The 56,948-nt window shown below is 70.0% G+C and carries 50 protein-coding genes (2 of these 50 only partly in view); 29 read left to right on the top strand and 21 right to left on the bottom strand.

Features of this window, described 5'->3' with window-relative positions:
• The 7 genes from EX20_RS05275 to EX20_RS05245 all read left to right on the top strand — a co-directional run.
• Positions 1–1,023 carry the 3' portion of an SDR family oxidoreductase gene (locus EX20_RS05275; RefSeq protein WP_014725676.1) on the top strand. 6 nt of this gene lie to the left of the window's left edge, so 1,023 of the gene's 1,029 nt are visible here — the last part of the coding sequence; its start codon lies beyond the left edge, outside the window; its stop codon occupies positions 1,021–1,023.
• A 38-nt stretch (positions 1,024–1,061) separates the two neighbouring features.
• The gene (locus EX20_RS05270; RefSeq protein WP_014725677.1) at positions 1,062–1,361 is read left to right on the top strand and encodes a DUF2795 domain-containing protein; all 300 of its coding nucleotides are present in this window, start codon (positions 1,062–1,064) and stop codon (positions 1,359–1,361) included.
• A 64-nt stretch (positions 1,362–1,425) separates the two neighbouring features.
• Positions 1,426–1,992, top strand: coding sequence for a membrane protein (locus EX20_RS05265; RefSeq protein ID WP_011879858.1), 567 nt, complete (start codon positions 1,426–1,428; stop codon positions 1,990–1,992).
• 136 nt (positions 1,993–2,128) lie between these two features.
• The gene (locus EX20_RS05260) at positions 2,129–2,986 is read left to right on the top strand and encodes an SDR family oxidoreductase (protein WP_034192854.1); all 858 of its coding nucleotides are present in this window, start codon (positions 2,129–2,131) and stop codon (positions 2,984–2,986) included.
• 27 nt (positions 2,987–3,013) lie between these two features.
• Entirely contained in the window at positions 3,014–3,625 is a 612-nt protein-coding gene (locus tag EX20_RS05255) for a DUF4142 domain-containing protein (RefSeq protein ID WP_034192853.1), read from the top strand.
• A 59-nt stretch (positions 3,626–3,684) separates the two neighbouring features.
• On the top strand, positions 3,685–4,296 hold the full coding sequence (locus EX20_RS05250; protein WP_034192852.1) for a DUF892 family protein: 612 nt from the start codon (positions 3,685–3,687) through the stop codon (positions 4,294–4,296).
• Between the two features lie 358 nt (positions 4,297–4,654).
• Positions 4,655–4,996, top strand: a complete 342-nt coding sequence (locus tag EX20_RS05245; RefSeq protein ID WP_034192851.1) for a helix-turn-helix domain-containing protein — start codon at positions 4,655–4,657, stop codon at positions 4,994–4,996.
• Between the two features lie 169 nt (positions 4,997–5,165).
• On the opposite strand, the gene EX20_RS05240 is transcribed toward EX20_RS05245, so the two are convergent.
• Positions 5,166–6,497 carry an NRAMP family divalent metal transporter gene (locus EX20_RS05240; protein WP_034192850.1) on the bottom strand — a complete coding sequence of 444 codons (1,332 nt, stop codon included), beginning with the start codon at positions 6,495–6,497 and terminating at the stop codon, positions 5,166–5,168.
• Positions 6,494–7,213 carry a UdgX family uracil-DNA binding protein gene (locus tag EX20_RS05235; protein WP_014725682.1) on the bottom strand — a complete coding sequence of 240 codons (720 nt, stop codon included), beginning with the start codon at positions 7,211–7,213 and terminating at the stop codon, positions 6,494–6,496. The genes EX20_RS05240 and EX20_RS05235 overlap by 4 nt, the downstream gene beginning before the upstream one ends.
• A gap of 218 nt (positions 7,214–7,431) precedes the next feature.
• On the opposite strand from EX20_RS05235, the gene EX20_RS05230 reads away from it, so the two are divergent.
• The 3 genes from EX20_RS05230 (at position 7,432) to dctA (ending at position 10,309) form a co-directional block, all read left to right on the top strand.
• Positions 7,432–7,881 carry a response regulator gene (locus EX20_RS05230; RefSeq protein WP_014725683.1) on the top strand — a complete coding sequence of 150 codons (450 nt, stop codon included), beginning with the start codon at positions 7,432–7,434 and terminating at the stop codon, positions 7,879–7,881.
• Positions 7,882–8,028: 147 nt separating this feature from the next.
• A complete protein-coding gene (locus EX20_RS05225) occupies positions 8,029–8,952 on the top strand; it encodes a LysR family transcriptional regulator (RefSeq protein ID WP_014725684.1) in 924 nt (307 codons plus the stop codon).
• 64 nt (positions 8,953–9,016) lie between these two features.
• Entirely contained in the window at positions 9,017–10,309 is a 1,293-nt protein-coding gene (gene dctA / locus EX20_RS05220; protein WP_034192902.1) for a C4-dicarboxylate transporter DctA, read from the top strand.
• 94 nt (positions 10,310–10,403) lie between these two features.
• On the opposite strand, the gene EX20_RS05215 is transcribed toward dctA, so the two are convergent.
• The 5 genes from EX20_RS05215 to EX20_RS05195 form a co-directional block, all read right to left on the bottom strand.
• Positions 10,404–11,183 (bottom strand): substrate-binding domain-containing protein, encoded by a 780-nt coding sequence (locus EX20_RS05215; RefSeq protein WP_034192849.1) that lies wholly within the window; start codon positions 11,181–11,183, stop codon positions 10,404–10,406.
• Between the two features lie 64 nt (positions 11,184–11,247).
• On the bottom strand, positions 11,248–12,543 hold the full coding sequence (locus EX20_RS05210) for an MFS transporter (RefSeq protein ID WP_014725687.1): 1,296 nt from the start codon (positions 12,541–12,543) through the stop codon (positions 11,248–11,250).
• A gap of 226 nt (positions 12,544–12,769) precedes the next feature.
• The gene (locus EX20_RS05205; RefSeq protein ID WP_011879870.1) at positions 12,770–13,252 is read right to left on the bottom strand and encodes a PRC-barrel domain-containing protein; all 483 of its coding nucleotides are present in this window, start codon (positions 13,250–13,252) and stop codon (positions 12,770–12,772) included.
• An 88-nt stretch (positions 13,253–13,340) separates the two neighbouring features.
• Positions 13,341–13,772 (bottom strand): CBS domain-containing protein, encoded by a 432-nt coding sequence (locus tag EX20_RS05200; protein WP_011879871.1) that lies wholly within the window; start codon positions 13,770–13,772, stop codon positions 13,341–13,343.
• An 82-nt stretch (positions 13,773–13,854) separates the two neighbouring features.
• Complete coding sequence (locus tag EX20_RS05195; protein WP_014725689.1) at positions 13,855–14,109, bottom strand: hypothetical protein; 255 nt, start codon at positions 14,107–14,109, stop codon at positions 13,855–13,857.
• Positions 14,110–14,270: 161 nt separating this feature from the next.
• Here EX20_RS05195 and EX20_RS05190 point away from each other — a divergent pair, with 161 nt between their 5' ends.
• The 11 genes from EX20_RS05190 (at position 14,271) to ligD (ending at position 24,725) form a co-directional block, all read left to right on the top strand.
• The gene (locus EX20_RS05190) at positions 14,271–14,573 is read left to right on the top strand and encodes a hypothetical protein (RefSeq protein ID WP_011879873.1); all 303 of its coding nucleotides are present in this window, start codon (positions 14,271–14,273) and stop codon (positions 14,571–14,573) included.
• 234 nt (positions 14,574–14,807) lie between these two features.
• Entirely contained in the window at positions 14,808–15,056 is a 249-nt protein-coding gene (locus tag EX20_RS05185) for a hypothetical protein (protein WP_034192848.1), read from the top strand.
• On the top strand, positions 15,053–15,364 hold the full coding sequence (locus EX20_RS05180; protein WP_034192847.1) for a hypothetical protein: 312 nt from the start codon (positions 15,053–15,055) through the stop codon (positions 15,362–15,364). The genes EX20_RS05185 and EX20_RS05180 overlap by 4 nt, the downstream gene beginning before the upstream one ends.
• Positions 15,365–15,415: 51 nt before the next feature.
• Entirely contained in the window at positions 15,416–15,727 is a 312-nt protein-coding gene (locus EX20_RS05175) for a hypothetical protein (RefSeq protein ID WP_011879875.1), read from the top strand.
• A 381-nt stretch (positions 15,728–16,108) separates the two neighbouring features.
• The gene (locus EX20_RS05170) at positions 16,109–17,542 is read left to right on the top strand and encodes an RNA polymerase factor sigma-54 (protein ID WP_034192846.1); all 1,434 of its coding nucleotides are present in this window, start codon (positions 16,109–16,111) and stop codon (positions 17,540–17,542) included.
• Positions 17,543–17,612: 70 nt separating this feature from the next.
• Positions 17,613–17,801, top strand: coding sequence for a DUF3008 family protein (locus EX20_RS05165; protein WP_011879877.1), 189 nt, complete (start codon positions 17,613–17,615; stop codon positions 17,799–17,801).
• A 44-nt stretch (positions 17,802–17,845) separates the two neighbouring features.
• Positions 17,846–18,007, top strand: a complete 162-nt coding sequence (locus tag EX20_RS05160) for a DUF1328 domain-containing protein (RefSeq protein WP_034192901.1) — start codon at positions 17,846–17,848, stop codon at positions 18,005–18,007.
• A complete protein-coding gene (locus tag EX20_RS05155; protein WP_034192845.1) occupies positions 18,004–18,390 on the top strand; it encodes a DUF3022 domain-containing protein in 387 nt (128 codons plus the stop codon). The genes EX20_RS05160 and EX20_RS05155 overlap by 4 nt, the downstream gene beginning before the upstream one ends.
• 123 nt (positions 18,391–18,513) lie before the next feature.
• On the top strand, positions 18,514–20,616 hold the full coding sequence (gene katE / locus EX20_RS05150) for a catalase HPII (protein ID WP_034192844.1): 2,103 nt from the start codon (positions 18,514–18,516) through the stop codon (positions 20,614–20,616).
• Positions 20,617–20,675: 59 nt separating this feature from the next.
• Positions 20,676–21,704, top strand: a complete 1,029-nt coding sequence (locus EX20_RS05145) for a non-homologous end joining protein Ku (protein ID WP_034192843.1) — start codon at positions 20,676–20,678, stop codon at positions 21,702–21,704.
• Between the two features lie 33 nt (positions 21,705–21,737).
• Positions 21,738–24,725 carry a DNA ligase D gene (gene ligD / locus EX20_RS05140; protein WP_034192842.1) on the top strand — a complete coding sequence of 996 codons (2,988 nt, stop codon included), beginning with the start codon at positions 21,738–21,740 and terminating at the stop codon, positions 24,723–24,725.
• A gap of 5 nt (positions 24,726–24,730) precedes the next feature.
• On the opposite strand, the gene EX20_RS05135 is transcribed toward ligD, so the two are convergent.
• Both EX20_RS05135 and EX20_RS05130 read right to left on the bottom strand, forming a co-directional pair.
• Positions 24,731–26,053 (bottom strand): cation:proton antiporter, encoded by a 1,323-nt coding sequence (locus EX20_RS05135; protein WP_034192841.1) that lies wholly within the window; start codon positions 26,051–26,053, stop codon positions 24,731–24,733.
• 39 nt (positions 26,054–26,092) lie between these two features.
• Positions 26,093–26,449, bottom strand: coding sequence for a DUF3175 domain-containing protein (locus tag EX20_RS05130; RefSeq protein WP_014725700.1), 357 nt, complete (start codon positions 26,447–26,449; stop codon positions 26,093–26,095).
• A 140-nt stretch (positions 26,450–26,589) separates the two neighbouring features.
• On the opposite strand from EX20_RS05130, the gene EX20_RS05125 reads away from it, so the two are divergent.
• The 5 genes from EX20_RS05125 (at position 26,590) to EX20_RS05105 (ending at position 29,185) form a co-directional block, all read left to right on the top strand.
• The gene (locus tag EX20_RS05125; protein WP_034192840.1) at positions 26,590–27,093 is read left to right on the top strand and encodes a hypothetical protein; all 504 of its coding nucleotides are present in this window, start codon (positions 26,590–26,592) and stop codon (positions 27,091–27,093) included.
• A 103-nt stretch (positions 27,094–27,196) separates the two neighbouring features.
• Positions 27,197–27,562: a DUF3022 domain-containing protein gene (locus EX20_RS05120; RefSeq protein ID WP_014725702.1), complete on the top strand. Its 366-nt coding sequence runs from the start codon at positions 27,197–27,199 to the stop codon at positions 27,560–27,562.
• A 226-nt stretch (positions 27,563–27,788) separates the two neighbouring features.
• Positions 27,789–28,337, top strand: coding sequence for a type 1 glutamine amidotransferase domain-containing protein (locus EX20_RS05115; RefSeq protein WP_014725703.1), 549 nt, complete (start codon positions 27,789–27,791; stop codon positions 28,335–28,337).
• A gap of 3 nt (positions 28,338–28,340) precedes the next feature.
• Positions 28,341–28,679, top strand: a complete 339-nt coding sequence (locus tag EX20_RS05110; protein ID WP_034192839.1) for a DUF1488 family protein — start codon at positions 28,341–28,343, stop codon at positions 28,677–28,679.
• 281 nt (positions 28,680–28,960) lie between these two features.
• Complete coding sequence (locus tag EX20_RS05105; RefSeq protein WP_011879887.1) at positions 28,961–29,185, top strand: hypothetical protein; 225 nt, start codon at positions 28,961–28,963, stop codon at positions 29,183–29,185.
• Between the two features lie 30 nt (positions 29,186–29,215).
• Here EX20_RS05105 and EX20_RS05100 read toward each other — a convergent pair whose 3' ends face one another.
• Entirely contained in the window at positions 29,216–30,466 is a 1,251-nt protein-coding gene (locus EX20_RS05100) for a phosphatidylserine decarboxylase family protein (RefSeq protein WP_034192838.1), read from the bottom strand.
• 119 nt (positions 30,467–30,585) lie between these two features.
• On the opposite strand from EX20_RS05100, the gene EX20_RS05095 reads away from it, so the two are divergent.
• Positions 30,586–30,837 (top strand): hypothetical protein, encoded by a 252-nt coding sequence (locus EX20_RS05095; protein WP_034192837.1) that lies wholly within the window; start codon positions 30,586–30,588, stop codon positions 30,835–30,837.
• A 226-nt stretch (positions 30,838–31,063) separates the two neighbouring features.
• The gene (locus EX20_RS05090; protein WP_051974384.1) at positions 31,064–33,805 is read left to right on the top strand and encodes a putative bifunctional diguanylate cyclase/phosphodiesterase; all 2,742 of its coding nucleotides are present in this window, start codon (positions 31,064–31,066) and stop codon (positions 33,803–33,805) included.
• Between the two features lie 42 nt (positions 33,806–33,847).
• Here the strand turns inward: EX20_RS05090 and EX20_RS05085 are convergent, their stop codons facing one another.
• From EX20_RS05085 to EX20_RS05075, 3 genes are all read right to left on the bottom strand, one after another.
• Positions 33,848–34,693 (bottom strand): MFS transporter, encoded by an 846-nt coding sequence (locus tag EX20_RS05085; RefSeq protein WP_051974383.1) that lies wholly within the window; start codon positions 34,691–34,693, stop codon positions 33,848–33,850.
• A 396-nt stretch (positions 34,694–35,089) separates the two neighbouring features.
• Positions 35,090–36,535 carry an APC family permease gene (locus tag EX20_RS05080; protein WP_034192836.1) on the bottom strand — a complete coding sequence of 482 codons (1,446 nt, stop codon included), beginning with the start codon at positions 36,533–36,535 and terminating at the stop codon, positions 35,090–35,092.
• A gap of 2 nt (positions 36,536–36,537) precedes the next feature.
• The gene (locus EX20_RS05075) at positions 36,538–38,127 is read right to left on the bottom strand and encodes a carboxylesterase/lipase family protein (protein ID WP_034192835.1); all 1,590 of its coding nucleotides are present in this window, start codon (positions 38,125–38,127) and stop codon (positions 36,538–36,540) included.
• Positions 38,128–38,266: 139 nt separating this feature from the next.
• On the opposite strand from EX20_RS05075, the gene EX20_RS05070 reads away from it, so the two are divergent.
• A complete protein-coding gene (locus tag EX20_RS05070; protein WP_224056778.1) occupies positions 38,267–38,863 on the top strand; it encodes a TetR/AcrR family transcriptional regulator in 597 nt (198 codons plus the stop codon).
• A gap of 102 nt (positions 38,864–38,965) precedes the next feature.
• On the opposite strand, the gene EX20_RS05065 is transcribed toward EX20_RS05070, so the two are convergent.
• The 8 genes from EX20_RS05065 to EX20_RS05030 all read right to left on the bottom strand — a co-directional run.
• Positions 38,966–40,087 carry a sensor histidine kinase gene (locus EX20_RS05065; protein WP_034192834.1) on the bottom strand — a complete coding sequence of 374 codons (1,122 nt, stop codon included), beginning with the start codon at positions 40,085–40,087 and terminating at the stop codon, positions 38,966–38,968.
• 230 nt (positions 40,088–40,317) lie between these two features.
• Positions 40,318–43,083, bottom strand: coding sequence for a malto-oligosyltrehalose synthase (gene treY, locus EX20_RS05060; protein WP_034192833.1), 2,766 nt, complete (start codon positions 43,081–43,083; stop codon positions 40,318–40,320).
• Positions 43,080–45,314 (bottom strand): 4-alpha-glucanotransferase, encoded by a 2,235-nt coding sequence (gene malQ, locus EX20_RS05055; protein WP_034192832.1) that lies wholly within the window; start codon positions 45,312–45,314, stop codon positions 43,080–43,082. Before malQ ends, treY begins: the two co-directional genes overlap by 4 nt.
• Positions 45,315–45,324: 10 nt before the next feature.
• Positions 45,325–47,490, bottom strand: a complete 2,166-nt coding sequence (gene treZ / locus EX20_RS05050; RefSeq protein WP_034192831.1) for a malto-oligosyltrehalose trehalohydrolase — start codon at positions 47,488–47,490, stop codon at positions 45,325–45,327.
• Positions 47,487–49,613, bottom strand: a complete 2,127-nt coding sequence (glgX, locus tag EX20_RS05045) for a glycogen debranching protein GlgX (protein WP_034192830.1) — start codon at positions 49,611–49,613, stop codon at positions 47,487–47,489. Before glgX ends, treZ begins: the two co-directional genes overlap by 4 nt.
• A gap of 32 nt (positions 49,614–49,645) precedes the next feature.
• A complete protein-coding gene (glgB, locus tag EX20_RS05040) occupies positions 49,646–51,847 on the bottom strand; it encodes a 1,4-alpha-glucan branching protein GlgB (RefSeq protein WP_034192829.1) in 2,202 nt (733 codons plus the stop codon).
• Positions 51,844–55,254, bottom strand: coding sequence for a maltose alpha-D-glucosyltransferase (gene treS / locus EX20_RS05035; protein WP_034192828.1), 3,411 nt, complete (start codon positions 55,252–55,254; stop codon positions 51,844–51,846). The genes glgB and treS overlap by 4 nt, the downstream gene beginning before the upstream one ends.
• A protein-coding gene (locus tag EX20_RS05030) for an alpha-1,4-glucan--maltose-1-phosphate maltosyltransferase (protein ID WP_051974382.1) crosses the window boundary here: on the bottom strand, positions 55,254–56,948 show its 3' portion. It continues 1,707 nt past the right edge of the window; the window shows 1,695 of its 3,402 coding nt (coding positions 1,708–3,402); its start codon lies beyond the right edge, outside the window — the gene reads right to left on this strand; it ends in the stop codon at positions 55,254–55,256. The genes treS and EX20_RS05030 overlap by 1 nt, the downstream gene beginning before the upstream one ends.

The following is a 56,948-nucleotide window of genomic DNA, read 5'->3' as shown; positions in this document are numbered from 1 at the left end:
TGCACGCTCAAACCCGTCGGCGAGCAGACGATCGTGATCACGGGCGCGACGAGCGGCATCGGCCTCGTCACCGCGCGCAAGGCGGCACGCCGCGGCGCGAAGCTCGTGCTGTTCGCGCGCAACGGCGACGCGCTCGATACGCTGTGCGACGAGATCCGCCAGCACGGCGGCCTTGCTGTGCCGGTCGCGGGCGACGTCGCGAATCTCGAGGATCTGCAGCGCGCCGCCGCGCAGGCCGTCGACACCTACGGCGGCTTCGACACGTGGATCAACAACGCCGGCGTCTCGATCTTCGGCACCGCGGCCGCGGTGCCGCTCGAGGATCAGCGGCGGCTGTTCGACACGAACTACTGGGGCGTCGTGCACGGCTCGCTCGTCGCGTCGGACCATTTCCGGCGCAAGGGCGATTTTCATGGCGGCGCGATCATCAACCTCGGCAGCGAGGCGTCCGACGCGCCGCTGCCGCTGCAAAGCGCGTATGTCGCGTCGAAGCACGCGGTGAAGGGCTTCACCGATTCGCTGCGGCTCGAGCTCGAGTCGGACCGCTTGCCGGTGTCCGTCACGCTGATCAAGCCGGCCGCGATGGACACGATGTTCGTGATGCACGCGAAAAACTACATGAACGTCGAGGCGAAGCTGCCGCCGCCGATCTACGACCCCGAGCTGGTGGCCGACGCGATCCTGTTCGCGGCCGCGCATCCGCGCCGCACGCTGTTCGTCGGCGGCGCGGCGAAGCTGGCCTCGGCGGGCGCGTATCACGCGCCGCGCCTGTTCGATCGCCTCGCGGCCACGTTGTTCTCGCGCGGCCAGCGCACCGTGCGCCCGGCACGCCCGCGCGACGACAACGCGCTGTACGAGTCGCGCCACGCGCTGCACGAGCGCGAAGGAATGGAAGGTCCGGTGCTGCGCGGCTGCGCGTACAACGCAGTGGTGCAGCGTCCGAAGGTCGCGGGCGCCGTCGCGTTGGGCGCGGCCGCGCTGATGGTCGCGGCGCTCGCGCGGGCGCGGCGCACGACCGCGTAATCGATCTGGAGTGCGTTTTTCTTTCGAAGGAGGTTTCCATGTCATCCCGACAACACACCGGCCACGAATACAGCCACTCGCGCGCGCACGAAGGCGAGCGCACGCAGCAGGACCACGACAAGGGCGGCCATCAGACCGGCCACGGCAAGGCGCCGAGCCCGGTCGACGTGCAGAAGGCGCTGAAGGGCATGGATTACCCGGCGAGCAAGGCCGACGTCGTCCAGTGCGCGGAGCGCTCGCATGCGGACCAGCAGGTGCTGGAGATGCTGCGGCAGATCCCCGATCGCGAGTACACCACGCCGGCATCGGTGTCGAAGGAACTCGGGCGGCTGATGTGAGCGCCGCCGTCGGCCGTGCGCGCCGGCGCGCGCACGGCGCGTTACCGTCACGAGGAGCACGAGCATGGCGATGATCGTCGCAGGCCGCTTCACGACGTTCGATGAAGCGGAAGGTGGGGCGCGCCACCTCTACGAGCGCGCGTTCGGACCGGACGACGTGTCCATCTTCTTTCTGAACCCGGGCGGACAGCACGCGCGCTATCCGATCGGCGGCGACGTGTATGCCGATACGGCCGCGAAGCCCGGCGGCCGCGGCGCGATGGTCGGCGCACTGCGCGGCATGCTGATCGGCGTGATCGTCGGCCTGATCGCTTACGCGATCGGCCTGCGCTACTGGTTCGTGCCGGTCGCCGGCGCGTTGGCCGGCGCGTATCTCGGCGCCTTCGGCGGCGCGCTCGGACGGATGCGCGGCGAGCAGGCCGAGGGCAAGGGCACGCTCGAGCAGACCGAGAGCGGCGTGATCCTCGCCGCGCGCGTGACGGCCGCCACCGCGGCGGCGGCCGAAGACGTGCTGCGCGCGACCGGCGCGCAGGCGATCGAGCGCGTCGAAGGCGAATGGCAGGACGGCGAGTGGCGCGACTTCGACCCGGTGCGCCGGCCCGACGGCACGACGCAGGACGCCGCGCACTGACCATGCCGTTTCTGCACGCGCTTGCAATGCAGGGACGCACCGCGCGCGCACGGCCGCGAGCGGCCGTGCGGCACGAGCGGCGGCCTGCGGCATGCGGCTTGCGCCGTGCTCCCGACCCACGATCAAGGAGGCATACATGACCCAGGCACACCCCCCGCCGCCCCAGAAGCAGACGCAGCAGCCGGGCAGCGAGCGGGACATGCAGCCGAAGCCGCGCGACGAGGCGGCCGATTACGTCGGCAGCGGCAAGCTGGCCGGCAAGGTCGCGCTCGTCACCGGCGGCGACAGCGGGATCGGCCGCGCGGTGGCGATCGGTTTCGCGAAGGAAGGCGCGGACGTCGCGATCGTCTATCTGAACGAGTCGGACGACGCCGCGCACACGAAGCGGCTCATCGAACAGGCCGGCCGGCGTTGCGAGGCGATCGCGTGCGACATCGGCGACCGGCAACAGGCGCGCGACGCGGTCGCGCGCACCGTCGAGCGGCTCGGCCGGCTCGACGTGCTGGTAAACAACGCGGGCGAGCAGCATCCGCAGCCCGGCATCGAGGACGTGACCGAGGAGCAGCTCGAGCGTACTTGCCGCACCAACGTGTACGGGATGATCTTCTGCACGCAGGCGGCGCTGCAGCACATGAAGGGCGGCGGCCGCATCGTCAACACGGCGTCCGTCACCGCGTACCAGGGCAGCCCGAAACTGCCCGACTACTCGGCGACCAAGGGCGCGATCGTCGCGTTCACGCGCTCGCTGTCGATCGAGCTGGCCGAGCGCGACATCCGCGTGAATGCCGTGGCGCCGGGGCCGATCTGGACGCCGCTGATCCCGTCGACCTTCAGCGCCGAGCAGGTATCGAAATTCGGCTCGAACGTGCCGCTCAAGCGGCCGGGCCAGCCCGACGAGCTGATCGACTGCTACGTCCTGCTCGCATCGGAAGGCGCGAGCTACATGACGGGACAGACCTTGCATCCGAACGGCGGCTCGATCGTCGGCGGCTGACCGGTTCCCCACACAAGGAGAAAGCGCATGAAACGACCCAACTGGACGACCGCGGCGCTCGCTGCGGGCGCGCTCGCGGTAGCGGGGCTCGCGCACGCACAGATGCCGAGCGAGCCGCCCGCCTCGAATTCGCACGTGCCGGGCGGCGTGATCAATCCGTCGTCGGGCGCGGGTGCCGGCGATGCGGGCATGGCGAAGGCGCCGCAGAGCGCCGATGCGGAATTCGTCGACAAGGCCGCGATCGGCGGCAAGGCGGAAGTGCAGGCGAGCCAGCTGGCGCTGAAGCAGTCGAAGTCGTCCGACGTGCGCGCGTTCGCGAAGCGCATGGTGGCCGACCACGGCAAGGCGAATGCGCAGCTGAACCAGATCGCCGCGCGCAAGGGCATCAAGCCGCCGGTCGAGCAGGTGACCGACCCGGACGTGGAGGCGCTGCGCGGCAAGCAAGGCAAGGACTTCGACACCGCTTATGTCGCGGCGGCCGGCCCGGAAGCGCACCGCAAGACGATTGCGCTGTTCGAAACGGAGGCCCGCGACGGCAAGGACGCGCAACTGCGCGCGTTCGCGCAAGCCACGCTGCCGAAGCTCAAGCATCACCTGAGCATGGCGGAAGCGCTGCAGCGCAAGGTGGGCGCGCAGTAACGCGCGCCCGGTTCAACCCCGGGCCGCGCGTGCGGCCCGCATTTTTCGGAGAAGCAGTCATGGCCCAACGTCAATCGAAGCACGAAGGCATCCTCGAACTGCTCTGTCAGGCATACGAGACCGAGCTTGGCGGCGCGCAGATCTACGAGGCCGCGCTCCAGTGCGCGACCGACCCGGACCTGCACAAGGAATGGGAGAAATATCATCGCGAGACCCTGCATCACCAGGAAGTGCTGCGCAAGGTGTTCGAAACGCTCGGCCTCGATCCGGATGCGCAGTCGCCCGGCCGTGCCGCTGTCGCGGCCACCGGCAAGTCGCTGGTGCAGGTGATCCAGCAGGCGAAGAAGCAGGCCGATCCGGCCGTCGCGCAGGTCGTCGCGGCCGAGTGCGTGGTGCTCGCCGAGACGAAGGACCATCTGAACTGGGAGCTGATCGGCTATGCGGCCGACCAGCTGCGCGACAGCGGCGCAGCGCGTGCGCTGAAGGCCGCGCACGACGAAGTCGAAGCCGACGAGGATCATCACCTCTATCACACCCGCGGCTGGGCGCGCGAGATGTGGATCGAGTCGATGGGCTTCAAGGCCGTGCTGCCGCCGCCGGAGGAAGTGAAGAAGGTCGAGTCGGCGGCCGATGCGGCGCGCGCCGAACGCTCGCGCGGGAAGATGATGTAAGCGCGTCCGCTCGCGATCGGGCCGTGCCGCTCGCGCGGCCGGCCCGAGGCGACCGTGACCGTGAAGCGCGGGAATCCGCAGGCAAGAACCGCGGCCACTTCCCGAGCGACGTGGCCGCCAGCAGCAAACCAAATGGGCCGATCAGGGGCGGTAGAGTCTGCTCGCGAGCCTCGGTGACGCCCGCGCTGTAGCCCGCTGCAATGGCGGGTTTGATTCCGGCTGGTTAAAACTCCCGCTTTTCAAGAAGGCGTCCCCGCTCGTCAGGAGCGGCGCGCAGGCATTCGCGGCGGCTGTGCCTGTGAACGCTGGAATGCTCGTAAAATCGAGCATACGAGCCATAAGGAGCGATTTATCGAGCATGAAGGTCAATCAAGAGATGGCTGCCAGCCCGGCCGTGCTTGCCGAGACAAAGCACCTGGGGCAACTGCTCTCCCGTCTCCGTATAGCGAGAGGGGTCCATCAGAGCGAGGCAGCCACGCGAGCCGGACTGTCGCGCAATACCGCCTACCGCATCGAAAAGGGCGACCCTGGCGTGGCGATCGGTCAGGTGGTTCGATATCTGGAAGCGTTTGCTCCCGGCCTGCGCCTGCATGACTTGCTCTCCGAGACGGATCCGGCGCTCAAGTCGCTCGATGCCCGCACCCGTCGTCGACGAGTTAGCGTTCTGTCGGAGAGGGAACTCAAGGAGCTGGACTTCTAATGGCAGCAACGATCGCGAAGCTCGCGAGATCGCTGCGAACACTTCATCAGTGAGCCGGAGGGCATCGCAGGCCCGGCCGTCAACCGTTGTTGTATCCGCCGTCGCAGTCAGCCTCCATCGATTACCGCCATCCGTCGCCCGCAGTTGCAAACAGCAACGGCCCCGCCGCTCACGCCAGCATGTCCACCACCATCACCACCACCGACGCCGCCATCAGCGCGACGGCAAGCCACCCCAGCACCCTCGATGCGACGCCGCTGCCCGGCTGGCCGGCCGCCCCGCGCCGCTGCGCGAGCAGCATCACGAGCACGAGCATCGGCACCGCGGCGATGCCGTTGAACACCGCGCTCCAGTACAGCGCCTTGATCGGATTGACCGGGCCGAAGCAGATCGCGATGCCGATCAGCACGCACAGCGCGAGCACGCCGTAGAACGCCGGCGCGCGATGCACCGGCTCGTTGAGGCCCTCGCGGAACTGCCATGCCTCCGCGCAGCCGTAAGCGGCGCTGCCGGCGAAGGCCGGAATCGCCAGCAGCCCGCAGCCCACGATGCCGAACGCGAACACGACGAACGCCGCTTCGCCCGCGATCGGCCGCAGCGCTTCGGCGGCCTGCGCCGTCGACCCGATGTCGTGCCGGCCGTGCGTGAAGAACACCGCCGCGCCGATCACCATGATGCAGAACGACACCGCGTTCGTGACGATCATCCCGGTCCACGTGTCGAACGTGATGCGCCGCTCGGTGTCGCGACGGGTCGCGGGCGCGCTGGCGGTGTCGCCATCGCCGTTGCGCCGCTCGGCCTGGGTTTCCTCCACTTCGAGCGCGGCCTGCCACACGAACAGATACGGGCTGAGCGTCGTGCCGAGCACCGCGACCGCGGTGGTCGCGTAGTCGTGCGTGAACGCGATGTGCGGCAGCACCAGCGTATGCAGCAGATTGCGCCAGTCGACGTGCACGAAGCCGAGTTCCAGCACGTACGCGAGCAGGCCGAGCGTCATCCATTTGAGCCAGCGCGCATAGCGCTCGTACGACATCAGCACCTGCAGCGCGAGCGACGCGATCCCGTACAAGGCCGCGTACCAGTAGCTGCGCCCGCCGGCGACGAGCGCGGTCGCGTCGCCCATCGCGGCGAGATCGGCGCCGACGTTCACGACGTTGACGATCACGACCATCACGATCAGCGTTTTCGCGAGACGGTCGGAGAAGTGCTCGCGGATGCCGGCCACCAGCCCCTTGCGGTTGGTGCGCCCGACGAACGCGGCCGCGAGCTGCACGACGACCATCATCGGCAGCGTGACGACGATCATCCACAGCATGTTGAAACCGAACTGGCTGCCGGCCTGCGCGTACACCGCGACGTTGCTCGGATCGGCGTCGGATGCGCCCGCGAGCAGGCCGGGGCCGAGCCGCCGATACCAGGGCTTCGCGGCCGGCGCGGGCGCGGACGTGGATGTCGAGGTGGGCGCGGCGTGCGTTGCGTCGTCGTTGCGCAGGTCGCTCATTCGGCGTCTCCGCGCGTGCCGTGCGCCGTGCCGGCGTCGCGCGCGAGTCGCGCTGCGGTGCGCAGCGCGTCGACCAGCGTCCGGTACGCGCGCTCGCGCGAATCGGCGCCGCGCGTGCGCAGCACGTAGGACGGGTGATACGTCGCGACGACGAGGCGGCCGTCCGGCGAGCGCAACGGCTGGCGCGCGCGTTCGAGCGTCGCGTCGTTGTCCTGCAGCACCGCGCGCAGCGCCGTCGCGCCGAGCGCGACGATCACGCGCGGCGCGAGCGTCTCGAGTTCGCGCTCGAGCCAGTAGCGGCACGCGGCGACCTCCCGCTGCGCCGGCGTCTTGTGCAGCCGGCGCTTGCCGCGCGGCTCCCACTTGAAGTGCTTGACCGCGTTGGTCACGTACACGCGGGCGCGATCGATCCCGGCTTCGTCGAGCGCACGGTCGAGCATGCGGCCCGCCGCGCCGACGAACGGCACGCCGGTCCGGTCTTCCTGATCGCCCGGTTGCTCGCCGACCAGCATGATGCGCGCGTCGGCGGGGCCGGCGCCCGGCACCGGCTGCGTCGCGTGTTCCCACAGCCCGCAGCGGCGGCACGCGTCGAGCGTGGCCGGCGCGTCGTCATCGGCGTCGCCGCCGGGCGCGTCGGCCGCGTCGGGCTGCGGCCGCTGCGACGGCTTGGCGTGCTGCGCCGCATGCGTCGGGTGTCGGGACGTGCGTTCCGTCATGCGGCGCCTCCCACGCAGCCCGACGCGTCGGCGTGCGCCGCGCGGCATGCGTCGCGCCCGCATGCGGGCGGCTTGCTGGGTTGGCGGTTCGGCCGTGCGCGCATCGAGGGGCTCCCGTATCGACGATATCGCGTCGATGCAGCAACCGGCATGCCGGGGACTTTCAATATGGGCGCGCAGTTTGCGCGGGGGCCGTATCCGCTGAATGGAGACACCCGATGCATACCCCCCGCGTCAACGATCCGGCGGCCGACGACGTGCTGCTGTGGCGTTCACCCGACAGCGTCCCGCCGCGCCCGCGCCGGGTGCTGGTGGTCGACGACTACCGCGACGCGGCCGATGCGCTGCAACTGCTGCTGGAGGCGCGCGGTTTCGAATGCCGCGTCGCCGACGATCCGTTCGCCGTCTGCGCGCTCGCGCGCGACGGGCAGCCGTTCGCGATCGTGCTGGACATCGCGATGCCGGGCCTCGACGGCCTGCAGCTCGCGACGCGGCTGCGCGCCGACCCGCGCACCGCCGACATGCTGCTCGTCGCCTGCAGCGCGCACGCGTCGCAGCGCGATCGCGAGCGTGCGCGCGAAGCAGGCTTCGACGCGCACTGCGCGAAGCCGCTCACGCCGCACCGGCTGCTCGCCTACCTGGAATCGGCGAGCGGCGGGCGGCGCTGACGCGCGCGGCGCGGGACGTTACACGACGCTTGTAAAACGGTGCCGGGGCGGCGCGGCGGCGGGCTCGCGCGCCGGTATCTTCCCGGCTGGGTCTGCCCGGGCGAATCATGCACAATACCGGGCATTCGAGAACCGGAGACTAGGCCCGTGGGAATCAATTTCGATTTGACCGACTTGCAGGCGTTTCGCGCGGTGGTGGAGCTGGGGAGCTTCCGTAAGGCCGCCGAATCGATCAGCATTTCGCAGCCCGCGTTGAGCCGCCGGATCGAGAAGCTGGAGGACGCGCTCGGCGTGCGGCTGTTCGAGCGCACCACGCGCAGCGTCACGCTGACGACCGTCGGTCGCGTGTTCGCGCCGAGCGCCGAGCAGCTGCTCGACGATCTCGACGTCGCGCTGCTCGGCATCCGCGACGTGTCGTCGAGCCGCCTCGGCCATGTGACGATCGCCTGCGTGCCGTCGGTCGCCTATTACTTCCTGCCGAACGTGATCGCCAGCTACCATCGCCGCTTTCCGCGCATTCGCGTCAAGCTGCTGGATGCGAGCGCGAACGAGGTGCTGAGCGCCGTCATCAGCGGCGAGGCCGATTTCGGCGTGAGCTTCATGGGCAGCCAGGAGCCTGAAGTCGAATTCCGGCTGCTGCTGCAGGAGCGCTTCGTCGCCGCATGCCGGCGCGATCATCCGCTCGCGGGCAAGAAGCGCGTGACGTGGAACGAGCTCTATGCGTACGACTACGTGTCGGTCGACAAGACCTCCGGCAACCGTCTGCTGCTCGATCAGGCGCTGACCGCCGTCGCGCCGCGCGCGGCGAGCGTGTGCGAAACCCGTCACGTGACGACCATGCTCGGCTTGATCGAAGCCGGGCTCGGCGTGGCCGCGGTGCCGTCGATGGCGATGCCGGGGCGCGACCATCCGGTGCTCACGAGCGTGCCGCTCGTCGAGCCGGTGGTCAAACGCCGCGTGGGGATCGTGAAGCGGCGCGGACGCACGCTGACGCCGGCCGCCGAAGCGTTTCACCGCGCGGTGCTCGATGCGCGGCGCGGCGCCGCGGCCGGCAGCGAGGCGGCGGCATGATGCGCGCATCCGCTGCCGTTCCCGCATACGCATCCGCAACCGCAACGGCGGAGCGCGCCGCATCGTGACGACCGCAACACCGCTTCGTTCGTTGTACGTGCAGGTCCTGCTCGCCATGGCGCTCGGCGTGAGCGTCGGCCACTTCTGGCCGCATGCGGGCGCGCTGCTCAAGCCGCTCAGCGATGCCTTCGTCGGGCTCGTGCGGATGATGATCGCGCCGATCGTGTTCTGCACGATCGTGTCGGGCATCACGTCGCTGGCGAACGGCCGGGCGATCGGCCGCACGATCGTGCGCGCGCTCGCGCTGTTCTATCTGCTGACCGCGGCCGCGCTCGCCTTCGGGCTCGTCGCCGCGTTCGTGCTGCGCCCCGGAGCGGGCATGCACGTCGACGTGCATCACCTCGATCCGAACATCCTCGCGCCATACGCACGGCAGGCGCCGCCGCGCGGCCTGGTGGCGTTCGCGCTCGACGTGATCCCCGACACGATGCTGGGCGCGTTCCGCAACGGCGACGTGCTGCCAGTGCTGCTGCTGTCGCTGCTGTTCGGCTTCGCGCTGAATGCGCATCCGCAGGCCGGGCGGCCCGTGCTGGCGCTGATCGACGGCGTCGCGCAGGTCGTGTTCCGCGTGCTCGCGATGATCATGCGGCTCGCGCCGCTCGGCGCGTTCGGCGCGATGGCGTTCACGGTCGGGCGCTTCGGTATCGGCTCGGTCGGCTCGCTGGCGTGGCTGATCGTGTCGTTCTACGTCGCCTGCGTGCTGTTCGTCGCGCTGGTGCTCGCGCCGCTCGCGCGGCTGCACGGCTTTTCGCTGTGGCGGCTGTTGCGCTACATCCGCGAGGAGTTGCTGATCGTGCTCGCGACGTCGTCCACCGAGCCCGTGTTGCCGCGGCTGATCGTCAAGCTCGAGGCGCTCGGGTGCGACAAGGGCGTGGTCGGGCTCGTGCTGCCGGCCGGCTATTCGTTCAACCTGGACGGCACCGCGATCTATCTGACGCTCGCCGCGATGTTCATCGCGCAGGCGTGCGACGTGCCGCTGTCCGCGCCGCAGATCGCCGCGCTGCTGGCGGTGATGCTCGTCACGTCGAAGGGCGCGGCCGGCGTGTCGGGCAGCGGGCTCGTGGCGCTCGTCGCGACGCTCGTCGTGATGCCCGACCTGCCGGTCGCGGGCGTCGCGCTGCTGGTCGGCATCGACCGGTTCATGTCCGAGGCGCGCGCGTTGACGAGCGTAATCAGCAACGCCTGCGCGGTGATCTTGGTGGCGTCGTGGGAAGGCGCATGCGACCGTGCGCGCCTCGTGCGGGTGCTGAGCGGCGCCGGGACGGCCGGCGCGGACGAGGCCGAAGCCGGCGCGTAGTGCGCGTAGTGCGGCGGGAAGGCGGGGAAGGCGGGGGAGAGCGGCGGAAGCGCGGCGGGAAGCGCGGCGTCGTGCCCGCGCCCGCCGCACGTGCTCAATGCGCGGACACCGAATCCAGCCCGGTCGACTTCACTTGCGGCTGCACGTCGGGCGACGCGAGATAGTCGAGCAGCGCCTTCGCTTCGGCCGGATGTTGCGCGCCGACCGGGATGCCGGCCGCGAAGCGCGTGACGGACTGCAGCGCTTCCGGAATCTTGCCGACGTAGGTCGCGCCCTTGACGGGCAGCAGCTCGCTGACCTGCTGGAAGCCGATTTCGTAGTCGCCGTTCGCGACCACCGAGGCGACCGGAATCCGCGGAATCATCTTCGCCTTCGATTTGACCTGGTCCTCGATGCCGAGCTTCTTGAACAGCTCGCGCTCGATGTAGACGCCGCTCGCGCTGTCCGAGTACGCGATCGATTTGGCATGCAGCAGCACCTGCTTGAGGCCGTCGGCCGTGCCGATGTCGGGGGTCGGCGCGCCGGCGCGCACCACCATGCCGATGCGCGAATCGGCCAGCTCGACGCGCGAGCCGGCGATCACCTTGCCTTGCCGGATCAGGTCGTCGAGCGCGTAGCCGACCATGATCACCGCGTCGGCCGGCTCGCCGCGCGCGAGCCGGTTCGGAATCGCCTCGGCCGACTTGCCCATCGACGGGCCGAGCGCGGTGTCGAGCGTGTTGCCGGTGTGCGCTTCGAACTGCGGGCCGAGCAGCTTGTAGGCGGCCGTGAAGCCGCCGGAGCTCATCACGTGCAGCTCGGCCGCCTGCGCGGTCGTGGCGAGCGCGGCGGCGACGAGCGCGCTCGCGCAGAGGGTGTGGAACAGTTTTTTCATGGTCGTGTCGATCGTCGTGGTCGAGCGGTGTCGGGGCAGCGATGCGGCTGCGGATTTCAGTGCGTCAGTGCGCGGGCGTGAGCGTCGCCGGCTGGCGGCGATACAGCGCGAAGGTCGCGAGCAGCGCGCACACCGCGGCGAGGCTCATCCAGTAACCGGGCGCGGCCTTGTCGCCCGTCGTATGGATGAGCGCGGTCGAGATCGCCGGCGTGAAGCCGCCGAACACGGCGGTGGCGAGGCTGTAGGCGAGCGAGAAGCCCGCGACGCGCACTTCGACCGGCATCACTTCCGTCAGCGCGACGACCATCGCGCCGTTGTAGATCCCGTACATGAACGACAGCCACAGCAGCACGAGCAGCATGTTGATGAACGACGGCGCGTGAGCGAGCAGCGACAGCGCCGGATACGCGGTGGCGATCGCGAGCAGCGTCATGCCGACGAGCAGCGGGCGGCGGCCGATGCGGTCCGACAGCGCGCCGCCGATCGGCAGCCACACGAAGTTCGACACGCCGACGCACAGCGTCACGAGCAGGCTGTCGGCGGTGCTCAGGTGCAGCACCGTCTTGCCGAAGGTCGGCGCGTAGACGGTGATCAGGTAGAAGCTCGTGGTGGTCATCGCGACCAGCATCATCCCGGCGATCACGACGCCCCAGTTGCGCGCGAGCGTGGCGAACACTTCCTTCATGCCCGGGCGATGCCGGCGCGCGGTGAACTCCTGCGTTTCCTGGAGATTGCGACGCAGCATGAAGATGAACGGGACGATCATGCAGCCGACGAAGAACGGCACGCGCCAGCCCCACGCGGCGATGGCCGACGTGCTGAGCCAGTGATTCAGCGCGAAGCCGAGCGCGGCCGCGACGACGATCGCGACCTGCTGGCTGGCCGACTGCCAGCTCGTGTAGAAGCCCTTGCGGCCGGGCGTGGCCAGTTCGGCGAGATAGACCGACACGCCGCCCAGCTCGGCCCCGGCCGAGAAGCCCTGCAGCAGCCGCCCGGCCAGCACCAGCACCGGAGCCAGCATGCCGATCGTCGCGTAACCGGGTACGAACGCGATCAGGATCGTGCCGCTCGCCATGATCGCCAGCGTGACGATCAGGCCCTTGCGGCGGCCGACGTCGTCGATGTACGCGCCGAGCACGATCGCGCCGAGCGGACGCATCAGGAAGCCGGCGCCGAACACGGCGAAGGTCATCATCAGCGACGCGAATTCGCTCGCGGCCGGAAAGAACACCGCGGCGATCTGCGTCGCGTAGAAGCCGAACAGGAAGAAGTCGAATTGCTCGAGGAAGTTGCCGGCCGTCACGCGGAATACCGCGGCGGCCTTCGAGCGTCCGGTCGAAGGGCTGGACGAGGGATGCATCAGGGTGTCTCCATGAAAGCGGGAAAGGCGCGGGGCGCGATCGATTGTTGTTTCGCCAATGTTCGCCCGGAGACGGCAAAACGAGAAGTGCGATTTTTGCAGCGATTGATGTTGTTTCGTTATCAATCGGCGCGCGGGCCGAGGACGAAACCAGGACGAAAAAAAGCCCCGCATTGTGCGGGGCAGGTCGGCTCAACTGCCGCCGAATCCGGATGACGCGTCAGTTTCAGTGATGGCCGCGGGTGCGCGGGTCGGTCAGATCCTCGGTCGGGTCGGTCAGCCCGAGCTCGTCGCTGGCGCTCCAGTACGGCGTGCTGCCGTAATACTCGTGCAGCGGCTCGGCCCATTGCGGGTCGGCCATCGCCGGCCAGTGATCCTTGTCGAAGCCCGGCGCGTTCTTGATCCGCTCGGACGACACCGACAGCAGGAAGCACTTGCGTTCGGTGTCGAGCGTGAGCGCGCTCCACGGGATCGCGAGCAGCTTGTCGCCGATGCCGAGCAGGCCGCCGCTCGACAGCACGGCGTACGCCACGCGGCCCGAGCGCACGTCGAGCATGATGTCCTTGATCTTGCCGACGTCGTCGCCGTCGGTCGTGTAGACCTTGTTGCCTTCCAGCGTGTCGGCGGCCATCACGTCGGGACCGGGGCCGGCTGCGGTCGCCGCGCCCTTGCCGATGATGCGGGCTTGTCCTTGGTCGGTAGTCTGCATGGTTGTCCTCCTGGCTGTGTAGGCGCGACCGTGCCCGGGATGGGCCCTGCGGGTCGCGCGGGTGGTCGGGCGGGGCGCGCGCGCCCCGTCACGTCTGCTTCGGTTGCGACACGCCTTCCAGCGTGTTGGCTACTTCGTCGCGCGCGGGGCTGGCCGTGCGCGTCGCGATGTCCGCGAGCGACAGCATGCCGACCAGCCGCTTGTCGTGGTCGACGACGGGCAGCCGGCGCAGCTGCGCGTCGGCCATGTAGTGCTGGATCTCGTCGAGCGAATCGTCGACGAAACACCATTCGATCGGGCCCGACGCGACTTCGTGCACGCGCGTTTCCGGCGGCTTGCCCGCCGAGATCGCACGCACGGCGAGATCGCGGTCGGTGACCATCCCGATCAGCCGGTTGTTGTCGCACACCGGCAGCGCGCCGATGTCGTAGCGCTCCATCAGTTGCGCGGCATGACGGATCGAGTCGGTCGGCGCGATGCGCACGACGTCCTGCGACATGATTTCGTTGACGCGATGCATTGAGGTCCTCCTCGCGAATTGGGAGCCGGGTCATGCGCTGCCGCAAGCGGCGTGCCGCGGAGTGCGCGTCGCCCGGCCAGGGTCATTCGTCGCGGCGCTTGGCCGGGTCCTGCCAGGGGCCGTCGTCATGCGTGCCCGGGGGCGTGTCGGGGTCGATGCGCGTGACGCCGCCGGTCGCGGGCGGGTCGCTCGCCGGGAACGTGTCCTCGAGCTGCTCGTCGATGTGGCGCTCCGAGCGGCCCGTCTTGGTCTGATCCTGGTCCTTCAGCGGCGGCTGCGGGTCGGGATGCCGCTCCTGTTCCGGCGTATCGATGCCGGCTCGGGTCGAATCGCTCATGGCGTGGCTCCGTATCGTTGGCGTTGACGTGCCGATGGCGCAACCGGCGTGCCTGCAACGCGCGGCGGCACACGATTTGCCGTCTGCGTGGCAGAGGACCACGCGCGGCGCCGCACGCACACACGCACACGCAGTCCACACGCAATCGAGCGGGAGGCACGATGACCATTCCAAAACGACGACCCGGAGTGCGCTACGAAGTGAACGTATGTGGCGGCGGCTTCGATTCGGTGAAGAGCCACTTCAGCGCATGGAAGCGGGAGCCGCTGATTTACCGGCCCGAGCGGCGGATGTTCGAGGGCAAGGCCGACGTGCGGCCGCTCGACGAGACCTTCGGCTCGACCGAACCGGCGCGGTTCGCGCTGCAGACCGCGTGCGAGCCGGCCGACGCGTATGCGCTCGCCGCGCGGGTGCGCGACGACGGCCGCGAGCTGTGGCTCGTGATGGCCGCGTACGAGAGCTAGCGCGATGCCGTTGAAAGAATTGCAGCGCGCGGTGTAGGGAAGACATGGAATGCGATCGCGCCGCGGCGCGCGGCGGCGGGCGGCCCGTCAGGACGCGCGTGTCGCGGCGGCATAGCGCTTGCGGGCCTTTGCGAGCCTTAGCGGGCCTGATGATCGCGCGCACGCGCGACAGCGGGCGCCGCCATGTGGAGATCGGCGCCGCTTGCGCCGACACGACGCGATGAACGACTGCCTATGAACCCGATCGTTATCCGAGAGCTGCATCGCCCCGAGCCGCCGATGCCGGACGTCGAGCCGGAGCCCGAGCCGCCCGCGCCGACCGAGGTGCCGCCCGGCGTGCCGGAACCGTACCAGGATCCCGAGGGCGACCCGCCCGGGCACCCGCCGCCCGAGCGTGAGCCGCCGACCCGCGAGCCGCCGATCCGGGCGCGAGGGGCGCGGCGGGCGGTGAAATCCACAACGTTGATGGAGGTCCCACGATGAATATCCGCGTGAAACCCGGCATGTTGCGCGACGTGGCCGAGACGCTCGGCCGTCATTTCGACGCACGCGAGATGCCGTTTCATGTCGAGGAGCGGCCGGCCGGCGCGCTGCATATTGGCTTTCGCGTCGACGGCCATCCGGCGTCGCTGACCGTCACGTTCGACGCCGACGCGTTCGCCGCGCTGGAACACGCCGGCGTCGGGCGGCAGCGCGGCGCGCTCACGCGCGTCGCCGCCGAATTCGACACGATGATGGCGCGCCGCGCGCCCACCGCGTATGCGGGCGATTTCCACTTCAACCGGCTCTGAGCCGGGCCGTTCAGGCCGGCGCGGTGCCGGCCACTTGTCACGGAGGATTCGATGAAACCGATCCAGACGATACGCGTGGGCGCCGTTGCGTTCGCCGCCGCGTGCGCGCTGGGCGCATGCATGCAACCGCGGCCGAACGACGCCGCCCACGCTGCGCCGCCGGCGCCTCCGGGCGCGCACGGTCCGCAGCCGACCACGACGATGCCGGACGCGAACACGCGTTACGACACGCGGCCGTCGCCGCACAACACGCTGCCGGCCGGTGCTGCCGGTGGCGAGCCGGCCGACGTGCCGCCGCCCGGACCGAACGGCGCAGAGGGCGACGCGCCGCTGCCGGGCACGCCGCCGCCGATGCAGTACTGAGGCGAGCGGTTGGTGCTGCGGGGTGGGAGCGGGCGGGACGGGGGCGCACGTGACGCAGGACGCGCTCGACACAAGAGGCGCAAGAGGCGCAAGACGCGCAAGACGCGCAAGACGCGCAAGACGCGCGGCCACCAACGTAGCCCCGCGCGCCACGCGCTCCGTCGCCGTCCCCCAAACCCCCGCCGCGCGCCCCCCGCCCCCGCAACCCCCGTGCCCCGCCCACCCCCGAACTTCCCGCCGCTTGTAAAAAAGCGGTTTCGCGCGCCGCCAACACCAGGGTACGAACCCTTGAGAGCCGCGCCGGACGGCGCTTTGCCGTACTGGCACGGAAGCTGCATCGATTCCCGCATACGAATTCCGCACACCGTCAGGAGGACATCGATGTCAGTCACGCTTGCGCTCCAGATGCGACAGCACCTGGCACTCACGCCGAGGCTTCAGCAGTCGCTTCGTCTGCTGCAGTTGTCTTCGCTGGAATTCCAGCAGGAATTGCGGCAGGCGCTCGACTCGAATCCGTTTCTCGAAGATGGCCAGGGCGACGACGAGGCGCCGGCCGATACACCCGAACATACCGCCGAGGCGGCCCCGCAGGACACCGCGGCCGAACGCGACGACGTGCGCGCGCCGGACGGCGACGTGTCGTACACGGCGGCCCCGACGATGCGCGGCACGGGCCGCCAGGGCGAGGATGGCGGCGATCTGTCGCCGGGCGAATGGATGGCCGCCGAGCCGTCGCTGCATCGGCATCTGCACGACGCGCTGCGGCTCTATCCGCTGAACCGGCGCGATCGCGAGGCGGCGCGCATCGTGATCGACGCGCTCGACGAAGACGGCTACCTGCGGCAGGAACTCGGCGATCTGCTGGGCGCCGCCGATCCGGCGCTGCTGGTGTCCGAGCAGGATCTGGCGGTCGCGTTGCGGTTCGTGCAGATGCTCGATCGGCCCGGCATCGCCGCGCGCTCGCTGTCCGAATGCCTGCTGCTGCAGCTCGACGCGATCCCGGCCGGCACGCCGGCGCTCGCCGAAGCGAAGGCGATCGCCCGCGACCACCTCGAACGGCTCGCGCGCCGGGAAACGGCGGAGATCCAGCGGCGCGTCGGCTGCAACCAGCAGACGCTGCAAGCCGCCTGCGCGCTCGTGCGCGGGCTCGATCCACGCCCCGGCAATCACTACGGCAGCACGCGCGGCGACTACGTGGTGCCGGACGTGATCGTGCGTCAGGTGCGCGACGAATGGATCGTCACGATCAACCCGGCCGTGCTGCCGCGCGCGCGTCTGCACGAGCGTTACGCGACGTTGTTCGCGCAGTCGAGCGGCGAGCGCGATTCGCCGCTCGGCCAGCAGCTGCAGGAAGCGCGCTGGCTGATCCGCAACGTGCAGAAGCGCTTCGACACGATCCAGCGCGTCGGCGAATGCATCGTCGCGCGGCAGCGCGACTTCTTCCGCTACGGCGAGATCGCGATGAAGCCGCTCGTGCTGCGCGACATCGCCGAGGAGCTCGATCTGCACGAATCGACCGTGTCGCGCGCGACGGGCAACAAGTACATGGCCACGCCGCACGGCACCTTCGAGTTCAAGCATTTCTTCCCGCGCAAGCTCGAGGCAGCCGGCAAGGGCGTGTGCTCGGCATCGGCCGCGAAGGTGCTGATCCGCGACATGATCGCGGCCGAGCGCCACACCGATCCGCTGTCGGACGTCGCGCTCGCGCAGAACCTCGCGGGGCGCGGCATTCTTCTTGCGCGCCGTACCGTGACCAAGTATCGCCAGGCGATGAAGATCCCGCCGGCCGAGATGCGCCGGCGCGACGCCGCATGACGATACCGTTCGAACTGCGCGCGGCCCGCGAGCCGCGGCCACCGCGCGCGTCACCGAAAGGAGGCAAGCGATGCCAGCCAAATCCCAGGCACAGCAGCGCGCCGCGGGGGCCGCCCTGTCGGCCAAGCGCGGCGACACGAAAATGAAGGATCTGAAGCCGCCGTCGAAGTCGATGGCCAAATCGATGAGCGAGAAGGAACTCGAAAAAATGGCCTCGACGCCGACTCACGGCAAACCCAAGCACAAGCACGATTCTTGACCGCGGCGAGCGCGCCGCCGGTCACCGTCAACCAGGAGGAATTCATGCTTCGATACGCTGTCATCTTCTTCGTCATCGCGATCATCGCCGCCGTGTTCGGCTTCGGCGGCATTGCGGCCGGGGCGGCCGAGATCGCGAAGATCCTGTTCTACATCTTCGTCGTGATCTTCCTGGTCACGCTGCTGCTGGGCGTCGTGCGTAGATGACGGACGCGCCCGACCGTTCGCAGCGCATCGCCGAACTCGAACATGCGCTCGCGAACGGGTTTCCGTCGCAGTCGACCCTCGTCGTCCACGCGGATGATGCCTCGGGCCGGCTGACGATCCAGGTGTCGTGGGTGCGCGTGCCGGCCGACGAGCGCGCACGCCAGTGGCGCTGCGTGGTCGACCTCGGCTTCGCGCCGGACGTGCTTGCGCGTTACGCGTCGCTCGGCACGGCCGACCGCCTGCGCGTGCGCACGCACGTGTGCGACCTCGCACGCCGCGCGGTGGATGACCAGAAGCCGCGCGTCGAGGATGCCGAGATCGAATGCCGCGTCGCGGTGGACGTGACGCGCGCCGAACTCGACGACGCATTGCGCGCGCCCTGACGCCGCACCCGCGGCCCGCCGCGCCATCGCGCGCCGCCCCGGCGCGGGCCGTTTTTCCGTAGCGGCGACACGCCGTCACGCGCACGTCGCCGCTCCTGACCGAATCGATACGAGGATGCCTGCATGACGAACTCCGCTCCATCCGGCAGCCAGCCTTCCGCCGCACCGCAATCCGACAGCGCGAAGGCGCGTCAGCTCGACGAGCACCGTCAACACCCTGACGGCGAGGCGTTGCGCACCAACCAGGGCGTGCGCATCGCCGACAACCAGAACACGTTGCGTGCCGGCGCGCGCGGCCCGTCGCTGCTCGAAGACTTCATCATGCGCGAGAAGATCACGCACTTCGATCACGAACGGATCCCCGAGCGCGTCGTGCATGCGCGCGGGTCGGCCGCGCACGGCGTGTTTCGCGTCTACGAGTCGATGGCCGACTACACGAAGGCCGCTTTTCTGCAGGACCCGGCGGCCGAGACGCCGGTGTACGTGCGCTTCTCGACCGTGCAGGGCCCGCGCGGCTCGGCCGATACCGTGCGCGACGTGCGCGGCTTCGCGGTGAAGTTCTATACCGAGGAAGGCAACTACGATCTGGTCGGCAACAACATGCCGGTGTTCTTCATCCAGGACGCGATCAAGTTTCCGGACTTCGTGCACGCGGTGAAGCCCGAGGCGCCGAACGAGATGCCGACCGGCGCGTCCGCGCACGACACGTTCTGGGATTTCGTGTCGCTCGTGCCCGAGACCACGCACACGGTGCTGTGGCTGATGTCCGACCGCGCGCTACCGGCGAGCTATCGCGCGATGGACGGCTTCGGCGTGCACACGTTCCGGTTCGTCAACGCGGCCGGCGCCGAGCATTTCGTGAAATTCCACTGGCGGCCGGTGAGCGGCGCGTACTCGCTGTTGTGGGACGAGGCGCAGCGCATCGCCGGCCACGACCCGGACTTCAACCGCCGCGATCTGTGGATGGCGATCGAACGCGGCGACTATCCGGAGTTCGAACTGGGCGTGCAGCTGATCGACCCGGCCGACGCGCGCAAATTCGACTTCGACCTGCTCGACCCGACCAAGCTGGTGCCGGAGGAGCTCGTGCCGGTGAAGCCGATCGGCCGCATGACGCTGAACCGCAACCCGGACAACTTCTTCGCCGAAACCGAACAGGTCGCGTTTCATCCCGGTCATGTGGTGCCGGGCATCGACTTCACGAACGATCCGCTGCTGCAAGGGCGGCTGTTCTCCTACACCGACACGCAGCTGAGCCGGCTCGGCGGCCCGAATTTTCACGAGCTGCCGATCAACCGGCCGCTGTGCCCGTTCGCGAACAATCAGCGCGACGCGATGCACCGGCAGACCATCGCGGTCGGTCAGGCGTCGTACGAGCCGAATTCGCTGAACGGCGGCTGGCCGCGCGAGACGCCGCCGGCGCCTGCCGGCGGCGGCTTCGAGACGGTGCCCGAGCCGCTCGAAGGCACCAAGGTGCGCGTGCGCAGCGAATCGTTCGCCGACCATTTCTCGCAGGCTGCGTTGTTCTACCAGAGCATGACCGACATCGAGCAGCGGCACATCAGCGATGCGTATTGTTTCGAGCTCGGCAAGGTCACGAAGCCGGAGATTCGCGCGCGCGTCGTGAACGACATCATCGCGCGATTCGACGCGGGGCTCGCCGCGGAAGTGGCCGAGCGGCTCGGCTTGCCCCCGCCGCAGACCGCGACGACGCCGGCCGTCGCGCGCCTCGCGCCGTCGTTGAGTCTGGTCGGCCGCGCGAAGCCGACGATCCGCTCGCGCAAGATCGCGCTGGTCGCGACGCCGGGCGTGAGTCAGGCGCTGGTCGACCAGGTGCGCAGCACGCTGGCGGCGGCGGGCGCGGTGCCGACCGTCGTCGCGCCGACGCTCGCGCCGATCGGCAGCATCGTGCCGCAGGCGACGCTCGCCGGGATGCCGTCGGTGATGTTCGACGCGGTGTTCGTCTGCGGCGGCGACGGCCGCGAACTCGCGCACAACGCCGACGCGTGTCACTTCGTGCGCGAGGCGTTCAAGCACCTGAAGCCGATCGCGGCGGTCGGCTCGGGCCGTCAGCTGTTGAGCGCCGCGCATTTGCCGGACCCGGCCGAAGGCGTGTGCGTCGGCCACGTGGCCGATCTCGACGCGGTGCTCGGCGCGTTTTCCGGCGAGCTCGGCCGGCACCGCGTCTGGGCGCGCGAGCAGCAGGCGGCCGAGCTGCCGGCGTAGCGCCGCACCGCGCGCCCGGCTCGCGCAGACGGGCGCGCCTGCGGCAAGGAGGAACAGGGATGCCACCGCGGATGATATGGAAAGGCGCGATCAGCTTCGGGCTGGTGCACGTGCCCGTGCAACTGTTCCCGGCGACGCGCACCGTCAAGCCGTCGTTCCGGATGCTCGACAGGCGCTCGATGGACCCGGTCGGCTACCGGCAGATCAACAAGCGCACCGGCAAGGAGGTCACGCGCGACGACATCGTGCGCGGCTACGAGTACGAGAAGGAGCGCTACGTGGTGCTGACCGACGACGAGATCCGCTCGGCGAATCCGGAATCGACGCAGACCGTCGATATCCTGACCTTCGTCGACGAGGACGCCGTGTCGTTCCTCTATCTCGACACGCCGTACTACCTCGTGCCGGACCGCAAGGGCGAAAAGGTCTACGCGCTGCTGCGCGATGCGCTGAAGGACAGCGGCAAGATCGGCATCGCGCTGGTCGTGATGCGCGATCGCCAGCATCTGGGCGCGCTGATTCCGGTCGGCCCGCTGCTCGCGCTCGATACGCTGCGCTGGCAGGACGAGCTGCGCCCGCTCGACGAGCTGTCGGTGCCGGCCGACGACGCCAAGCGTGCCGGCGTGACCGCACGCGAGTTCGAGATGGCGAAGAAGCTGATCGACGACATGTCGGGCAAGTGGACGCCCGACGAGTATCACGACACGTTTCGCGACGACATCCTCGAGCTGGTCGAGCGCAAGGTGCGCGCGGGCAAGATCGAGGAGATCGAGGAGCGTCCGGCCGAGACCGGACGCACGGCGACCAACGTCGTCGATCTGACCGAGCTGCTCAAGCGCAGCTTGCGCAGCGGCGATGGCGGCGGCGGCCGTGCCGCGCGCGATGCGGAGGACGACGGCGAAGCGGATGAGGCGGACGCCGCGCCGCGCGGCGGCGCCCGGCGCAAGCCCGCCGCGAAATCGGCGTCGAAGGGCGCGGCCGCGAAGTCAGCCGCGAAGCCCGCGGCGAAGCGGCCGGCCGCGAAGCGCGCGTCGGCGGCCGAGCATGCGACGAAGAAGACCGCCGCGCGTCGCAAGCACGCGGCCTGACGGTGCGCGATCCAGTTCACGCGAGGTGACGCGATGGCAGGCAAGCTCGATCCGTATCGCCGCAAACGCCATTTCGACGCGACGCCCGAACCGGATGGCGCGGGTGCGCGGCGGCGCGCGAAGCCGCAGCCGCAGCCCGATGGGCGTGCGGCCCCACGCCGGCCGTTGCGTTTCGTGATCCAGGAGCACCATGCGCGGCGGCTGCACTACGACTTCCGGCTCGAACTCGACGGCACGCTGAAATCCTGGGCGGTGCCGAAGGGACCGAGCTTCGATCCGGCGGTGAAGCGTCTGGCCGTGCACGTCGAGGATCATCCGGTCGAATACGCGTCGTTCGAAGGGCAGATTCCGGCCGGCCACTACGGCGCCGGCTCGGTCGTCGTGTGGGACGAAGGCACGTGGACGCCCGACGGCGGCGTCGCAGGCGCGCGCAGCGGCTATCGTGCGGGCAAGCTGACGTTCCGGCTCGATGGCGAGAAGCTGCACGGCGGCTGGGCGCTGGTGCGCAGCGGACGGCAGGAGGGACGCCAGGAGCAGTGGCTGCTGATCAAGGAGCGCGACGAAGCGGCGCGCAGCGCCGATGAATTCGACGTGGTCGGCGAGCGGTCGGGCAGCGTGCACGACGGTGAGGGCGGGGCATCGTCGGCGGCAGGCGGCGCGGGCGCGGACTCGCACGATGCGACGGCGCGCACGGGTGGCGGCGGCCCTAGCAAGCGCGCCACGCAGACCGGCAAGCGCGCCGCGCGAAGCGGCGAGCGCGCGGCACGAGCCGCCAAGCGCGCCGATGACCGCGATCGCGCGACCGCTCGCGCACACGTTCGCGATGGCGACCGCGCCGCGGCCAGCGACCGTGCTGCCGCACGCGACCCCGGCGCCGCCAGCGTCCGAGCTAGCGCCGGCGACGCCGACCGCACCCCTCGCCGTACGCGTACTCCCGACCGCGCATCCGCCGGCGACCGCGACCCCTCCACCGTCGAAGGCGCCGTGCGCGCGCCGCTGCCCGAGCGCATCGCGCCGCAACTGGCGACGCTGGTCGACGCGCCGCCCGCCGACGCCGACTGGCGCTACGAGCTGAAATTCGACGGCTACCGGATCCTCGCGCGCATCGCGGGCAAGGGCGCGCGTCGCCACGTGAAGCTGATGACGCGCGAAGGCCGCGACTGGACCGCGAAGCTGCGCGCGCAGCGCGATGCGCTCGCGGCGCTGCCCGTCGACGACGCCTGGCTCGACGGCGAGGCCGTCGTGCTCGGCGCGAACGGCCTGCCCGACTTCCAGGCGTTGCAGAACGCGTTCGGCGCCGGGCAGTCGGACGACGTTACGCTGTTCGTCTTCGACCTGCCGTATCTCGACGGTTACGACCTGCGCGATGCACCGCTGGCCGCACGGCGCGCGCTGCTCGAGCCGCTCGTCGCCGACAGCGACCCGACCCGGCTGCGCTTTTCCCCCGATCTCGGCGACGACGTCGCATCGCTGATCGCGAGCGCCTGCGACACCGGCCTCGAAGGGCTGATCGGCAAGCGGGCGGAATCGCGCTATCGCGGCGGACGGTCGGCGGCCTGGATCAAGCTCAAATGCCGGCGCCGGCAGGAATTCGTGATCGGCGGCTACACCGAGCCGTCGGGCAGCCGCCACGGCTTCGGCGCGCTGCTGCTCGGCGTGCACGACGCGCCGCCGGCCGGCAAGCGCCCGCGCGCGGCCGCGCCGCTGCGCTACGTCGGCCGCGTCGGCACCGGCTTCGACGCGCGCGCGCTCGACCGGCTCGCGGCGCTGCTGCGCCGGCACGAGCGCGACACGACGCCGTTCGAGCCGGCGCCGCGCGAACGCACGCGCACGCGCGTGCACTGGGTCGAGCCGACGCTCGTCGCCGAATGCGAATTCGCGGAATGGACCGGCGACGGCATCGTGCGGCAGGCCGCGTTCATCGCGTTGCGCGACGACAAGCCGGCGACGCAGATCGTCCGCGAAATGCCGAAGCATGTGGAAACGGAGGGAGCGATGGAGCGACAGCACAGCACGCCCGACGCGGGCCATGAACGCAAGCGCGCGTCGCGCGCCGCCGACGATACGGGCAAGCGCAAGCCAAACGCGCGCGCGAGCGCGTCCGCGCGCACCGCACGTGAGGACGGCGACGCGGAGCTGTCCGGCCGCGTGCGCATCACGCATCCCGAGCGCGTGCTCGACCCGGCGAGCGGCACGCGCAAGATCGACCTCGCACGCTACTGGCAATGGGTGGCGCCGTGGCTGCTGCCTGACCTGAAAGGGCGGCCCGTGTCGCTCGTGCGCGCACCGGGCGACATCACCGGCGAGCTGTTTTTCCAGAAGCACGCCGAGCGCCGCGAGATTCCGTTCGTCACGCAGCACCCCGGGCTCGATCCCGGGCATGGGGCGCTGCTGTCGCTCGACAGCGTCGATGCGCTGCTCGGCGCGGCCCAGATGGGCACGATCGAATTGCATACGTGGAACGCGCACGCATCGAACATCGAGCGGCCCGATCGCATCGTGTTCGACCTCGATCCCGATCCGGCGCTGCCGTGGAGCGCGATGATCGAGGCCGCGCAGCTGGTGCGCGGGCTGCTCGACGAGCTCGGCCTGCGCTCGTTCTGCAAGACGAGCGGCGGCAAGGGGCTGCACGTCGTCGTGCCGATCACGCGGCACATGGGCTGGGACGACGTGAAGGCGTTCTCGCGCGCGCTCGCGCAGCACGTGGCGGGCGCGTTGCCCGAGCGCTTCACCGCGACGATGGGGCCGCGGCACCGGCGCGGCAAGATCTTCATCGACTACCTGCGCAACGGCCGCGGCGCGAGCACGATCGCCGCCTATTCGGTGCGCGCGCGGCCGGGGCTCGGCGTATCGGTGCCGCTGCACTGGGACGAGGTGCCCGACACGACGGGCGGCGCGCAGTGGACCATCGACACGCTGCACAAGCGCCTCGAGCGCTTGAAGCGCGACCCGTGGGAAGGCTACGACGACACGCGCCAGCGCATCACCGCGCAGATGCGCGCGCGGCTCGACGGGGCGTGACGCGTTCAGCGGCGACGCTGCTGCAGCCGGTAATACCAGTCCATCAGCGGCGTCGCGGAGATGCCGTGCGCGATCACCGACGCGGACACGACCGCCAGCACCGGCGCCGCGAGCGGACGCACGGCGCTCGACGGTCCGTGCTCGAGCACGAACAGCAGATAGTAGAAAGAGCCGATTCCGCGGATGCCGAACCATGCCATCAGCCGCCGCTGCGCCGGGGTCGCGCGTGAGCCGGCGAGCGTGAGCGATACCGCGAGCGGCCGCACGGCGAAAAACAGCAGCGCCGCGAGCGCGGCCGCGCCCCACGTGACGAGCGGCGCCGTCAGCGTGCCGAGCACGCTGCCGATCATCGTCATCACGACCGCTTCGGCGATCCGCTCGAGTTCGATCGTGAAATCGAGCACCGATTCCGTCATGAACGCATGCACCTTCTCCGGATGCTTCTCGGTCGCGACCACGTCTTCGGAGTCGATCCGGCCGATCACTTCGCGCGGCCGCCGGCCGCCGCTCGCGCGGTACTCGACGCGGCGCATCGCGACGCCCGCCGCGAAGGTCGCGATGAAGCCGAACGTCTGGGCGAGCTGCGCGGCGCCGAACGACAGCACGATCAGCGCCAGCGCGAAGAAGCCCTCGAAGCCGAGCGCCTGCGCATAGCGCGTGCGCAGCCAGCCGATCACGCGCGTCGCGCTGGCGCCGAGCACGCCGCCGATCGCCGCCGCGCCCGCCGTGCCCCACAGCGCGGCCAGCAGGAACGTTCCCGACAGCGCCGGCTGCCCGTGCGGCATGTCGGCCGCGCCGCACAGCGCGAGCCCCGCGAGCGCGAACGGCAGCGCGATCCCGTCGTTCATCCCGCCTTCGCCGGACAGCGCGAAGCGCACGAGATCGCGGTCGCCCGGATCGTGCACCTGCACGTCGTGCGCGAGCACGGGGTCGGTCGGCGCGAGGATCGCCGCGAGCAGCAGCGCGGGGCCCCAGCCGAGCCCGAGCGCGAGCATCGCGCAGCCGGCCAGCAGCGGCACCGTGACGATCATCGCGAGCAGGCCGAGCCGGCACGGCACCAGCCACAGCTTGTCGGACAGCGGCACGCGCAGCCGCAAGCCGATCGCGAACAGCGACACCAGCAGCGCGATCTCGACGATTTCGCGCAGCAGCGCCGCGTCGCGTTCGATGTCGAGATGGAGCAGTCCCGCGCCGGCCGGGCCGAGCGCGATGCCGAGCGCGAGATAGATCATCGCGCTGCTGCAAGGCAGATGGCGCAGCGCCGAGGTCGCGACGCCCATGCCCATCAACACCGCGCCGACGATCAGATACCAGAGGGTTTCATGCATGCGAAAACGGGCAGTTGGAGAGGGGAAAAAGGCGTGCGGTCACGGCTTGCGGCCGAACGCCTCGCGCAGTTTCCGCTTCGCGCGCTCGAGCGTCGCGCGACGGGTTTTCGGCAGGTTGCGGCCCGCGCGGTTCACATAGAAGTTCAGCATCGACATCGCCGACTGGAACGGCGTCGCCTTGCGGCGGCGGCTGTGCTCGGCCGAGCGCTTCAGCGACGCGGCGATCTCCGCCGGATCGTCGGACTGGAAGATGTGCGGCTCGAGGTCGAGGGCGTCACTTTTTTGCATCACGTCGGCAGACCAGCGGTTGCGGTGCTGGGGACCGTTGCTGCGCGCGCGGCCGGGGCGGCGCGACGCGCGTTTGCCGTGCGGCGGTGAAGCGGAAGTGGAAGGCATGGCGGCGACTCCGTAAGGGATCGGATGAACGGACGCGGGGCCGCAAGTGGCGTGCCGGCCGACGACGACGGCACGGGCCTTGCTGATTCGTCTGCGCATGAACGTTCCACGACAGCGGTTCCATTGAGGGAGAACGCACCATGAAGTCAGCATCCGAATCGAAATCTGCCGCGCGCCGTCTGGTCGCGTGCGCAGCCGTCGCGCTCGTCGCCCCCGCGCCCGCCGCGTGGGCGCAGAACTCGCAGCGCGCGGACCACGGCACCGGCGCGCCGATCCTGTCGCCGCCCGATACGTCGGCGCAGGACGGCGGCAGCGGCATGTCGAACGGCAACACGGCCGCGCCGCCGCCTGCGACGCGGATGAACGACGCACGCGGCAAACGTTCGCACGCGCGGCCGCATGTACGTACCAAGCCGGGCGGCCCGAGCGCAGCCGGTAAGGGTGGTAGCGGCGGCAGCGCGGGGATGGGCGGTATGGGCAACGGCGCCGGCGCAAACGGCGGCGGTAGCGCGGGGATGGGCGGCGTGGGCGCGGGTCAGGCCGGCACCGGTGCCGGCGCGGGCGCCGGCCGCTCGTCGGGCGCGACCGGCTCGGGCGGCGGCGGTGCGGGCGGCACGGGCAGCGCGGGCTCCAGCGGGTATTGACGCGCTCATTTGACGATCACGGTGTCGCGTCGGCGCAGCCGGCGCGGCGCGATGGCGGGGCCGGCCGCGCAGCCGGCGCGCCGCCGCCACGCAGGAGGACATCATGCACTCGAATCATTGGAACTCGTTCGACCCCAACGACCTCGACGCGGACGACATCGATACCGACGATCTCGACACGACGGTGCGTCTCGACGTCGAAACCGGCAGGATCATGTTCCATGCGGCCTGGGCGTCGGCGCCCAACGCGTCGCCGATTGCCGCGCGGCACTCGGTCATGCTCGCGCTCGACTGCGACACGATGGAGCGCTACGCGAACCTCGACGAAGCTGCGCGCTTGCGCGTTCACGCGATGCTGCACGACAGCGTGCAGGCGACCCTCGAGACGTTGCCCGACACCGGCGACGAGATGACGCTGACGGTCGAGCTCACCGACGCGATGCTCGACGTGGCGCGCCATTTGCAGTAACCCGGTAACGCGATACTCGCGACACGTGCGACACCTGGCCGACGTCGCATGTCGATGCGTCGCCGGCCGGCCGCAGCACGCGTTACACCGCGTTGCAATGTTTGCAGAGCACGCGCAGCGGCACCGCGATCAGGGTCGCTCCGGCGAGCGACCGGCATGGCGATTGCTGCGCAAGCTGCACGGCACGATGGGCGCCGCAACGCGGTAACACGACAGGGAGCGATCCATGAGCAACAAGCTGGACCAATGCAAGGTGGCGATCCTCGCCGTCGACGGCTTCGAGGAAGCCGAACTGGTCGAACCGCTGCGCGCGCTGAAGGCCGAAGGCGCGCAGGTCGACGTGATCTCGCAACAAGCCGGCGAGATCCAGGGCTTCCGGCACGTCGACAAGGGCGAGCGCGTGAAGGTCGATCGCACGTTCGACGACGTGCGCGAAGGCGATTACGACGCGGTGGTGCTGCCGGGCGGCGTCGTGAACGGCGACGCGATCCGCATGTTGCCGGCCGCGCGCGAATTCGTGACCGCAGCCGTCGGCGGCGGCAAGCCGATCGCGGCGATCTGCCACGGCGGGTGGCTGCTGGTGTCGTCCGGGCTCGTCAACGGCCGCACGATGACGAGCTGGCCGAGCCTGCAGGACGACATCCGCAACGCGGGCGGCAAGTGGGTCGATCAGGAAGTCGTGCGCGACGGCAATCTGATCACGAGCCGCAAGCCGGACGACCTGCCCGCGTTCAACGGCGCGCTGGTGCAGTGCCTCGCCGCGCGGGGAGCCTGAGCGATGGCTTCCTCCGAGTACCGCGTGACGCTGACCGATGCGCCGCCTGAATTCGACGGCGCGGCGCTGCAGTTGCGCTTCGTGATCGACGTCGACGGCAAGCCGCAGACGGCCGCGATCAGCGTGGAAGCGCTGGAAGATCATTTCGGCGCACGCTCCGCGCTGGAAGCCGACTTGCGCGACGCGTTCGAGCGTGGCCGTGTGCGGATCCAGGCGGCCTGCGCCGAGCTGCTGGCGAACGGCGAAGGCGTCGTCGAGCTTCACAGCGGTTATTTCCGCGTGCGCGAGACGGTCGTCGGCGAGGCCGCGCGCGCGGGCCTCGAGCGCGCGCGCCGGTCGTGAGCGACGCGCTGCACCGCGCGGCGACGGCCGGCGTGGCGGCGTGGCGGTGAAACCGTCGGCCGTTGTCCCGCGGCATTACATGGCGTTGAAAACTTTGCACCGGGGCGCGCGCAGCCCGTGGCGACAGACCACGCCGCACGCGCGCTGTGCGCCGATCTCGCGCTTCATGGCGGTTGGCACGATCCCTGCATGTCCCTATAGCTGCGGCGCGCGCCTGCGCGCCCGCGCCGACACGAGGCGCGCGCCGCACCGTATGAAGCCGTCCACGGGGGAAATCAAACATGCTGACCGCACATGAATTCGCTGCACTGTTCCTGGTGCATCGCGCACCGGAACAGATCCAGCTCGACCGCGACGACGTCGTCGCGTTGATGGAACGGGAACTGATCGAGTTGCAGCCCGACGGGTCGGGCGCACACCGTCCTGCGTTGACCGCCGGCGGCTTGACGATGGTCCGGAGCGTGCAGCGGCACGACGACCGGCGGGTCGACGGCTTCGAGCTGTAACCCGCGCGCCGCGCGCTGCCGGCCCGCGCCTCAACGCGCGATCGCCACGGAATCGTTGACCTTCACGACCGGCGGTTCGCCGTCGGACGGCGGCGCATACAGGAAGCGGTCGATCACGCCCGGCTCGAATACCAGGCAGCAGGTCGAGCCACCGAACTGGAAATACCCGATCTCCTCGCCCTTGTCCACGCGCTGCCCCGGCACCACCTCGATCACGCACGACGACACGTCGCCCATCCCGATGAACACCGCCGCGACGGTGCCGATGCCCGGATCGTCGCTGTCGATCGCGACGATCGCGCGGGCGGCCACGGCCGTCATATAGCCCTGCGAGTCGTTGAGCCCGGCCGGATCGGGGCCTTCCGCTTCGGCGACGGAGTAATACGCGCCTTCCACACGGTACGCGTGCGTGACGGTGCCGCGCACCGGCGCGTGCCAGCGGTGATAGTTGTACGCGGCCAGATAGGCCTGATAGATCTCGCCGCCGACGAAGCGCTCGGCGAGCGGCTGCCACGCCGGCGTGAAGATGTCGCGCAACGAATACGGTTGCCCCTTGATCCAGAACGTGTCGCGAATCTTCACGTTCGACGCGGTGTGGTACGGCGTGGATTCGCAGGGGCTGACGATCACGTGTGAATCGCCGGGCGCCGCGACCGGCCGCATGCCCGCCCGAAAACGCCGCGTAAAGAAGTCGTTCCACGAATCGAAGCCCCAGTGCGGCTGATCTTCGCGGTACTCGAACTGCGACAGACCGAGGCGCTGTTGCGCGGCCTTGCAGAACCAGCCGTTCGGCGCGGACGTGTCGAGATGCGCGCGCGAATGCGGACCGCCGAGAAAGTCGCACCACACGTTCAGCACCTGCTTCAACTGCGCGTTGACCGCCGCGTCGCGAAACACCGCATGGCCCGACGGCATGCACATCGGCCAGTCGAGGAATGCGTTCACCGGACACACGATCAGGCTCGTTTCGCTGAACGGCGGCGCGTACGTCATCAGATGGTCGAGCACCGTCATCAGCTCGCCGATCGACGCGTAGCCGAGCCGGCGGCCCGCGGCGCGCGCCTCGTCGATCGCGCGCGTGAGGCCCATGCGCAGCACCGCGTTATCGTCGAACAATTGCGCGAGCGCCTGCACGGCCGGCGTACGCAGCCGTTCGCCGGCCTGTGTGCGCGCGTCGCTCGCGAGCTTTTCGCGGTACGCCGCCATCTGCGCTTCCTCTCCGGCCATCCAGGCGCCGAGCCGGCGTCGCGTCGAGGGTGGCGTGCTGCGGTCTGTCGGCATGGTTACCTCCGTAACGAGTTGCGATAAGGCGCTCATAGCAAGCCGCTTGCCCGGCCATCGGCACCGGAATTGCTGCTCCAGGGAGCAGCGTTTCCTTCACCGACCCAAGGAGGGCACCCATGACTGCAGCTTCCGACATGCAACGGACCGACGATCGAACCGCGAGCGGCGAGCACTTTCCCGGCGGGCAACGCACGGTCGCACCGACCCGCACGCGAGCGCGGCTGCGTGCGGCCACGTCGCGCGACGCGGCGCAGCGCAAGGAGCGCCCGGACGGCCAAGGGCCAGTCGCCACGAGCGGCGGTCACGATACTGGCGAGCCGCTGTGGGAGGACGATCGCCCCGCGATGCCGCCGGAGGAATGGTCGTAACGGGCGCGGACCTGGCCAGCGGGCATTTTCGAGTGACGCAGCGATGATTCGGCAATAACCCGCCTGTCGCGGCCGAAAATTTCACTGAAGTTTTTGCGCCGCGCACCGATATATCAGGTCGGAGACAAAATTCCTGCCATGACGGGACTGGCCCCATATTCGAACAGCCGGGACTGAGAGCCGGTTGCGTGTAGTGCTGCGCTTCTTGCCGTCTTATTGCCCTTCGATGAAGTTCGTCCTGTTATCTCGTGCTCCCGCTGCGGTCCGGCGTTGGTGGCAACGTCACGTCGTCGACGGCGCCCGTCTTCCCGTCACGCTCGGGCTCGCCTTCGTGGGGCTCGCGATGTTCGCGTCGGGGCTCGGCTACATCACGATCAGCCACAACCGGCTGAACGCGCAGCGCGTGCATGCGCTGCACGCGCGCAACGACATCGACGCGCTGCAGGCGCTCTATCTGCGCGCCAACGCCGATTTTCTGCAGGGCTTCGGCAGCACGCGCGCGGCGTCGTTCGCGTGGCCGGTCGAGCGCGTCGGTGCGGCCGTGGCCGGCTTCCGGCGTCTCGAGCAGAGCTATGCCGACGACCGCGGCGGCATCGAGACCATCCACGCGCTGCGTCAGGAAACCGCGCGATGGGCGTGGCTGCTCGCCGAAATCACGGTCAACGCGCAGGTCGCAGGCGGTCGCGCGTCGGTCGACAGTGCCGGCTTGCTGGAGGCGAACCGCCTGCTCGCGCAGATCATCGGCCAGCTCACGGCGCTGCGCGAAGGGCAAACCCGGATCCTGCGCGCGATGTCCGACCGCGCGAGCCGCAACGAGGCGATCGAGGGTAGCGTGCTGGCGCTGTCGTCGCTGCTCACCTGTGCGCTGCTCAGCTACGCGTTCGTCGCGCGCTACCGCGCGCGGCTCGAACGGCAGCGCGGGCGTCTGGTCGCCGCCGAGAACGAGCGGCGCTTTCGCCAGTATTTCGAGCACCATCCGCTGCCGATGCTGATTTTCGACGTCGAGACGCTGGCCATCATGGCCGTGAACGTCGCCGCGGCAGCGCAGTACGGCTATCCGGCGGGCGAGCTGTGCCGGCGCGACATGGCGTCGCTGTACGCGCAGGCCGACATGCCGGCGTTCCTGCGCGATCTGCAGCATCTGCGCACGTCCGGCACGGGCAGCGGCTCGGCCGGCATTTGCCGGCACCGGCGCAGCGATGGCCGCGCGATGTACGTCGATCTGTCGTATCACTTTCTGACGTACACGAAGCGCGACGCCTGCTTCATCACCGCGATCGACGTGACCGAGCGCAAGAACGCCGAGCTGGCGCTGCGGCTGCGCAGCCGCGCGCTCGACGCGATCGGCAACGGCGTGCTGATCACGCGCATCGAAGCGGGCGAGGAGATCGTCGAATATGCGAATCCCGCGTTCGAGACCATCACCGGCTACACCAGCGCGCAAGTCGTCGGCCGCGACCATGCCGGCCTCGCGCGTGCCGGGCAGCAGGGGCTGCTGTTCGAGCAGATGGCCCAGGCGCTGGCCGCCGGCAGTGCGGGCGCACGGCTGCTGCGCAGCCGGCGGGCCGACGGCTCGGCGTTCTGGGGGCAACTGTACGTCGCGCCGGTGCGCGACGATCTGACGTATCACATCTGCGTGATCAGCGACCTGACCGAGCTGATCGATTCGCGCGATCAGCTGGTGAGGCAGGCGCGGCGCGATGCGCTGACCGGTTTGCCGAACCGCGCGACGCTGCGCGAGCTGATCGAGCAGGCGGTGGCGGAGCAGCGCGCGTTCGCGCTGCTGTTCATGGACGTGGACCGGCTCAAGGACATCAACGACAGCCTCGGCCACGGCGCGGGCGACCGCCTGCTGCGCGAGGTCGCGCAACGGCTGTCCGGTTGCGTCGGCGACGACGGCACGGTGACGCGCTACGGCGGCGACGAGTTCGTCGCGATGCTCGGGCGCCCGGACGACGGCGACCGGCTGGCCGCGCTGCTGCGGCGCATCGCCCGTGCGTTGGAGCGTCCGGTGCAGATCGGCGACGCCCAGTCGCGCGTGCAGTTGAGCATCGGTGTCGCGTGCTACCCGGCAGACGGGCTCGATGCGGAGACGCTTCTGAAGCACGCCGATCTGGCGATGTACCAGGCGAAGGCGCGCGGCCGCAACACCGTCGAGCTGTTCCAGCCGTCGTTCGCGGAAGCGGCGGAGCGGCGTATCGCGCTGTCGCACCGGTTGCGCGCCGCGCTGGAGCACGATGGCTTCGAGCTTGCGTACCAGCCGCAGATCGACGTGCGCACGAGCCGCGTGAGCGGCGTCGAGGCGCTGTTGCGCTGGCACGACCCCGAGATGGGCGCCGTGAGCCCGGCCACCTTCATCCCGCTTGCCGAAGATATCGGGCTGATCGGGCAACTGGGCGAGTGGGTGCTGCGCAGCGCATGCGGACAGGCGAAGCGCTGGGCGGACACGTTGCCGGCGTTGCGCGTGTCGGTGAACGTATCGCCGCGACAGCTGGCGAGCGGCGACTTCTGCAGCGTGGTGCGGCGCGTGCTGGATGCGTCCGGGCTGCCGGCTCATCAGCTCGAGCTCGAGATCACCGAAGGCGCGCTGGTCGCGCCCGGTGCGCTGCCCGCGCTGCGTGCGCTGAACGAAATCGGCGTGCTGATCGCGATCGACGATTTCGGTACCGGGTATTCGAGCCTGTCGTACCTGCGCACCTTCCACGCCGACCGGTTGAAGATCGACATGTCGTTCGTGCGAGGTATCGGCACCAACTGCGCCGACGAGGCGATCATCCGCGCGATCCTCGCGCTCGCTCGCAGCCTGCATTTCGAAGTGGTGGCCGAAGGCGTCGAACGTTCGGACCAGTTGTCGTTCCTGGTCGCCGAGGGCTGCCCGATCGTGCAGGGCTATCACTTTTGTCGCGCGGTGCCGGCTGCCGAGATTCCGACGTACGTGCGGAGCTTCTCGATGTTGTCGACGGCGTGACAGTGAGGCCGCGCGGTGCGCGCATACCGCGCGGCCGTCGCGTTATCGGCTGGCGATTTCGATTCGACGGACGTCGCCGAGCACGAACAGATAGGACGCGACGCCAAGCGCCGCGACCGCCGCAACGTAGACGAGCGCGAGAGTGAACCCGCCCGTCGACTTGACGATGAAGCCGACCACGATCGGCGCCAGCGTCCCGCCCACGTTCGCGACGAAGTACAGCAGGCCGACCATGCCGTTCGGCGCGATGTCGGAAAGCAATGCGCCCGTCACCGTGGACGCCATTGCCTGACCGAAGAACGCGACCGCCATGAATGCGATCACCACGTTGATCGACGACGTGTAGTTTGCGCCGAGAATCACGCACGACAACGTGAAGCCGATGATGATCGGCACCTTGCGGGCCTTGCTGTTCGTGAAGCCTGCGCCGACCATCCAGTCGGACAGGCGCCCGGCGATCAGCGTGCCGAAGATCGCGACCAGGAACGGAATCGCCGCATAGATGCCGCCCTTGAGCATCGTCATACCCTTGCCGTTGATCAGATAAGTGGGAAACCCGGTCAGGAAGAAGAACAACGTCGTATTCACCGAGAGCTGGCCGATGAACATGCCCCACCGCTGACGGTGCGACAGCAGCTGCTTCACCTTGGTCCAGGTCGGCACGGTGGGCTGATCGTGCTGCACGTCGCCGGTCGAATCGGCGAGACCGCCGCCCGCCTTGATGAAGTCCAACTCGGCGCGACTCGCGTTCGAGTGCTGCGGATCGCGGTAGCGCGCGTACCAGATCGCCGCGACCAGCACGCCGAGCGCGACGTATTGCATCGCGGTGTACATGCCGATCGCGAGCGCGCGCTCTTTCGCCGGGTGCCATGCGGTGACGACGCGCACGTTCGCCGGAAACAGATTCTGGGAGTCGGCTTTTTGCCGGGTCCGAATCGAGCCATCGCTCCTGCGAGCTTCGCGGTCGTCGCTTCGAACTTGCGGTGAAGCTTCACCACGCACCCGCAAGCATCGACTCGTTCGGCATCCAGGCCGAGCGGCAAGGCTTCGTCGTTACGCTGTCAGCTTGCGTATCGCCACCGATTTTCGGCGCGGCCGGATCCTCATAAACGGGCAGTGCGACGAGCGTCGCATCGGTGTCGGCTGCGGGCCGACGCGAACGAGAAAAATTACGTCCGCATCGGGCGACAGTTGCGCCGGGACCGGCCAGCTCGGCCGAACAGGTCAACCGATCCGGCGCAACGGTTCGTCGCGGGCCATCACCCCGCCACGAACCGAAACCCGTCAACTCTCGTTGAGAAAACGCCCCAGCGCGCCATACACCGACGGCCGTGCATGCCGCAGCCATATCGCGAACGCGGCACCGGCGACGGCGATGGCCGGCGTCGTCCACGGCAGAATGGACACGACCGTCGACGACGTACCGGCCATCAGCGAGACGTTGCCGATCATCGCGTACAGGAAATAACCGAATCCGGCAAAGCTGATCGCCGGAAACACCGCCCACCGGATGAACGGCGTTGCGCGCTCGCGACGCATGCGGAAGAACCGGATCACCGCGAGCGCCGTCAGTGCCTGAACGCAGACGATGCCGATCGCCGCCGGAATGCTCAGATACGGCGTGATCACCATCACGGGGTCGACGCGATATACGGCGAACAGCACGATCAGCGCGATCATCAGCACGGACTGCATGTTGGCTGCGCGGATCGGCAGCCGCTTGTTGCTGCTCAACTCGCCGAGCGAGCCGAATGCGATCCCGTCGCGGCCGAGCGAATACCAGTAACGTACGGTCGCGTTGTTGAAGCTGATGATCGCCGCAAGCATGCTGGTGATGAGCAGCGCATTGGTGACCATCACCATCTGCTTGCCGAGCACGCGCTCCGTCACTGCGAACCATAGATCGGCCGGCGACTTCTGCGCCAGCGCGACCACTTCGGCGTAGCCGAATGCGTTGGACATCTGCACCGTCGACACCACATAGATCGCCATGATGATCGCGACGCTGACGTACGTGGCGATCGGAATCGACCGGTTCGGATTGCGCACGTCGTTCGCGTAGATCACCGTCGTCTCGAAGCCCATGTACGCGACCACGACGAACACGAGCGACGTGCCGAACTTGCTCGTCAGCACGTTCGCCGGATGCAGCGGCGCCAGGCTGAAGTGCTCGACGCCGCCGCCCGTGGCCGCGACCTTGACATTGAACGCGACGATCAGCCCGATCTCGATGATCATCAGCAGGAACAGCACCGCGCCGTTGAACTGCACGTTGTTGATCGCGAACACGTGCACGACGGCCGCCGCCGCGAGCGTGCAGGCCCACCACGGCACGGCGACGCCCGTCAGGCTGCCGATGAAGTAGCTGATGTAGAAACCGAGCAGCGCGTAGCACGCGAGCGTGATCACGAAATACGACGCGACGGCCATGAACGCGGCGCCCACGCCCGCCGGCCGCCCGAGCCCTTGTCCGACGTACGCGTACAGTGCGCCCGCATTCGATACGTGGCGGCTCATCGCGGTGAAGCCGACCGCAAAGAACAGGTAGATCAGCCCCACGCACAGATAGGAGCCCGAGATGCCGATGCCGTTGCCATAGGCGACGCCGTACGGCACGCAGCCGATCAGGCTGGTCAGCGGTCCGTTGGTGGCCAGCACGAAAAACACGATTCCGAGCCAGTTCAACGGCCGCGTTGACTGGGATGCACCGGTTGCCGCTGACGTCTCCATGTCTATTCCTTGTCGATGAGAGTGGAACTGCTGAATGCGTTCGAATCCGCGGCGAACAGCGCATGTCGCCGCGGCCCGTCCGGATCGGTCTCGATCCGGCAGATGCGGTCGAAGATGCGGGTCGCGGGTTGGTCGCGCGTGTAGCGCCGCCATATCGATGCGTCGCCGGCCGACGGATCGCCGCAGCGCGCAAACCCGGCCCACGCGCGGCGCACGCGGGCGGCGAGGCGGAACCGGTCGCCGTGCGGGTCGTCGCGATAGCGGTCGCGCGGAAGATCGGCGCTGTCCCAGGCGGGCAGCGCGTAGTCGAGCGTGCCGAACACGAACGGGATTTCGGCACCGTGGATCGCGTAGCGGCCGCCGCAGCACGGGAATGCCCAGTCGAACCGGTAGACGAACGTGTCCGCGTGCTCGGCGTTACGCTCGGCGAGCGCCAGCGCGGGCATCCGGAACATCACGTCGGTCAGGTCGCGGCCGAGCGAGCGCGGCCCGAGCGCGTGCAACCGCGCTGCGGTGGCGGCTGCCGCCCGCACGTCGTCCGCGCCGATGCACAGCGGGCGCATGCCCTCTTCGAGCGCATCGCGATAGTCCGTCGAGTCGAGCGGGCTTCGCGCGAGCAGCTGCGGCGGCAGAAAATAGGCGGCCTCGTGCCGCGTCGTGCCGATCAGCATCGGCACCGATGCCGCACGCCGCCGCGACGCATCGACGACGTTGCCGTCGTCGACCGGCCAGAACGCGGTATAGCCGTATCGGTCGATCAAGCGGCGCGCCGCGCCGAGCAAGCGCGCATCGTCGATCGCGGCGAGCGAGCGCGCATCGGCGCCGAGCAGCGACAGCAGCGCGTCGGTGCGCTCGCGTGCCTGCGCGCGCGACAGCATCGTGACGAACGTGCCGCTCTGGATGATGGCCTTGTGAAACAGCCCGTCGGCCGACGGCATCATCGTCAGCGCGCAGATCTTCCCGCCGCCGCCCGATTCGCCGAACAGCGTGACGTTGCCCGCATCGCCGCCGAACGCGGCGATGTTCGCGGCGATCCACACGAGCGCCAGCACGATGTCCTGCTGCCCCACGTTGGCGGCTTGCGCGCCATGCTCGTCTCGATCGCTCAGGTACAGGTAGCCGAACGCGTTCAGCCGATGGTTGATCGACACGACGACGACCTGCTGCTCGTCGGCGAGCGTGCGTCCGTCGTACAACGGCAGGTTCGCCGAGCCGGACAGATAGGCGCCGCCGTGCAGCCAGACCATCACCGGCAAACGGTCGCCGGGCATGGCGGCGGCCGGCGTCCACACGTTGAGGTTCAGACAGTTCGCCGAATGATCGCCGTCGAACCGCCACGCCGGCAGGTCGTCGTTGACCTGCGGACAGGCATCGCCGTACGCGCGGCAGTCGCGCGTGCCGTCCCACGCGAGCGGCGCGACCGGCGGCGCGAAGCGCCTGCTGCCGGTTGCCGGCATTCCGTACGGGATGCCAAGGAAGCGCGCGACGCCGTGCGAGCGGCTGCCGCGAAGCCGGCCGTGCGCAAGCGTGAGCACGCAGTCGCTGCCCGCGTGACGGTGGTCGATCTCGGAAATGTGCGCTTGCTCGTTCATCGTTCCATCGAAGCCAGGTATCGGACCGAAATTGGGCCATGGGACGGTCCGTCCAATCTAACTAAACCGTCCAGCCGGTACAGTACCGAGATCAAAAAAAAGCGCAAAGGGTATTTGTATAATGCAGCGCCCGGCCGGTATGGCTTGCCGCATCACTTCATTCCATCAAAACCCAATGAAAGAGACCAGCGATACCGATATCGGCGCGACCAAGAGAAAAATCTTCGAAGCGTCGCGGCAGATTCTGCAGGAAAAAGGGATCTTGGGACTTACCCTTGCCGAGGCTGCGGCGGTGGCCGGCGTCAGCAAAGGCGGGCTGCTCTATCACTTTTCGAGCAAGTCCGAGCTGCTTGCCGGGCTGCTGGACTTCGAGGCGGCGACGTTCGAGCAGGCGGTCACCGAAGCCGCGCACGCGGATGGCGAGCCCGGCGCGTGGACGCGTGCTTACATCATTGCGAGTTCCGAGCAGGCGCTGCAGGGGCGCAGCCTGTCGGCCGTGATCGGCAGCCTGCTGCTGGAGCCCGGCCTGCTGCCCGTGTATGCCGGTCACGTCGCGCGCTGGGGCGAATTGCTCGCGCGCGACCAATTGCCGGAACGCACGGCCCGGCTGATCCGGTTTGCGGTGGAAGGCTTGTGGTTCGACGAAGTATGCGGCGTGCGCCCGCTGGAGGCCGAGCAACGCAGCGCGTTCATCGAAGAACTGCTCGCGATGACGCGCGTGTCCGGCGACGCGTAGCGCGCGCGCCGTGGCTACGCGTCGCCGGGCGCGTCACGCGCCGGATCCGTCGCGTGTCAAATCCGCCTGACGCGGTGCGATACGCGGCACCGCCACGCCATGTCACGCGCGGCGCGGCAGCCGCACCGCAAAGACCGTTTCCGACTCGTCGGAGCGCGCGTCGATCTGCCCGCGATGTGCGTTGGCGATTTCGCTGGCGATGTACAGCCCGAGGCCCAGTCCGACGTCCTCGCCGCTTTTCTCCGATGGGCCGGTGCCGCGTTGCAGCGGATCGAAGATGCGCTCCAGCAGACCCGGCTCGACGGGCGGACCGCTGTTGCCGATCTCGATCGTCACTTCGTCGTCGGTCGCGATCGCGGTGGCGCGAACCGGCGTTTTGGGCGTCCCGTACTTCAGCGCGTTGGTCAGCAGATTGCTGAGCAGTTGTTGCAGCCGCTGATCGTCCCAGTCGCCGCGGAGGTCGCCGCGCACGTCGACGTTGATTTCGCGATCCGGATGTGCGGCCCGCAATTCGTCGACCACATTGGCCACGACATGGGCGAGATCCGCGTCGCGGCGGATCACGTTGATGCCTAGCCCAAGCTGGGTCCGGCTGAAATCGCACAGGTCGTCGAGCAGGGACTGCATGCGGCGGCCGCTGCGGATCAGCCGGGCGGCCGCTTCCGACACCTGCTCGCCGGCATTGAGCGCCGACAGATAGCTTGCCGTCAGGCGAATCGTCTGCAACGGCGTGCGCATGTCGTGCCCGAGCATGCCGAGCAACAGGTTGCGCGCCTGCTCGACCTGCTCGGTAAAGAACGCGACCGATTCCGCGAGCGCCTGATCGATCGCTTCGTTGAAGCGGATCATGTCGTCGAGATCGGGCGGGCTCGGCCGACACTCGTCGATCCACAGCGCCAGCACGCTGGCGCGCAGCGCGCGATACTCGGCCGCCAGCTGGTTGATGTCGAAGCCGCGCCGCGCGCGCAGCACGGCATGCGTCTGGGCGGCCGTTTCCGAGGCATTCGTCGGCTTGGGTGCGCGGCCGAGCGATTTTTCCCGCTGTTCTTCCCGCGTTTGTGGGGTTGCGATGTCCTTGGCAATCGCCTCCAGGATCTGGCGCGCATGATCGCGCAGCCCGTGGGAGTCCATGGTTCTCGCGGCCGGGAGCAGCGTTGCAGCGAACGCTTCCCACTGCACGAGGATCGGTTCCATGTTGCGCGTGATGAATTCGGCTAGACGCATGTCGCCCCTCATGACGGAATGAATGGTGGACGCTTCTGTCGATGCGCACGATATCACGTCAATGCCGGGAAACGGGATGATCCGCGTGCTGGCGCGGGGGCGAGCGGTTCCCCGGGCGCCGGGGATCGCGCGCGGCGGGGGCGGTTCGATCGCGAGCGGTGGGTCGGGCGAGTGGGTAGTCGACCGGTCGGCGGTTGCCGTCGCCGGGGGAGTGCGGGCCGCCCCCGGCTTCAGCCCCGACCGCGCGTCGCGACGACCACGGCCACCGGCAGCGCCGACAAACACCGATCGAGCCGCAGCATGCCGTCATGCGTCTCGACCGCGCCGCCGCCGTTCAGGCAGTCGAGCCACGGCTCGCCCGCCATCGGCGGGAGCACGACCGCCGTATCGCCCCATTCCCGAGGCTCGATGCGCGGCAAGCCCGGCATGTCGCCGAGCAGGCGGCACGCGAGCCGCGTCACGACGACCACGACGGTCGCCGTGTCGTCGCGGCGCGCGAACGCCACCGCATGCCGCCCGAGCGGACCGCGCACGCGCAGCGGCACGTAGGCGCCGTCCGCGAACGTCGCCGGCCGGTGCGCGCGCAGCGCGAGCATCCGCTCGATCAGCGCGCGCTTCACGCGCGCGTCCGGCCAGTCGCGCAGATACGCGGCGACCGTCCGATCGACCGGCTCGGCCGCGAGCTGCGCGAACGGCACCTCGCGCCGGTTGTCGGGATCGACCAGAGAGTGATCCCATAACTCGGTACCTTGATACAGATCGGGCACGCCCGGCGACGCGATGCGCAGCGCCACCTGCGCGAGACTGTTGACGACGCCGGCCGGGGCGATCCGCGCGACGAACGCATGCAGCCGATGCAGAAAATCGCCCGCACCGCGCGGCGTGAGGATCGCGCGGACGAACTGCTCGCTCGCGCGTTCGTAGTCCGCATCGGGCGCGAGCCAGTCGGTGTGCTGCTTCGCCTCGCGCAACGCCTTCGTTTGCCAGCCCACCACACGCTCGGCCAGGGCGGCGACGCCCGCCGCGTCGTCGGGCGCGAGCGTCGGCGGCCAGCAGCCCACCAGCGTCTGATACAGCATGGCCTCGGCCGCCGGCCCCGGCGTCCACGCGAGATCGCGATGCGCGGCGCCGCGATGCGGCTGGTTCAGCGCCGACCAGTCGAGCGACACCGCGCGCCACGCGTCGGGCACTTCGCTCAGCACCGCGAGCCGCGCACGCGCGTCTTCGCCGCGCTTGTGATCGTGCGTCGCGGTGGCGACGAGCGTGCGCGGCACGCTGCGCGCGCGACGCCGGTTGCGCGCGTGGAACGCGCCGCGCGACAGGCTGAAGTCGCCCGCGTCGGCGCCGACCTCGTTGCGCGACAGCAGCCGGCCGTAGCGGTAGTTCGCCGTATCCTCGACGCCCTTCGCGGCAAGCGGCGCGCTGAGCTGCGCGAACGCGACGCGCACCGCGAGCAGCGCGGCCGGATCCGCGCGCGGCACACGGATGCCGGGCAGCCCGAGCCAGGCGGCGGCGCGCTCGAGCGCATAGCGGTCGGACGGATCGGTCGCCGCGCGGGCCGCGTCGTACGCGCGTTCGAGCACGCGGCGATCGGCGTCGCCCGGTTCGTCGCCGAGCGCCGGATACATGCGGTACACGGGCAGATGCACGGCGAGTTCGCCCAGCACGCGGTGCAGCGCGTTGCGGCTGATGTCGCGGGTCGCCGGCGCGGCGCGCGCGATGCGGTGCAGCGCCCGCGCGAGCCGCGCATGCTCGCCCGCGAGCTGGCGCGCGAGCACGCGCCGCTTGCCGGCGATCGCCTCGTCGGCGAAGGTGCGCGTCGAGCCCGACACGGCGGCCCAGTGCGCGGCGAGCGGCTCGGCGCCGGCCGGGTCGTGCAGCAACGCGGCGACGTCGTTCATGAAGTCGTAGCCGGTCGTGCCGTCGGCGTGCCAGTCGTCGGGCAGCGTCTCGCCCGGCGCGAGGATCTTCTCGACGACGAGGAACGGTCGCTCGTCGCGCTGCGCGGCGAGCCGCGCATGCAGACGCCGGCAATACGCGCGCGGATCGGCGAGGCCGTCGACGTGATCGACGCGCAGGCCGTCGACGAGGCCCGCCGCATGGAGCGCCAGCGGCAGCGCATGCACCGCGTCGAACACCGCTTCGTCCTCGACGCGCACGGCCGCGAGCGTCGCGATGTCGAAGAAGCGCCGCCAGTTCAGTTCATCGGCGGCGGTGCGCCACCATGCGAGCCGATAGTGCTGGCCTTCGAGCAGATGGTGCAGGCAGGCGCGCGAGCGCGCGCGCCGCGGATCGACGCCGCGCAGCACCGCATCGAACGCATGCGCGCCGTGCTCGGCCGCGTAGTCGCGCAATGCCGCGTGCGCCTGCGCGAGCCGCGCGCTGCCGCGCAGCGGCGCGGCGGCGAAGCGTTCGGCCAGCGCGTTCAGGTCCGCGCGGTTCGCGATGCGCAGGATCTCCGCATAGGTCGCGGCCGCGACCGGCAGCGTGCGGCCCGGACATGCGAAGAAGAAGCGCCCCGTCTGCGGATCGACGTCGAGCGTGATGTCGCCGGCCGCGAGCGCGTCGCCGTACGGCGCGCCGAGGCAGGGCAGCAGCACCTTGCCGTCGAGCACCGCATCGGGCGGATGCCAGTCGATGTCGAAGTAGTGCGCGTAGGGGCTCGCCGGCCCCCATTCGAGCACGTCGTTCCACCAGTGGTTCGATGCGCCGCCGACGCCCATGTGGTTCGGCACGATGTCGACGATGACGCCGAGGCCACGCGCGCGCAGCGCCTCGACCAGTCGCTCGAAGCCGGCTTCGCCGCCGAGCTCCGCGCTGATCGCGCGATGGTCGACGGTGTCGTAGCCGTGCAGCGAGCCGGGCTCGGCCGTCGTGATCGGCGACAGGTACAGATGGCTCACGCCGAGCCGCGCGAAATAGTCCGCCTGCGCGGCCGCATCGTCGAACGTGAAGCCCGCGTGCAGTTGCACGCGCAGGGTCGCGCGCGGCGTCATGCGTCCTCCTGGCGCACAGGGCGTGCGCGTTCGATCGCGGCGATGCGCTCGCGCACCGGCGCGTCGAACAGCGCGTCGATCGCGCGCGGCAGCCGCCGCAGCCAGTTCGGATGGCCGCACGGCGGGCCGGGAAGGTTCGGCTGCGCGTCGAGGGCGAGCAGGTCTTCGAGCGGCACGATCGCGAGCGGCGACGGGCTGCGCGCGACGTAGGCGACGACTGCGTCGACCGGCGGCGCAGCGGGCGGTGGCATGGCCTGATCGGCCGCCGCGCAGCCGGCGCGCTGCAGCGCGCGCCACAGCGCCGTGCGTTCGGCCGCGCGCTCGGTTTCCGCGCCGGCGGCAGCCGCCGCGAGGGCGGGATCGGGCGGCGACGGATCGCGGCCGGCGTCGGCGTCGTCGTGCAAGCACGGCGCGTTGCGTTCATCGCCATCCGCGCCATCCACGCCATGCGCGGCCGCGGCCAGCCCGACGTCGTCGCCCGCGCCGTGCGCAGGCCCGTCGTCCCGCTGCGCGTGCGCGCCGCGCCGCCATTCGAGATCGACGCCGCGCCACCAGCCGGCGACGGTCGGCAGATCGTGCGTCGACGTCATCGCGACCGTATCGCGATCCCAGTCCGACGGCGGCCGGAATGCGCCGTCGGCGTCGCGCTCGAACCACAGCACGCGCATGCCGGCGATGCCCTGCGCGGCGATCCGCTCGCGAAAGCCGGCCGGCACCGTGCCGAGATCCTCGCCGATCGCGATCGCGCGATGCCGGGCCGCTTCCAGCGCGACGATGCGCAGCAGATCGTCGAGCGGATAGCGCAGGTACGCGCCGTCGCGCGGCGAGCGGCCGTGCGGCACGATCCACAGCCGCGCCAGGCCGAGCACGTGATCGATACGGATGCCGCCCGCATGCGCGAACGCCGCGCGCAGCAGCTCGATGAACGGCGCGAAGCCGGTCGCGCGCAGCGCGTCCGGCGTCCAGGTCGTCACGCCCCACGCCTGCCCGTCGGTGTTGAACAGGTCCGGCGGCGCGCCGACCGACACGCCGCGCAACAGCGTCGTGCCGTGCGCCCATGCGTCGCTGCCCGCGCAATCGGAGCCGACCGCCAGATCGGCGATCAACCCGAGCGCCATCCCTGCATCGCGCGCCGTCGCCTGCGCGCGCCCGAGCGCGTCGGACGCGCACCATTGCAGGTACGTGTGGAAGGCGATCGTGTCAGCGTGGGTCTGCGCGAACGCGTCGACCTCGGGCGACGTCGGGTCTCGCCACTGCGCGGGCCATTGCCGCCAGTCCGCGCCGATCCCGTTCTCGATGCAGAACGCCTGCAGCGCGTCGAAGCGCGCATGCGCGTCGAGCGCCGCGCCGCCGGCCGCGCGGAATCGTTCGAATGCGTCGCGTGCCGGCTCGCCGTTTTCGCGCCAGGCGTCGAAGCACGCACGCAGGCGCCGCAGTCGCAGCGGAAGCACGTGCGGCCAGTCGATCAGCGGCGTGTCGGGCGCGCGGCCGTCGGCGGCGGCCGGGTCGAGCGTGCGTCGCACGAAGTCCGCGCCCGGCACCGCCTCGCCGTCGAGATACGCGACGTTGTGCCAGCGCCGCGACGACGGCGAATACGGGCTGTCGTGCTCGGGCAGCGCCGGATAGCCGGCGTGCGTCGGGCTGATCGCGACCGCGTGCGCGCCATGCCTTGCCGCGTGCGCGGCGAGTTCGGCGAGCGCCGAGTAGTCGCCGGCGCCGTCGTCGTTGGTGCGGCACAGCCCGTACAGCTGTGCTGCGATTCCCCAGCGTCCGTCGATTCGCGGCATGCGCTCGCCGGCGAACGGGCGCGCGCGCGGCGGCGCGATCGCAAGCGCAATGCGTCGTGCGCCGAGGTCGAGCGTGTGATAACCGGGCTCGTCGATCGGCGCCAGCGTGCCGGATTCGCCGCTCGCTGCGATGCGCCCGTCGACGTGCGCGCCCGATTCGAGCGTGACCCGGTAGCGCGTGCCGGCCGGCGCGACGGCGTATGGCAGCGGGAGCGGCGCGCCGGCGTCGCCGGTGACGAGCTGCGGCGGCGCGTTGCGCGCATCGGCAAGCGCGGCCGCGCTGTCGACGCGCTCGATCGGCGTGCCGCAGGGCCAGCCGAGTGCGTCGACCAGCGCGACGAGCGCGTCGTCGTCCACCCGACGCGCGACACCGCCCGCGTCGGTCCAGTCCGGTTCGAGCCCCGCGGCGCGCGCGAGCTCGGCGATCGATACGTCGGTCGTCATGTGTTAGCCGTCATGTGTTGGCCGTCGGTGCGTTCGCGCGATGCATCAGCGCGTCGTGGTTGACCGCGCCATCGCGCCAGGCGATGCAGCTGCGCGCCGGCAGTCGCCGGTCAGTGAGCCGGTCGCGCGCGCGCGGTGGCGTCTCGAACACGACCTTGCCGACCGGCAGCGTGTCGAGCACCGCGTCGTGCGAGCCGGGATTGAAGGCGATCGTCAGCGTGCTGCCGTCGCCGAGCCGCCAGCGGGCGGCGAGGGCGATGGGGGTGTCGTTGGCTTTGCCGTTCTCGTGGCTGTCACTGGCGCGGACGGCGTTGCCACCGTCGTCTCCTGCAGCACTAGCGCCGTCAGCGCCAGCGTCGCCGGTACCGCCAGCTTCACCAGCGCCGCTCCCAGCAGCACCAGCCGCACCGGCAGCACCGGCAGCACCGGCAGCACCGGCAGCAGCACCGGCACCCCCGGCAGCAGCACTAGCAGTACCGGCAGCGGCCCCGGCAGCCGTGCCAGCAGCACCAGCAGCACCGCCGTTACCCATCCCCTCGAAATGCGCCCCCAACAACTCGACTCCCAACGCGCGCGCTCCCGGCAAATGCGGCGTCACAAGCGCCGCCCGCACCGTCAGCGCGCTGCGGTAGAAGCGCCGCCACGTATCGGCATCCTGATGCGCGTTCTCATGCGCATGCGCCGGCGACGACCGCACGAACGTCCCGAGGTCGTTCGGATCGGGAATCGCGTCGCGATGCGCGGGGTCTGCAAACGCCGGAAACGCGGCGAACTCGCGGCGGCGGCCGTCGCGCACCGCATCGGCGAGCTCGCCGCGATAGTCGGTGAAGAACTGGAACGGCTGCGTGCTGCCGTCTTCCTCGCCCATGAACAGCAGCGGCACCTGCGGCGCGAGCAGCAGCAGCGCGGTCGCCGCGCGCACCGCGTCGTCGTTGGCGAGCGCGCGCAGCCGTTCGCCGAACGCGCGGTTGCCCACCTGATCGTGGTTCTGCAAAAACGCGACGAAGCTCGTGGGCGCGAGATGCGCGCTCGATTCGCCGCGCGGCGCGCCGTCGTGCAGCGGCGACGGCTCGCCCTGATACGCGAAGCCCTCGCCGAGCGTGCGCGCGAGCTGACGCAACGGCGCGTCGGCGTACGCGCGGTAGTAGCCGTCGCGCTCGCCGGTCAGCAGCACGTGCGCGCTGTTGTGGAAATCGTCGTTCCACTGCGCGTCGAAGCCGTCCGGCCCGAGCAGGCTCGCGGTATTGCGCTCGTTCTCCAGCACCAGATGCACGTGGCGCGCGTCGCCGACATGGGCGCGCACGCGGCGCGCCAGCTCGCGCAGCCACGCGTCGTCGTCGATCGCATGCGCGGCGTCGATCCGCAGCCCGTCGAAGCGATACTCGTCGAGCCAGTACAGCGCGTTGTCGATGAAGAAGGTGCTCGGCTGCGCGCGCGAGAAGTCGATGGCCGGCCCCCACGCGGTCTTGCAGTCCGCGCGGAAGAACGCCGGTGCGTAGCGCGGCAGGAAATTCCCGTCCGGGCCGAAGTGGTTGTAGACGACGTCGAGAAACACCTGCAGGCCGAGCCCGTGCGCGGCATCGATCAGCGCCTTCAGTTCCTCGGGCCGGCCGTACGACGCATCGGGCGCGAACGGCAGCACGCCGTCGTAGCCCCAATTGCGCGCGCCGGGGAACGCGTTGATGGGCATCAGCTCGATCGCCGTCACGCCGAGGGCGGCCAGCGCCGGCAGCCGCCGCTCGACGTTCGCGTAGCCGCCGCACGCGCCGACGTGCAGCTCGTACAGCACCGTTTCGTGCCACGGCCGGCCGCGCCATGCGTCGTTGCGCCAGCGGTACGCGGCCGGATCGACGACCTGGCTCGGGCCGTGCACGTCGTACGGCTGGAAGCGCGACGCCGGGTCCGGCACCGCGAAGCCGTCGTCGAGCACGTAGCGGTACAGCGCACCGGCGCCGCACGCGGCGACCACCTCGAACCAGCCGTCGCCGACTGGCTGCATGTCGATGCGCTGTTCGCCCGGGCGCTTGCCCTCGAAATCGCCCTGCAGCTCGAGCGCGGCGCTGCGGCTCGCCGGCGCCCATAGCCGGAAGCGCGTGCGTCCGGCGTCGACGCAGGTCGCGCCGAACGACGACGCATACGCGTGCGTGCCGGGCCGAAGGTCGGAACGTGACGTCATGACGGCTCCTTCGTGGACAGGTCGGGCGGCACCGCCGCCACCGCGATCACGGCGGCGTGCGCGGCCACCTCGACGCCGCTGTCGGGCCACGAGCGCGGGCCGGCGTCGGGCGTCGCGGTATCGAGCAGCACGCGGTACTCGAGCGCGGGCGCCGGCTGCTGGAACGTGATCGTGTCGGCCGACGCATTGAGCATCACGAGCAGCGCCTCGGTGCGGCCGGTGCGGCCGGTGCCGACGCGCCGCATCGTCAGCGCGCGGCGCTCGCCGTCTTCCCACGCGGGCACGCTCAGCACCTCGCCGCGCTCGTCGAACCATTCGATCTCGCGCATGCCGGGCGCGCCGTCGCGGTCGCCCGACGGGTAGTGCGGCGCGGACATCACCGGATACATGCGCCGCATCGCCGCGAGCCGCGACACGAAGCGGATCATCTGCGTGCCTTCGTCGTCGTGCGCGAGCTCCCAGTCGAGCCACGACAGCTCGTTGTCCTGGCAATACGCGTTGTTGTTGCCGTGCTGGGTGCGGCCGAATTCGTCGCCGGCCACGAGCATCGGCGTGCCGAGCGCGGTGAACAGCGTCGCGAGCATCGAGCGCGCGACGCGCGCGCGCAGGTCGCGGATCGCCGGATCGTCCGTCGGCCCTTCGGCGCCCCAGTTGGCGCTGCAGTTGTCGTCGCGGCCGTCGCGGTTGTCCTCGCCGTTCGCGTCGTTGTGCTTGTGCTCGTACGACACGAGATCGGCGAGCGTGAAGCCGTCGTGCGCGGTGACGAAGTTGACCGACGCCCAGGTGCGGCGCCGCTGATGATTGAACAGGTCGGCCGACCCGGCGAGCCGCGCCGCCAGCTCAGGGCGCTGGCCGGCGTCGCCGCGCCAGAAGCGCCGCACCGTGTCGCGAAAGCGGTCGTTCCATTCGGCGAAGCCGGGCGGATGGCGGCCGAGCTGATAGCCGCCGGGGCCGAGATCCCACGGCTCGGTGATCAGCTTGCGCTGCGCGAGGATCGGGTCCTGCCGCAACGCGTCGAAAAAGCCCGAGCCGGGCTCGAAGCCGTGATCCTCGCGGCCGAGCGTCACGCCGAGATCGAAGCGGAAGCCGTCGACGTTGAACGCGGTCGCCCAGTAGCGCAGCGAATCCATCACCATCTGCACGACGCGCGGATGCGACATGTTCAGCGTATTGCCGCAGCCGGTCTCGTCGACGTGATAACGCGGATCGTCCTGCCGCAGCCGGTAGTAGCTGGCGTTGTCGAGGCCGCGCCACGACAGCGTCGGGCCGAGCTCGTTGCCTTCGCAGGTGTGGTTGTAGACGACGTCGAGCACGACTTCGATGCCGGCCGCATGCAGCTGGCGGATCGCGATGCGCATTTCGTCGAGCCGCCGCGTCGACAGGTACGACGGCTCCGGCGCGAAGAACGCCGCCGTGTCGTAGCCCCAGTAGTTGCGCAGCCCGCGGTTCACGAGCGCGCGCTGCTGGAGGAACGCATGCACGGGCAGCAGCTCGACGGTCGTCACGCCGATCGACAGCAGGTGATCGACGAACGCCGGATGCGCGAGCGAGGCGAACGTGCCGCGCTCCGGCGCGCGCAAGCCGGCGCGCCGCATCGACGCGCCGCGCACGTGGGTTTCGTAGATCACGGTATTGCGCCACGGCACGTCCGGGCGCCGGTCGGTGCTCCAGTCGAACGCCTCGTCGACGACCACCGCCTTCGGCATCGCGGGCGCCGAGTCGCGGCGATCCATCGACAGGTCGGAGCGGTTCGAATGCACGCGGTAGCCGAACAGCGCGTCGGACCAGCGGAAATGACCGACCAGCTTGCGCGCGTACGGGTCCAGCAGCAGCTTGGTCGGATTGAAGCGATGGCCCTGCTGCGGCTGATACGGCCCGTCCGCGCGAAAGCCGTACACGGTGCCCGGATGCGCGTTCGGCAGATAGCCGTGCCACACCTCGTCGGTGCATTCGGGCAGGTCGAGCCGCGCGAGTTCCTTGCGGCCGGTCGGATCGAACACGCACAGCTGGATGCGTTGCGCATGCGCGGAAAACACCGCGAAGTTGGTGCCGAGCCCGTCCCAGGTCGCGCCGAGCGGATAGCAGCGGCCGGGTTCGAGGCGGGCAGGCAGTGCAGACGGCATGGGGAGCGTCTCCGTGTTGAAAGCGTGATGGGTCATGCGGGGGTCAGCCACAGCGTCGCGAGCGGCGGCAGGTGCAACGTCGCCGACCACGGCTGGCCGTGCGCGGGCACGTCCTGCGCCCACACGGCGCCGTCGTTGCCGGCGTTGGTGCCGCCGTACACGGCCGCGTCGGTGTTCATCAGTTCGCGCCACTGTCCGGGCGCGGGCAAGCCGACGCGATAGCCGCTGCGCGGCACCGGCGTGAAGTTGCAGATCGCCACCACCACGCGGCCGCTGTCGTCGCGGCGCGCGAACGCGAGCACGCTGTTGTCGCGATCGTCACCGATCAGCCACGCGAAGCCGGCCGCATCGCAGTCGAGCGCATGCAGCGCCGGCTCGGCCGCATACGCGCGGTTCAGGTCGCGCACGAGCCGCTGCACGCCGCGGTGCGCGGGCGCGTCGAGCAGATCCCAGTGCGGCGTCGCGTCGTGCGCGAACTCCGACCATTGCGCGAACTCGCTGCCCATGAACAGCAGCTTCTTGCCCGGATGCGCCCACATGAAGCCGAAGTACGCGCGCAGCGTCGCGAGCCGCTGCCACGCGTCGCCGGGCATTTTTGCGGCGAGCGAGCCCTTGCCGTGCACGACCTCGTCGTGCGACAGCGGCAGCACGAAGCGCTCGGAGAACGCATAGACGAGCCCGAACGTCATCCGGTCGTGGTGATAGCGGCGATGAATCGGGTCTTCGTGCAGATACGCGAGCGTGTCGTGCATCCAGCCCATGTTCCATTTGAAGTCGAAGCCGAGCCCGCCGTCGCCGGTCGGCGCGGTCACGCCCGGCCACGCGGTCGACTCCTCGGCGATCGTGACGACGCCCGCCGGCGCGGCCGCGCCGTGCAGCGCGTCGTTGAGCGTGCGCAGGAACGCGACCGATTCGAGGTTCTCGCGCCCGCCGTACACGTTCGGCACCCATTCGCCTTCCTTGCGCGAATAGTCGCGGTACAGCATCGACGCGACCGCGTCGACGCGGATCCCGTCGACGTGATAGCGGCGCGCCCACGCGAGCGCCGACGCGATCAGGAACGCGCTGACCTCGTTGCGCCCGAGGTTGAACACGCAGGTGTTCCAGTCCGGATGCATGCCTTCGCGCGGATCGGCGTGCTCGTACAGCGCGCTGCCGTCGAACTGCGCGAGCCCGTGCGCGTCGTTCGGAAAATGCGCGGGCACCCAGTCGACGATCACGCCGATGCTGGCCGCATGCGCGCGGTCGACGAAGCGCGCGAAGCCGTCGACCGGCCCGAAGCGCGCGGAAGGCGCGAACTGCGCGAGCGGCTGGTAGCCCCACGAGCCGCCGAACGGGTATTCGGAGATCGGCATGAATTCGACGTGCGTGAAGCCCATGCCCTTCACGTACGGAATCAGCCGCTCCGCGAGCTCGTCCCACGTCGCGCTGCGGTCCATCTCCTCGGGCACGCGCTGCCACGACTCGGCATGCACCTCGTAGATCGACCACGGCACCCGGAACCGCCGCCCCGGATCGGGCCGCGCGTCGATCCAGCCCGCGTCGTGCCATCCGAAGCCGTCGAGCGCGGCCGTATCGGCGACCACCGACGCGGTGCGTGGCGGCGCCTCGGTCGCGCGCGCGCACGGGTCGGCCTTGTGCGGCAGCAGGCTGCCATCGGCCGCGCACAGCTCGTACTTGTAGTGCTCGCCCGGGCCGATGCCGGGCACGAACAGCTCCCACACGCCCCACGGGCGGCGCAACCGCATCGGATGGCGGCGGCCGTCCCAGCTGTTGAAGTTGCCGACCACCGACACGCGCTGCGCGTTCGGCGCCCATACGGCGAAGCGCACGCCGTCGACGCCGTCCACGCGGATGGGCGTCGCGCCGAGGCAGTCGAGCACGGCGGCCGGGTCGCCGGCCGCGAAGCGTGCGAGGGCGGCGTCGTCGAGCAGCGTGCCGAATGCGTAGGCGTCGTCGGTCACCTGCTGCGCGTCGGGCCACTCGATCGCGAGCCGGTAGCGGCCGTCGTGCGTGATCGTGCCGGCGAAGCAGCCGGCGTCGTCGACGCACGCGAGCGCGCCGAGCTCGTCGCCGCCGGGCGTCACGGCGCGCACGCGCAGCGCGCCGGGCAGCAGCACGCGCACCACCGTGCGCCCGGCCTCGCCGTGCGGGCCGAGACACGCGAACGGATCGGGATGGCGGCCGCCGAGCAGGGCGTCGATATCGCGGCGGTCGAACAGCGTGTCGGTCATCGGGTGCCTCCGTGGTCGGACGCGGCGTGCGCGTCCAGCAGGCGTTCGACGAGCGCGGCGAGCCCGCCGACCGGCACGCCGAGCCAGTCGGGGCGGTTCGCGGCTTCATAGCAGAGCTCGTACGACGCCTTGTCGATCAGGAACAGCGCGAGCAGGCGATCGGCGTAGCGCGGATCGACGAAGCGTTCCGGCGCGTGCTCGGCCGCCGCGCGATAGCACTCGACGAAGCGGTCCGCGGCTGCCTGCCCGAAGCGGTCGAACAACGCGCGCTTGCGGCCGGCCGCCTGCGGCGGCACCTTCTCGATCGCGAACTGCGCGGTCGCGCTCACGTACGACAGCGAACGCAGCAAGCCGGCGACGTCGCGCAGCGGATGCGACTTCGCGCGGCGGCGCGCGAGCGCGCGCGCCGGCTCGCCTTCAAAATCGATCAGCAGCGCGTCGCCCTGCACGTCGAGCACCTGGCCGAGATGGAAGTCGCCGTGGATGCGCGTGCAGACCGCGTCGAGGGTGCGCGGCACCAGCGCGCCGAGCGCCTGCACGGCCGCGTCGCGCGACGCGAGCAGCGTCTCGGCCGCGTCGCGGGCGCTCGGGTCGAGCGCGTCGAGCCGCGTGGCGAGCACGTCGAGCGCATGGCCGAACGAGGCAATCGCGTCGACGCACCAGCCGTCGACGTGCTCGGGCGTCGCGCGCTCCGGCGCGAACGCGGCGTCGTCCGACGGCTGCGCGAGCGCGACGTGCAACTCGCCGAGCCGTGTGCCGACGACGCCCGCGAACGCCGCGTAGCCGAGCAGCGCATCGGGCTCGCCGTCGCGCTCCGCGGGCTCGCCGTCGCCGACGGCCGGCAGCGCCAGCTCGTCGATCGCGCGCTTGAGGAAGTCGAACGAGCGCGTCCACGCATCGCCCTGGTTGTCGACGTAGCGTTGCAGGATCGCGACCGTGTGCGGCGTGCCGTCGGGATCGACGTGCACGACCTCGCCGGCGAGCGTCGCGGTGTTCGCATAGCCGATCCGCGTCAGGTAGCGGCTCATCTCCGCTTCCGGATGCACGCCGTGCGCGACCTTGCGCACCAGCTTCAGCACGATCGCATCGCCGATCACGAGCGAGCTGTTGCTCTGCTCGGCGGCGAGCCAGCGCACTTCGGCATCGTCGCCCGGATCGAGCGCGGCGAGCGCCTGCTCGGGCAGGAATTCGAGGCGGCCGCCGTCGGAAGTCGGCACGGTCGCGCCGTCGCGCAGCATCCGCAACATCCCGCGCGCGAAGGCCGGCAGCGCGAACGCGTCGGTCAGATAGCCGACCGTGTGGCCGCGCCGCACGCGCGCGAGCGCGAGCTGCGCGAACAGCGGGTTCGACGTTTCGCCGCCCCATGCGGCCGCGAGCGGCACCACGTAGCGTTCGACGTCGCCGCCGTGGGTCGTCACCCATGCCTCCGCGTACTGGAACGGCTCGTCGGGCATCGGCGTGACGACGTTCAGCCGCGCGTCGCCGATCTTGCGGTCCTTCGACGCGAACCAGCGGCGCCGCGCGAGCCACGACGACAGCGCGTCGTGCGCGAGCGTATGCAGCTGGCCGACGTCGGGCCGTTGCTCGCCGCGCCGCATCACGATCGTCACGTATTCGGGTAGCGGCTCGGCCTGCGGCTGCCGCCACGACGGCTCGCGGCCGTGCTCGGACAGCACGAACCACAGGAAGCCGTACGGCGGAAACGTCAGCAGGTAGGTGAGCTGCCCGATCGGCGGGAACGGCGAGTCCGACGTCATCTCGATCGGCACGCGGCCCGCGAATTCGGACAGATCGAGCTCGACCGCCTGCGACGCGCGCGACAGGTTCGCGACGCACAGCACCGGCTCGTGGCCGTCCAGCTCGCGCAGGTAGGCGAGCACCTTGCGGTTCTCGGGGCGCAGGAAGCGGATCGTGCCGCGGCCGAACACCTGGGTCGCGCGGCGCGTCGCGAGAATGCGGCGGGTCCAGTTCAGCAGCGAGTGCGGGTCGCGCGTCTGCGCCTCGACGTTGATCGCGTCATAGCCGTACAGCGAGCCCATCACGGGCGGCAGCACCAGCAATTCCGGATCGGCGCGCGAGAAGCCGCCGTTGCGGTCCGACGACCATTGCATCGGCGTGCGCACGCCGTCGCGGTCGCCGAGGTGGATGTTGTCGCCCATCCCGAGCTCGTCGCCGTAGTAGATCACCGGCGTGCCGGGCATCGACAGCAGCAGCGAGTTGATCAGCTCGATGCGGCGCCGGTCGCGCTCCATCAGCGGCGCGAGGCGGCGGCGAATGCCGAGATTCAGCCGCGCGCGCCGGTCGCTCGCGTAGGTCTGCCACAGCAGGTCGCGCTCGGAGTCGGTCACCATCTCGAGCGTCAGCTCGTCGTGGTTGCGCAGGAACACGGCCCACTGGTTGCTCGGCGCGAGCGCCGGCGTCTGCCGCATGATGTCGAGGATCGGGAAGCGGTCCTCGCTCGCGATCGACATGTAGATGCGCGGCATCAGCGGGAAGTGGAACGCCATGTGGCACTCGTCCTCGTTGCCGAAATACTCCTGCACGTCTTCCGGCCACTGGTTCGCTTCCGCGAGCAGCATGCGGTTCGGATACTCGGCGTCGATCGTCGCGCGAATCCGCTTCAGGATCGCGTGCGTCTCGGGCAGGTTCTCGTTGTTGGTGCCTTCGCGCTCGACCAGATACGGCACCGCGTCGAGCCGCAGCCCGTCGATGCCGAGGTCGAGCCAGAAGCGCATCACCTGGATCACCTCGCGCACGACGGCCGGGTTGTCGAAGTTCAGGTCCGGCTGGTGCGAGTAGAAGCGGTGCCAGTAGTACTGGCCGGCGACCGGATCGTAGGTCCAGTTCGAGGTTTCCGTATCGAGGAAGATGATGCGCGTGCCCGCGTACTTCGTGTCGGTGTCGGACCACACGTAGTAGTCGCGATGCGTCGAGCCGGGCTTGGCGCGCCGCGCGCGCTGGAACCACGGGTGCTGGTCCGACGTGTGGTTGATCACCAGCTCGGCGATCACGCGGATGCCGCGCGCATGCGCCTCGCGGATGAAGCGGCGCACGTCGGCGAGCGTGCCGTAGTCCGGATGTACGCCGCGATAGTCGGCGATGTCGTAGCCGTCGTCGCGGCGCGGCGACGGGTAGAACGGCAGCAGCCAGATCGTGTCGACGCCCAGCTCGGCGATGTAGTCGAGCTTCATGATCAGACCGGGGAAATCGCCGATCCCGTCGTTGTTCGAGTCGTAGAACGACTTCACGTGCACCTGGTAGATGATCGCGTCCTTGTACCACAGCGGATCGTCCGTGCTCAGTGCGGGCTCGCGGCGCCGCGCACGGCGTGCGCGCGCGGTGCCGGCCGGTGCGACGGACGTGAACTGGGCGCGGCGCACGTCGTCGAGGGAATCTTCGCGTTTCATCATCCGTGTGCTCCCGAAAGGCGCCGGGCCTCGCCCGGCTCGGGCGCCGCCGCTCGCGCGGCGCCGGGCGACGGCGCGAGCCGCCAGATCGCGTACGGCCGCACGTGCGGGTCGAGCGATACGTATTGACGATGGCCGCGCCAGGTCTCCGCATGGGCGGCGTCCTGTTCGAGCGCGTCGAGCGGCTCGCCGTCGACCAGCCCGAAGCCGCGCCACAGCGACGCGTCCAGCGTGAAGTCGGTGGCCTGCGGATGCCAGGGGTCGAGGCTGATCGCCACCACCACGACGCTGTCGTGGGCCGGCGTCGCCTTCACGAACACGAGCACCTGATCGTTGTCCGCAGGGACGAACGTGAGGCCGAGATGGGTCTGCAGCGCCGGATGGTCGCGCCGCGCGCGGTTCAGCCGCGCGACTTCGCCGCCGATATGCGCGGCCTTGCTCCAGTCGCGCGCGCGCAGCTCGTATTTCTCGGCGTCCGCATATTCCTCGCTGTCGGGCAGCGGCGCGGACTCGCCGATCTCGAAGCCCGAATACATGCCCCACGAGCCGGCGAGCGTCGCCGCGAGCGCCGCGCGGATCACGAACTGCGAGCGCGGCGCGTTCTGCAGGTGGCGCGGATTGATGTCGGGCGTATTGACGAAGAAGTTCGGCCGGAAGAATTCGCGCGGCGGGCCGGCCGTCAGCTCGGTCAGATACTCGATGAACTCGTGCTTCGTCTCGCGCCACGTGAAGTACGTGTACGACTGCGAGAAGCCGACCTTCGCGAGCCGGTACATCATCCCGGGCCGCGTGAACGCCTCCGACAGGAACACGACGTCCGGATGCCTGCCGCGCACGTCCGCGATCATCCACGCCCAGAACGGCAACGGCTTGGTGTGCGGGTTGTCGACGCGGAAGATCCGCACGCCGGCTTCGATCCAGAACAGCACGGCGTCGCGCAGCGCGACCCACAGGACGGGCAGCGCATCGGGCGCGTAGAAGTCGGGGTTCACGATGTCCTGATAGCGCTTCGGCGGATTCTCCGCATAGCGCAGCGTGCCGTCCGGGCGCCACGCGAACCAGCCGGGATGCGCGGCGAGCCACGGATGATCGGGCGAGCACTGGATCGCGAAATCGAGCGCGATCTCGAGCCCCTGCGCGCGCGCTGTGTCGACCAGCGTGCGGAACGACTCGAGCGTGCCGAGCTGCGGATGCACGGCCGTGTGGCCGCCGTCGGGCGAGCCGATCGCATACGGGCTGCCGACGTCGTCGGGGCCGGCGCTCAGCGTGTTGTTGCGGCCCTTGCGCGCGGTCGTGCCGATCGGATGGATCGGCGGGAAATACAGCACGTCGAAGCCCATGTCGCGGATGCGCGGCAGCTGCGCGATCACGTCGTCGAAGGTGCCGTGCCGATGCGCGTCGTTGCTCGCCGAGCGCGGGAACATCTCGTACCAGCTCGAGAAGCGCGCGGCGCGGCGCTCGACCTCGACCGCGTACACCGTCTCGTCGTGCGTGACGAACGGCCGGTAGCGCAGCGCCGCGTATGCGTCGGCGAGCGCCGGTGCGCCCAGCATCGCGAGCCGCGCTTCGTGCGACGCGTCGCCGAATTCGTCGGCGAGCCGCTGCATCTGCGCGATCGCGCGGCGGTCGGCCGGCGCGGCCTGTTTCAGCGCGGTCGCGAGCAGCAGTTGCGCTTCGCGCAGCTCCAGCATCAC

Source organism: Burkholderia sp. WP42 (assembly GCF_000745665.1).
GTDB classification, from domain to species: domain Bacteria; phylum Pseudomonadota; class Gammaproteobacteria; order Burkholderiales; family Burkholderiaceae; genus Burkholderia; species Burkholderia vietnamiensis.
This window is presented reverse-complemented; position numbering and strand designations above follow the sequence as displayed.

What these genes read in the sequence shown, in the direction of transcription:
- EX20_RS05270 (WP_014725677.1), top strand. Translation starts at nt 1,062, where the DNA reads ATGTCATCCCGACAACACACCGGCCACGAATACAGCCACTCGCGCGCG.
- EX20_RS05265 (WP_011879858.1), top strand. Translation starts at nt 1,426, where the DNA reads ATGGCGATGATCGTCGCAGGCCGCTTCACGACGTTCGATGAAGCGGAA.
- EX20_RS05260 (WP_034192854.1), top strand. Translation starts at nt 2,129, where the DNA reads ATGACCCAGGCACACCCCCCGCCGCCCCAGAAGCAGACGCAGCAGCCG.
- EX20_RS05255 (WP_034192853.1), top strand. Translation starts at nt 3,014, where the DNA reads ATGAAACGACCCAACTGGACGACCGCGGCGCTCGCTGCGGGCGCGCTC.
- EX20_RS05250 (WP_034192852.1), top strand. Translation starts at nt 3,685, where the DNA reads ATGGCCCAACGTCAATCGAAGCACGAAGGCATCCTCGAACTGCTCTGT.
- EX20_RS05245 (WP_034192851.1), top strand. Translation starts at nt 4,655, where the DNA reads ATGAAGGTCAATCAAGAGATGGCTGCCAGCCCGGCCGTGCTTGCCGAG.
- EX20_RS05240 (WP_034192850.1), bottom strand. Translation starts at nt 6,497, where the DNA reads ATGAGCGACCTGCGCAACGACGACGCAACGCACGCCGCGCCCACCTCG.
- EX20_RS05235 (WP_014725682.1), bottom strand. Translation starts at nt 7,213, where the DNA reads ATGACGGAACGCACGTCCCGACACCCGACGCATGCGGCGCAGCACGCC.
- EX20_RS05230 (WP_014725683.1), top strand. Translation starts at nt 7,432, where the DNA reads ATGCATACCCCCCGCGTCAACGATCCGGCGGCCGACGACGTGCTGCTG.
- EX20_RS05215 (WP_034192849.1), bottom strand. Translation starts at nt 11,183, where the DNA reads ATGAAAAAACTGTTCCACACCCTCTGCGCGAGCGCGCTCGTCGCCGCC.
- EX20_RS05210 (WP_014725687.1), bottom strand. Translation starts at nt 12,543, where the DNA reads ATGCATCCCTCGTCCAGCCCTTCGACCGGACGCTCGAAGGCCGCCGCG.
- EX20_RS05205 (WP_011879870.1), bottom strand. Translation starts at nt 13,252, where the DNA reads ATGCAGACTACCGACCAAGGACAAGCCCGCATCATCGGCAAGGGCGCG.
- EX20_RS05200 (WP_011879871.1), bottom strand. Translation starts at nt 13,772, where the DNA reads ATGCATCGCGTCAACGAAATCATGTCGCAGGACGTCGTGCGCATCGCG.
- EX20_RS05195 (WP_014725689.1), bottom strand. Translation starts at nt 14,109, where the DNA reads ATGAGCGATTCGACCCGAGCCGGCATCGATACGCCGGAACAGGAGCGG.
- EX20_RS05190 (WP_011879873.1), top strand. Translation starts at nt 14,271, where the DNA reads ATGACCATTCCAAAACGACGACCCGGAGTGCGCTACGAAGTGAACGTA.
- EX20_RS05185 (WP_034192848.1), top strand. Translation starts at nt 14,808, where the DNA reads ATGAACCCGATCGTTATCCGAGAGCTGCATCGCCCCGAGCCGCCGATG.
- EX20_RS05180 (WP_034192847.1), top strand. Translation starts at nt 15,053, where the DNA reads ATGAATATCCGCGTGAAACCCGGCATGTTGCGCGACGTGGCCGAGACG.
- EX20_RS05175 (WP_011879875.1), top strand. Translation starts at nt 15,416, where the DNA reads ATGAAACCGATCCAGACGATACGCGTGGGCGCCGTTGCGTTCGCCGCC.
- EX20_RS05170 (WP_034192846.1), top strand. Translation starts at nt 16,109, where the DNA reads ATGTCAGTCACGCTTGCGCTCCAGATGCGACAGCACCTGGCACTCACG.
- EX20_RS05165 (WP_011879877.1), top strand. Translation starts at nt 17,613, where the DNA reads ATGCCAGCCAAATCCCAGGCACAGCAGCGCGCCGCGGGGGCCGCCCTG.
- EX20_RS05160 (WP_034192901.1), top strand. Translation starts at nt 17,846, where the DNA reads ATGCTTCGATACGCTGTCATCTTCTTCGTCATCGCGATCATCGCCGCC.
- EX20_RS05155 (WP_034192845.1), top strand. Translation starts at nt 18,004, where the DNA reads ATGACGGACGCGCCCGACCGTTCGCAGCGCATCGCCGAACTCGAACAT.
- katE (WP_034192844.1), top strand. Translation starts at nt 18,514, where the DNA reads ATGACGAACTCCGCTCCATCCGGCAGCCAGCCTTCCGCCGCACCGCAA.
- EX20_RS05145 (WP_034192843.1), top strand. Translation starts at nt 20,676, where the DNA reads ATGCCACCGCGGATGATATGGAAAGGCGCGATCAGCTTCGGGCTGGTG.
- ligD (WP_034192842.1), top strand. Translation starts at nt 21,738, where the DNA reads ATGGCAGGCAAGCTCGATCCGTATCGCCGCAAACGCCATTTCGACGCG.
- EX20_RS05135 (WP_034192841.1), bottom strand. Translation starts at nt 26,053, where the DNA reads ATGCATGAAACCCTCTGGTATCTGATCGTCGGCGCGGTGTTGATGGGC.
- EX20_RS05130 (WP_014725700.1), bottom strand. Translation starts at nt 26,449, where the DNA reads ATGCCTTCCACTTCCGCTTCACCGCCGCACGGCAAACGCGCGTCGCGC.
- EX20_RS05125 (WP_034192840.1), top strand. Translation starts at nt 26,590, where the DNA reads ATGAAGTCAGCATCCGAATCGAAATCTGCCGCGCGCCGTCTGGTCGCG.
- EX20_RS05120 (WP_014725702.1), top strand. Translation starts at nt 27,197, where the DNA reads ATGCACTCGAATCATTGGAACTCGTTCGACCCCAACGACCTCGACGCG.
- EX20_RS05115 (WP_014725703.1), top strand. Translation starts at nt 27,789, where the DNA reads ATGAGCAACAAGCTGGACCAATGCAAGGTGGCGATCCTCGCCGTCGAC.
- EX20_RS05110 (WP_034192839.1), top strand. Translation starts at nt 28,341, where the DNA reads ATGGCTTCCTCCGAGTACCGCGTGACGCTGACCGATGCGCCGCCTGAA.
- EX20_RS05105 (WP_011879887.1), top strand. Translation starts at nt 28,961, where the DNA reads ATGCTGACCGCACATGAATTCGCTGCACTGTTCCTGGTGCATCGCGCA.
- EX20_RS05100 (WP_034192838.1), bottom strand. Translation starts at nt 30,466, where the DNA reads ATGCCGACAGACCGCAGCACGCCACCCTCGACGCGACGCCGGCTCGGC.
- EX20_RS05095 (WP_034192837.1), top strand. Translation starts at nt 30,586, where the DNA reads ATGACTGCAGCTTCCGACATGCAACGGACCGACGATCGAACCGCGAGC.
- EX20_RS05090 (WP_051974384.1), top strand. Translation starts at nt 31,064, where the DNA reads ATGAAGTTCGTCCTGTTATCTCGTGCTCCCGCTGCGGTCCGGCGTTGG.
- EX20_RS05080 (WP_034192836.1), bottom strand. Translation starts at nt 36,535, where the DNA reads ATGGAGACGTCAGCGGCAACCGGTGCATCCCAGTCAACGCGGCCGTTG.
- EX20_RS05075 (WP_034192835.1), bottom strand. Translation starts at nt 38,127, where the DNA reads ATGAACGAGCAAGCGCACATTTCCGAGATCGACCACCGTCACGCGGGC.
- EX20_RS05070 (WP_224056778.1), top strand. Translation starts at nt 38,267, where the DNA reads ATGGCTTGCCGCATCACTTCATTCCATCAAAACCCAATGAAAGAGACC.
- EX20_RS05065 (WP_034192834.1), bottom strand. Translation starts at nt 40,087, where the DNA reads ATGCGTCTAGCCGAATTCATCACGCGCAACATGGAACCGATCCTCGTG.
- treY (WP_034192833.1), bottom strand. Translation starts at nt 43,083, where the DNA reads ATGACGCCGCGCGCGACCCTGCGCGTGCAACTGCACGCGGGCTTCACG.
- malQ (WP_034192832.1), bottom strand. Translation starts at nt 45,314, where the DNA reads ATGACGACCGACGTATCGATCGCCGAGCTCGCGCGCGCCGCGGGGCTC.
- treZ (WP_034192831.1), bottom strand. Translation starts at nt 47,490, where the DNA reads ATGACGTCACGTTCCGACCTTCGGCCCGGCACGCACGCGTATGCGTCG.
- glgX (WP_034192830.1), bottom strand. Translation starts at nt 49,613, where the DNA reads ATGCCGTCTGCACTGCCTGCCCGCCTCGAACCCGGCCGCTGCTATCCG.
- glgB (WP_034192829.1), bottom strand. Translation starts at nt 51,847, where the DNA reads ATGACCGACACGCTGTTCGACCGCCGCGATATCGACGCCCTGCTCGGC.
- treS (WP_034192828.1), bottom strand. Translation starts at nt 55,254, where the DNA reads ATGAAACGCGAAGATTCCCTCGACGACGTGCGCCGCGCCCAGTTCACG.